The following is a 56174-nucleotide window of genomic DNA, read 5'->3' on the forward strand; positions in this document are numbered from 1 at the left end:
TGATCGATGCGGGGGAGGGCGCGGATGCGGACGCGGGCGCCGTGACGCTCACACGTTGATCAGGCCGAACTTGAGCCCCTTGACCGCCGCCGCGGCGCGGTCGGAGACGTTGAGCTTGATGAAGATGCGCTTGATATGCGTGGCGATCGTCGGGCGCTTGCTGCCGAGGATCATCGCGATCTCCTCATTGCTCTTGCCGCGCGCGATCCAGTGCAGGATCGTCACCTCGCGCGGGGCGAGACGCGGGCGCTCCACCACGTCCTCCTCGAACTGGTCGATTCGCAGATGCGCCGCCTGCGCCACGCAGTGCAGCACCGGGACATCGGCATGATCGACGCGGTCGGGATGGTCGGCCATCGTGATGCCGATCGCGGCGAGGTGCTGGCGCGGCCCGAAGGTCGGGAAGATATAGCCGTCGGTCACGCCATGCGCGCGCGCCTGTTCGATGAAATGCAGCAGATCGCCGGCCAGCGGCTTGCCCTGCGTGACCACGCTGTAGCGCAGCGGCCGGCCCGACCGCGCCGCCAGCGCGGGGAAGGGGTCGAGCCGGTCGAGCCCCTCGCGGTAGCTGCTCACCCACGCCTCGGGAAAGCCGCGGAAGAGCATGTCGGTGCGCCCCGGCATGTCGTGCGAGGGCCGCGCATAGCTCAGCGCCTCGAACCCGTGCAGCCGGTAGAACGCGCGGGCGATCGAGAGGACTTCGTCCATGTCCGCGGCCGCCGCGATCCGCCTGACGGCCCTGTTGTCTTCCATGCCTCGTGTAGCCCCCGGTCCCGCTTTGCCTGTGCCCGCCCTGATACGAGTGAATGTCATCCATCTGGACTAGGGGCAACATTCGGCAAGCGCGAAGATGGGGATTGAATCCGGATTCGGTACTGGCTTACCGCAATGTGACAATCGCGCGCGATTCCTCCGATCTTGGTGTCATCCGGATGAACGACGTCCGGTCAAACGACCTCCAACCGGGTGACTGTGGCAAACCCCATGTTAAGCATACCAATTCGGGTGGGGCCGGGGATAAGTGAAGTTTTCCCGGCATGGGGTATTGACGGGGAACGGGATCGAGCCGCGATGCAGGAAAACACGTTTATTGTCGTCGACTGTAACTATCGTAACCGCAACGAATTGACCTTGGCCTTGGGCGAAATGGGCTATGTAGTGCCCGCCGACACGCTCGACGACCTGGGCGGGCGCTGGCCCGAGGGGGCCTGGCTGCTGGTCCATGACGAAGGACCGCAATTGCCGCAGACGCAGCAGGCGCTGCGCAGCGCGGGGCAGTATTACCCGCTGGTTGCCTATTCGAAACAGGCCAGCATCGCGCATATCATGGATGTGCTGAGCGACGGCGCGGCGGGCTATCTCGAATGGCCCACGCTCGGCGAACGGCTGCGCCGCAGCCTCGGCAACATCATGACGCGCAAGTGGCAGGGTTCGACCACGCCCGAACAGGCGCGCGCCAAGCAGCGCGTCGGCCAGCTCTCGCCGCGCGAGCGCGAAGTGCTGTCGGGGGTGAGCGAGGGCTATTCGAGCAAGGAAGTCGCGCGCACGCTGGGGATCAGCCCGCGCACGGTCGAACTCCACCGCGCCAATGTGCTGACCAAGCTGGGTGTCCGCAACGTTGCCGCCGCGGTGCGGCTGTCGGTCGAAGCTCAGCTCGACGCCGGACCCGCCGTGACCCAGGAACGCGAACTGGCGCTGTAGCTCTAGCCTTTGAGCAGCGCGAGCTCGACCGTGCCATGACCGCGCCCGATCAGGCCGAGTTCGGTCGCTGCGGCGCGGCTGACGTCGATCACGCGGTTGCCGTGGAAGGGGCCGCGATCGTTGATGCGCACGGTGACCCGCTTGCCGGTGCGCGGATTGGTTACCTCGACCAGCGAGCCGAACGGCAGCGTGCGATGCGCCGCAGTCATCGCGTGCATGTCGAATCTCTCGCCGTTGGCGGTAAGGCGGCCGTGGAAGCGCCGTCCGTAATAGGAGGCCACACCGGTGCCGATCGAGCGGGTTACCGGCGGCAGCTCGACCGGGGGCTCGATCGTCGAGAGGTCGACCACATGGCCGGCGGGCTGGGGCGCGGGGGGAAGCGTTTCGAACCGCGCAAAGCTGGCGTCGAACGAACCGGTCACCGCGGCGCGGTGGACATGTTCCTGCGGTAGCGCCGCCGTGGCGGGTAGCGCCAGGGCAGCGAGGAAAAGGACATTACGAAACGCGCGATAGACCATGATGGGAACCTCCCGTTCGGTTCCAGCGTCTATAAGGGAGGTAGTGAGCGGAGTCCCCTACGGGGGCGGAGGCTGCCCCATTCATGCCACAGTTCGTCGCGCTTCGTGCGTCCTTGGGCAGTTCTACCGCATCTGGTGGGCGTCATCGGGACTGGCCACAAGCATTGCACCGAAGCGCGCTCCGGCCGCTGAAGGACCATCCTGACAGGCCACAGAAAATGGGGCCGACATCGCTGCCGACCCCACTCTCACCGATGCGTGGCCTTGCCCGAAGGCAGGGGCTTGGCATCCGATGTCTCCCCGTCCGTGCCGTCCGAAGACAGGCTCTTCCGGTTCTGTCACCGGCGCTCCCACCGGCATCCGGCTCCGCCCTCATGCTGACCCGGTTGAGTGCGCCAGGTCGTGAGACCCTCGCTTCTTTCCCAGGCCGGCCCTCGACGGGCGGCTCCGCGATCAGTCCTTCCGTTCATGGCCGGGACCTTGAGGGGATGAATTGCCGATCCGGTCCGAAGACCTTTTCCTGCAATATCGCCTCGGCATCCGACCGGGTTGGTCCGATCCATGAAAGACGTGCTTTTGCGTTCCATCATCGACCGTCATGCTTTGGACCGAAGTCCGCGGCGCGCTGGTCTCAAGAATGCATGGACAGCACCTTCCATGTCTTTCCGGTCCGAAATTTCCCCGTAATCAGAGGCTGTTACGCCTCAAACCCGGTGGAAGTCCCTCGCCGTTCCGATGACTTGAAGCTGCCCCTGACCACGCGATTCGTCCAGCGGACGAGGCCCGAGTTTTCCACTTTTCCAGCTTTTCGCTGTGGAGGAGGGTGGATAAGTCCACCATCCGTCGCAGAAATATGACTGTAGTCGCGCTCCTTGCGCAATATTACGCCGAGAGCGCGCTTTGTTTCGTAATTAACGGTCGCGCTGCGCGAGCAGGCGCAGACGCAGCGCGTTCAGCTTGATGAAGCCCTCGGCGTCTTTCTGGTCGTAAGCTCCCGCATCGTCCTCGAAGGTTACATGCGCTTCGGAGTAGAGTGAGTTCGGCGATTTGCGGCCAACCACCATGGCGTTGCCCTTGTAGAGCTTGAGCCGGACGGTGCCCGAGACTTTCTGCTGGCTGAGATCGACCGCAGCCTGCAGCATCTCGCGCTCGGGGCTGTACCACAGGCCATTATAGACCAGCTCGGCATAGCGCGGCATCAGTTCGTCCTTGAGATGCGCGGCACCGCGATCGAGCGTGATCTGTTCGATCCCGCGATGCGCGCGGGCGTAGATCTCGCCGCCCGGCGTTTCGTACATGCCGCGGCTCTTCATCCCGACGAAGCGGTTCTCGACCAGGTCGAGGCGGCCGATACCGTGGGTCCGGCCGAGGTCGTTGAGCGCGGCCAGCAGCGTCGCCGGGCTCATCGCTTCACCATTGAGCGATACGCCGTCGCCCCGTTCGAAACCGATCTCGATATATTCGGGCGTGTCGGGCGCGTCTTCCGGGTGGTCGGTGCGCGAATAGACGTAGTCGGGCGTTTCTTCCCACGGATCCTCGAGCACCTTGCCCTCGGACGAGGTGTGCAGCAGGTTCGCATCGGTAGAGAACGGGCTTTCGCCGCGCTTGTCGGTCGGTACTGCGATCTGGTGCGCCTCGGCCCAGGCGATCAGCGCGGTGCGGCTGGTGAGGTCCCATTCGCGCCATGGGGCGATCACCTTGATGTCGGGATCGAGCGCATAGGCCGACAGCTCGAAGCGGACCTGGTCGTTGCCCTTGCCGGTCGCGCCATGCGCGATGGCATCGGCGCCGGTCTCATGCGCGATCTCGACGAGACGCTTGGAGATCAGCGGACGCGCGATACTGGTGCCGAGCAGGTAGTCGCCTTCATAGCGCGCATTGGCGCGCATCATCGGGAAGACGAAGTCGCGCACGAATTCCTCGCGGACATCCTCGATGAAGATGTGCTGGTCGGGAATGCCCATGGCGCGCGCCTTTGCGCGCGCAGGTTCGATTTCCTCGCCCTGTCCGAGATCGGCGGTGAAGGTCACCACTGCGACCCCGCGTTCAACCTCGAGCCATTTGGCGATGACGGAGGTATCGAGACCGCCGGAATAGGCGAGGACAACCCGTTTGATTTCGGGGCGCTTGGTATCGGACATTGGAGGCACCTTCGTTGTAACGAGCGCGCCGCTAGCAGGGGGAGGGGAGTGTAGGCAATCGATTCACGCTTTGCGTGCGTCAAGCGCAGGTGCGGCGCTGAACAAGGGCAGGATCAAAGGCTGGTCAGCGCAGCTGGCTGTCCTTGCTCCCGCGCCGGTTGATGCCCGAATTGCGCGCACTGGCATCGAGACCAGACTGGCACTGCACACAGCGCTTCACACCCGGCAACGCCGCGCGGCGCTTCTCGGGTATTTCCTCGCCGCAGTCGACGCACCATTGCTCGCTTTCGCCCACGGGCATCCGTGCCCGCGCCGCGCTTACCGCGTCGGAAATCGTGTCGTCGATCTGATCCTGAACCGCGCCATCGCGCGCCCAACCACCTGCCATGCTACTATCCTTCCGACGGCAGAGATGGGGTGGAATCGCGAAAAATCAACCGAATGGCCCGTGCGGCGATCTACTCCGCCGCCTCATCCAGCACGGGGTCGAGGTGCCATTCGGGCACGTTCCCCGCGTCTGCCGCGCGCAGGCGGGCGCTTTCGGTCTCGATATATTCGCGCGTCATGGGGATCGCATTGCGGTCCTTCACATACTGCAGCTGCCAATTGACCATATTACCATGGCGGAAGCTCTGCTCCGCGCCGGCGAGATAGAACAGCCACATGCGATAGAAGCGCTCGTCATACAGCGCCTCGATCTCCTTGCGGTGCAGGACCGTGCGCCGGTACCATTCTTCCAGCGTGTGGCTGTAATGGAAGCGCATCGCTTCCACATCCATCACCTGCCAGCGGTACTTCTCGCTCTGCGTCACGAGTTCGGACAGCGCGGGGATATAGCCGCCAGGGAAGATGTATTTGCGCGTCCACTTGTCGGTGAAGCCGGGCGCCCCCGCGCGGCCGCAGCAATGGCTGACCATGACGCCGTCGGGGGCGAGCAGGCGGTTGGTGTGCTCGAAGAACGCGGGATAATGCGGGGTCCCGACATGTTCGAGCAGGCCGACCGAACTGATCCGGTCGAATTGCCCCTGCACGTCGCGGTAATCCATCAGTTCGAAAGTGACCCGATCGGCGAGACCGGCGGCTTCTGCGCGCTCCTTGCAGAACGCGATCTGGTCGGGGGCGAGCGCGACCCCAGTGACCTCGACGTCGTAATGCCGCGCGAGGTAGAGCGCGAAGCCGCCCCAGCCGCAGCCGATGTCGAGCACGCGCTGGCCCGGCTGGATAAACAACTTGGCGGCGAGATGCGCCTTCTTGTCGAGCTGCGCCTTCTCCAGCGACGTCGCTTCGGGATCCTCGCGGTAATAGGCCATGGTGTATTGCCGGTCCTCGTCGAGGAACAGCTCGTAAAGACGGCGGGTGAGGTTGTAGGTATGCTCGGCATTCTTGCGCGCCTTGCCGCGCAAATTGACGCTGTCGGTCTTGGCCAGCAGTTTCTGCGCCGCCTTGCGCAGCGGCCCCTGCGGCTTGAGCGAGGCCCCTGCCTCGCGCTTGGCGTTCATGGTCACGAACAGTACCAGATCGCGGATATCGTGCGGCGGTTCGACTTCGAGCCAGCCCCACATGAACGCTTCGCCCGCGCCGACCTGCGGATAGCGTGCGATGTGGTTGGCGGCCTTGCGATGCGTCAGCCGGATATGGAGCGGGGGTTCGCCTTCCTCCGGCGCGCCATATTCATAGGTCTGCCCGTCATGGTCGGTCACGATCAGGCGGCCGCGCCGGATGGCCGAATTCAAGAATTTGTCGAGCAGCCACATGCGTACCGGTCTCCCCGCAGTTTCCCCTGCGCCGGAGCCTGTGGCACATGGGGCAGCGAGTCAAATGATGGAGCGGCGCGATGGCCGAGGCGAAAACGCAGCCGACCGACACCGATCCGCGGGATTTCCTCGCCGCGGTGGAACCTGCCCGCAAGCGCGAGGAGGCGCAGGTGCTCGATGCGTTGTTCCGGCGCGTGACCGGCGAGCAGCCCAAAATGTGGGGGCCGAGCATCATCGGCTATGGCAGCTACTCCGCCACTTATGCCAGCGGGCGCGAGGTCGAATGGATGCGCACCGGTTTCAGCCCGCGCAAGGCGAAGCACTCGCTCTATCTGATGGGCGGCTATTGCGATCCGGAGACCGGGGCCAAGCATGCCGAATGCGCTGGAACGACTGGGCAAGCATACGCGCGGCAAGAGCTGCCTCTACGTCAACAAATTGGCCGACATCGATCTGGCGGTGCTCGAAGAAATGATCCGCGCGGACTGGGCGGAAATGAACCGGCGCTATCCCGCCTGATCAGATCCCGGCGTACCACTGGTATCCGGCGCGGTCTTCCCAATAGCCGCCTTGGCCCTTGCCGATATCGTCCAGGCTGGCGACCGCCTCGATCGCGGTCAAATACTTGGCGTGCTTATAACCCAGTTGCCGCTCGATCCGCATGCGCAGCGGCGCGCCATTGCGGATCGGCAGCGGCTCGCCATTGAGGCGGTGCGCGACGATGGTCTGCGGATGATAGGCATCGAGCCGGTCCACGCTTTCGTAATAGTCCTGCCCGTTGAGATTGTCGGCGCAGCGGAAGACGATGAATCGGGCTTCCTCGCGCAAGCCCGCGGCGTCGAGCAGCAGCGACAATTGCGGCCCGCTCCATTCGCCGATCGCGCTCCACCCCTCAACGCAATCGTGCCGCGTGACCTGGGTGCGCTGGGGAAGCCTGCGAATATTGTCGAGGCTGAGGCTCAGCGGCGTATCGACCAGCCCGCCGACCGCAAGCCGCCAATTGGCGAAGCCTTCCCCGGCATGGCGCGGGTAGTCGCCGGTTTGCGGGTCGGTCGAGCCATTGCCGCGAAAATAGGGCGACACCGCGCTGCGGGGATATTCGGGGGCGAGGGCCTCGCGGTCGCTCAGCAGCCGGTGCGCGCGCTTGTGCCACCCTTCGGCTGCGCCAAGCATCGACTGGCCGACGTCGGTTTCGGCGATCCGGTTGCAGCCAGCCACGAAGGCGGCGCCGCCAGCGACGAGGAAGTTCCTGCGCTTCATGGTTCGCGCCCTCCGGTGATCATGTCGCGCATCTGGCGGATCGGCCCGGCGAGGATGACCAGCACGACGTGAACGATGAAGAAACCGGCGATAGTAAAAGCGAAGATGAAATGCAGGCTGCGCGCCGATTGCCGCCCGCCAAGCAGTTCGACCAGCCAGCCGAATGTCGGCCCCATGCCGGGGCTGATCGCGATGCCGCTGAAGACCATCATTGGCAGGAAGACGCCGAGCACGAGGCCGTATGCGAGCTTCTGGAGGAAATTGTACTTGCCCCCGGCATGGCTGAAATCGCGCTTGAGATGCGCGGCTATGTCGCGTCCGATTGCGGCAGGGCGCCATTCGCGCGGGCGGGTGGCGATATCGCGGCTGAAGTGCCGGTTGGCGAGCATCGCGACCCACATGAACAGCAAACCTAGCGCAAAGGGCCACGCCATGAGGATATGCCAGTCGCGGGCCACGGCGAGGCTGTAATAGCCGGGGATCGTCATCCAGTCGGGAAAGCGCGGGACGATCAGCCAGGCCTGCTCCGCGGAAAAGCCCCAATCGCCCCAATACAGGCGGCGATGTGCATTGGAAATCGTCAGCCCCGACATGAACAATACGGTCACGCACAGCAGGTTGAGCCAGTGCCACAGGCGCGTGCTGAGCGCGTGGCGCTTCATGCTGGTTGCTCTTCGCGCGCGAGGTAGATCACGTCGCGCGGCTGGGCGAGCAGGTGCTGGCCGCTGTCGACATAGAGCGTCTGCCCGCTGGCCAGATGGCCTTGGGTGAGAAACAGCGTGGCCTCGGCGACCTCGTCCGGCCCGGTCTTGCGGCCGAGCAGGTTCATGCGGTGCGACACCTCGGTCTCGGCCTCGCTCTGGTCGTGGCTGGCGAGGATCGCGCCGGGTGCGAGCGCGTAGACACGATCGTCACGCTTGGCTGCACCCATGGCGAGCATCGCCACGGTCGATCCAGCCGCGTGCTTGCTCATCGTATAGCTGAAGAAATCGGGGTTGGGATTGGCCAGCTTCTGGTCGGTGAACTGGATCACGCGCCGTCCCGCTGCGGCGCGGGCATGCGCGAGATAGGCTTGCGCCATGCGTGCCGGGGTGCGGGCGTTGATCTGCATCGACCGCAGGTTCGTCGCAGGATCGAGCCCGGTTACATCGTCTGGCTCGAAGATCGCCGCGCAATTCACTAGGCAGCGCCAATCGGGCAGCCGCGCCGCGAGCGCTTCGACCATCGTCACTGCGGCGTCGCCGTCGGCCAGGTCGCAGTGCACCGTTTCTGCAGAGGGGAGGGTGCTCGCCAGGGCTTCCGCCTCGTCATGCGATTCGCCGTAGTGGATGACGACGTGCCAGCCATTGTCTGCAAACGCCTGCACGATTGCCGCACCGATCCGCGCCGATCCGCCGGTCACCAAAACTGTCGAACTGGTCATGAATTCTATTGAGCAGTTTTGGCGAGGATTGCCTAGCTTTGCCATCGGGGCGCAGTTGCGAGGAAGATGCCGTGAAACTCGATCTTGTCGACGTATTTGGTTCTGGTCCGCTGAGCGGCAATCCGCTCGCGGTCGTGCATGGGGCGGACAGCCTCACCGCCGAACAGATGCTCAAGCTGACGCAATGGCTGGGCTTTTCCGAAACCACTTTCCTGCTCCCGCCGACCGACCCGGATGCCGATTACCGCGTGCGGATTTTCTACCCGGCTGGCGAATTGCAGTTTGCGGGCCATCCGACGCTGGGCAGCTGCCATGCCTGGCTGCGTGCGGGCGGGGTGCCGAAGAATGACGCCGCGATCGTGCAGGAATGCGGGGTTGGCCCGGTCGAAATCCGCCGCGATGGCGAGCGGCTGTCGTTCCGCGCGCCCGATCTGGTGCGCAGGGGCCCGCTATCCGACGAGGAACGCGCGCGCGCGATCGAACTGTCGGGCGTCGGCGAGGAAATGTTGGTGGAGGCGGTGCATGTCGCCAACGGACCGCAATGGCAGTTGTTGCGACTGCGCTCGGATGAGGATGTGCTTGCAGCGAAGCCGGTGGCGGAGGCGCCGCAGGGCACCGATATCGGGCTGGCGGGACCGACGAGCGGCGGCGATCCCGCATGGGAATTGCGCGCCTTCTTCGCCGACCAGCAGGGCCGTATGCGCGAGGATCCGGTGACGGGCAGTTTCAATGCGGGTGTGGCGATGCACCTGTTCGCCAGCGGGCTCGAGAAGAGGCGCTACGTTGCTGCTCAAGGCCGCCAGACGGGCGCAGACGGGCGCATCCATTGTACGCAGGAGAGCGATGGTTCGGTGTGGATCGGCGGGATTTGCATGACCGTTGCAGAAGGCGCTGCCGTGCCTGGGTGGAGCTGAGTTCCCCCCCGCGTCTGACGGATCACTAGCTGGCGAGCTTTGCGCGGATCTTGTCCCGCATTGCCGGAGAGAGCCGCTCGAGCCCCGCCATCTCCTCGATCTCGTCGCGGGATGCCCGGTGCGCGGGATCGTAGAACTTGGCGAACAGCCGGGCGACACTCCACCCGGTATGCCCGGTCTCGACGCATTCGAGCACATCGCCAGCCTGCGCCTCGCCTTCCTCGATCACGCGATAGTACCAGCCGCAGTGGTGCTGCTTGATGATCCGCGCGACCATGCCCTTGCGGCCGAACCGGTGCTCGATCTTCCAGCACGGTTTGCGCGGTTGGCTCACCTCGAGCAGCGCGCTGCCGAGCCGGAAGCGGTCGCCGATGTGCACCTGTGTTTCGGTGAGCCCGGTACTCATCAGATTCTCGCCGAAGGCTGCGGCGTGCGCGAGCAGATCGTGGCCGCCCAGCCATTCGTTCCATCCCGCGTAATGATTGTGCGGATAGTGGTGCATCGCCATGTCGACGCCGCCATGGTGCACGGTGTCGGCGACCATATCGCCTTCGATCCCGAAGCTGCGGATGGTGACCGCGCCGGTAACCGGGCGCTTCTCGATCGCGCTCAGTTCCGCGCCGTTGAAGGGTTGGGGCAGGCCGATGCAGATTGCATTGATCGCTACCATCACGAATTCTCCTTGCGCAGGGTCAGCGCATACCAGTCGCGCTGGATGCCGTCGGCGCCTTCGCCGCGGTAGCGTTCGGCGGCGATGATGGCCAATCCGGCATCTTGATAGACACGTTCGAGCCAGCCTTCGTCGGGGAGGTTGGTCAGCCGTCCCAGCGGGTCGCGCCCTTCGCCGTCGCCAAGCTTGTAATTGGCAAAGTGCCACCCGCCGGGTCGCAAAGCGCGCCGGATCGCTGCGAGGACACCGGGGAGGTCGGCACGCGCAACATGCAGCAGGCAGGCATGCGCCCAGACCGCGTCATAGGCCGTCACCGCGTCAAGCTGGTCGAATTGCAGGATGCGCGCGCCGACGTCGAAGCGTTCGTTCGCCTTGCGCACCATGGCCGGAGTGCCATCGGTCGCGTCGAGGGCGAAGCCGCGTTTCATGATGTGCGCGGAATCGCGGCCTCCGCCGCAGCCCAGCTCGAGCACACGGGCGCCCGGTTCGAGCCGGTCGAGAAATGCATCGAGGTGGCGGCTTGGCCCCTGGCCGAAGCTCAGCGTGTAACGCGGCGCGTTCGCTTGGTAAAAAGCGATCGTCGCCGCATCGGCGGTCATCCCGCGGCAGCCTCGGCCTCGGCGGCCTCGCGGTCGCGCTGGGCGCGGCTTTTCTTCTCCGCCGCGGTCTTCAGCTGGCCGCAGGCCGCATCGATGTCGCGTCCGCGCGGGGTGCGCACCGGGGCGCTGATACCGTGTTCGAACACGATCTCGGAAAAGCGCTTCACCCGCTCGGGCGTCGAACATTCGTACGGCGCGCCGGGCCACGGGTTGAAGGGGATCAGATTGACCTTGGCGGGCAGACGGTAATGCTTGATCAGCCGCACCAGTTCATGCGCATGCTCGTCGCTATCATTCTTGTCGCGCAGCATGACGTATTCGAAGGTGATCCGCCGCGCATTGCTCGCGCCGGGATAGGCGGCGCAGGCTTCGAGCAGTTCCTCGATCCCGTATTTGCGGTTGATCGGGACGATCTCGTCGCGGATCTCCTTGGTCACCGCGTGCAGGGATACCGCGAGGTTTACGCCGATTTCCTGGCCGCAGCGATCCATCATCGGCACGACGCCGCTGGTCGACAGCGTGATCCGGCGCTTCGACAGCGCGAGACCGGCGCCATCCATCACCAGTTGCATCGCAGCCTTGACGTTGTCGAAATTATAGAGCGGTTCGCCCATGCCCATCAGCACGATATTGGTCAGCAGGCGCCCGTCCGAGCGGTATTCGCTGCTGTCTTCCTCGGTATCGAGGCCGGCCATCGAGCCCTTGGGCCATTCGCCCAGCGCATCGCGGGCGAGCATGACCTGACCGACGATTTCGCCCGGCGTCAGATTGCGCACGAGCCGCATGGTGCCGGTGTGGCAGAAAGTGCAGTTGAGCGTACAGCCGACCTGGCTGGAGATGCAAAGCGTCCCGCGGTCGGCATCGGGGATGAAGACCATCTCGAACTCGTGCCCGTCGGCGGTCCGCAGCAGCCACTTGCGCGTGCCATCGGTCGAATGCTGCGCCTCGACCACATCGGGGCGTTCGACGACGAAGCGTTCGGTCAGCCAGGGGCGCATGGTCTTGGCGATATCGGTCATCGCCGCGAAATCGGTGACACCGCGATGATACAGCCAGTGGAACACCTGCTTGGCGCGCAGCTTGGCCTGTTTCTCGTCTAGTCCGGCATCGGCGAACAATTCGCGAATGCGGTCCTTGGGCAGACCGATCAGGTCCACGCGGCCATCCGCACGCGGCGTGATGTCGCGCGCGACGGGAACCGGGTCCACCTGCCCGGGAATGCTCATGAGTGTCGTATCGGCCATGGGAGCGGCGCATATAGTGCCAAATGCCCCGAAAGCAAAGCATGCGGGCAGGCGGGGCCAGGCTCGGGGCGCCGCCGCTTGTAAGGCGCGGCCACGCGCGAAATATGCCCGCCCGATTTGAGCGTTTCCCGCGTCCCGCCGCTTCGGGGCCTCGGTTCGTCGCGCAACATGTGTTCAAAAGGCAACAACTTACTGTTGTCTCAGGTTAATGAAACTGTTTGCCAATTCGCATCGTTCTCTGGGTCCACGCAGCGCAAAAGCTGCGGGTAAAACCAATGGAGTTCGCATATGAAGAAGATCTCAACCCTGCTCGTCGCCGGATCGCTGGCTGCCTTTTCGGCACCTGCAATGGCCCAGGACAGCGGCAGCAATTTCGACGGCTTCCGCCTGCAGGGCGTCGCCGGTTACGATGCGCTCAAGGCTGGCAGCAGCGTCGATGACGATGCCAATGCCGATAACGACCAGTCGATCGACGGCGTGGTTTACGGCGTTCAGGCCGGTTACGATTTCGATCTCGGCGGCGCAGTCGTCGGTCTCGAAGCGGAACTGACCGATTCCAGCGCCAAGACCGAATTCAACAACGGTGATTTCGAAGGCTTCGGCTTCGGTGAAGTCGATGCCGGCCGTGACCTCTTCCTCGGCGCGCGCGTCGGTGCGAAGATGGGCCCGGACCTGCTGGTCTACGCCAAGGGCGGTTACACCAACGCCAAGCTGAACATTCTCGCGAATGACGGCACCACCGAATATGACGAAGACTTCGATCTCGACGGCTGGCGTGCCGGTGCGGGCATCGAATATGCGATCAACCCGCGCACCTTCATGAATGTCGAATATCGCTATTCGAACTACAGCGAAGGCGAAGTCGATTTTGACGGCGACCTGGCCGACAGCGAGCGTTTCGATGTCGATCTCGACCGCCACCAGATCATGGCAGGCCTCGGCGTTCGCTTCTAAGCGATCGCATCTGACCTGATCGAGGGCCGGGGAGCGTTATGCGCTCTCCGGCCTTTTCGTGTCAGCGCTGCGCGCAGGCGAGCGTGGCGGCATCCATTGCGGTGGCCGCGCCGGCAAGCGAATAGGTGTTGGCAAAGCGGCGTCCGCGTGTGTCGGTCGCGCGGATCGTCATGCGGGTGGCGGAGCGCATGGCCGCGACGATGGCGGCATCCATCGTGCGGTCTTCGGCCCAGGCATCGCCGCCGCCGCCGCTGAGGCGGAAGCTCTTGCCGCCGATCGCCAGCGTGATGGCCGAACCTGCGGCAAGCTGGCGCGAGAGACGGAAATGCACTTGCCCGCGCAGATTGCGGCGCGGCCAGGTACCGACGGTGGCGAAAGGTTCGAAATCGCGCTGCAACCGGCTCGGCGCCGCCATGGCGATGGCATAGCACCGCGGGACCGCGGGATCGCGAAATGCACCCCAGTCGGAAAAGACGCCGAGGCTGTCCTTGGCAGACAGCGGCACCGCAAGAGCGAGCAGGACGAGGGCGCCAAGCCTAAGCATAGTCGATCGCCACCACCTCCCATTCCTTGAGCCCACCCGGCAGCCGGACGCTGCGCAGGTCCCCGACTGCCGCGCCCTTGATGGCACGCGCGACCGGCGAGGACCAGCCGATGCGGCCGGCGCTGGCATCCTGTTCGTCATCGCCGACGAGCGTAACGACGCGCTCGACGTCGTCCTCGTCGGCAAGCGTAATCGTGGCGCCGAAGAAGGCGCGCGATTTGTCGGGCTGCTCGGCGGGGTCGATCACCCGCGCCGCCTTCATCCGCCGCGCGAGATGCGCCAATTCACGGTCGATCTCGCGCATGCGCTTGCGCCCGTAGAGGTAGTCGCCGTTCTCGCTGCGGTCGCCATTGCCCGCCGCCCAGTTGACGATCTCGACGATCGCGGGCCGCTCGATGCCGAGCAGATGGTCGTAGCGCGCCCGCATCGCGGCATAGCCGGCAGGGGTAACGGGATTGGACTTGCCTTGCATGAGGCCGTGGCCCCTAGCGCAAATCAGCGGCGCAGGTAATTCGCAATATCGCGTTCGTAAGGCGCCGAGCGGTCGGGGTGCATGTTTGCATAGCTGACTGCATTCCCGATCACGCGCATCACATAATAGCGCGTCTCGAAATTCGACGGGATCTGTTCGATCCAGGTCACCCAGTCGACCGCGCCGGTGCGCGGATCGCCATTGAGCCGCAGCCATTCGTTCACCCGGCCCGGACCGGCATTATACGCCGCGATGGCCAGCGGATAGGCACCGCCATAGCGATCCATCAGCCGCGCGAAATGCGCATCGCCAAGGCGGATATTGTAGCTCGGGCTCTGGGTCAGACTGGCGGACATATAGGTCACGCCGATCTTGCCCGCTTCCTCGCGCGCGGTGCCCGGCATCAGCTGCATCATCCCGCGGGCGCCCGCATGGCTGACTCGGTTGCGGTCGAACTCGCTTTCCTGCCGCGCAATCGCATGGACCATCGTCCAGTTCGCGCCCGGATGCGTTTCGACGGTAGGATAGCCGAGCCGTTCGAATCCGGTAAGGCCATGCTCGCCCGCCACCAGCCCGGCGACAACCGCCATTTCCTCGAGCCCCGTTTCGCGCGCCAACTGGCCGACGAGGGCCATTTCGCCCGGCGTATCGGCCTTGTCGGCGATCGCTTCGAAAAAGGCGCGTTCGGTGCGCCAGTCGCGGCGATTGCGCGCGATCGCACGCAGTGCGCCGGTCAGCGGATCGGCTTCGAAGGCCGCGCGCTCGGCGCTGTCGGGTGCGGGAACGGGAGCAAATGTCGGCATCGGGCGGCCAAGCTCGCTCAGCGCCAACTGGCCGTAGTACCAATCGGGATATTGAGCGGCCATTTCCCAATAGCGCTGTGCCCCGGCCTGATCGCCGGCGCGCGCGGCGGCGCGTCCGGCCCAGTAAAAGCCCTTCGAACGGGTCAGCGGCGTCTTGGCTGCGGTGCCATAGCGGTAGAACAGCGGCGCAGCCTGCGTCCCGTCGCCGAGCGACCACAGCGCCTTGGTTCCGCCAAGCCACATGAGGTCGGTATATTTGTCACGCAGCGTATAGGAGCCGTCGGAAATATCGGTGCCCGGCGCGAAGACATCGTCGATCTTGCCCGCGATGCTGGCGGCCTGCGTCGCCCCGGCGCTCTTGGCCACCGCCAGCGCTTCGCTGACGAACTGCGTGCCGTCGAAAGCAGGCGACACGAAGGCCGCGCGGGTCGAAAGCAGGTTCACCGCTTCGTACGGCTGGCCCGAATTGCGGTAATGCCGCGTCAGATTGTAGACATAGCCCGCATCGGTCATCGCACCCGTGGGAACTGGGACGCCAGCCTGCGAAGGCGTGCTGCCCTGCAGCAGCGCCAGCCGCGCCTGCGCCATCGGGCGATAGGCGGGCGAGACGCGCACGACATGGCGCGAAGCGGCTTCGTAGCTGCCCTGCCACAGCAGCGCGTCCATCCGCGCATCATGGTCTTCGGGGGCGAAGCGGCTGCCGAACAGGCCCTGCATGTAAAGTTCTGCCGGGCCGCTCATCGTGCCGCCGCGCCACGCTTCGCGTGCGACTTCGAGCGCCTCGGGCCGGCCGAGCGAGGCCAACGCAAGCGCGTACCGCGCCCGCCCGCTATTGGTCAGCGGGGGATGCTTGTCGAAAAAGGCCACCAGCGTCTGCGGCGAGGGCGCTTCGCGATCGAGTGCGGCTTCGGCGCGGCGCTGGAGCAATTCCTGCTTCGGAAAATCCGGATAGCTGGTGAGGAAACCCGCGTAGGAGGAGAACGGGAGGTTCTCCTGTTTGGTCAGATATTCCCATTGTCCGACTGCCTGGTCCATCCGGCCCGGCTGCTGTGCGACCAGGCTGCTGCGCGAGGCATCCTGTGCCTGCGCAAGCGAAGGGAAGGCCAGCGCGGTGCCGACCATAAGTGCGAGTGAGAAAACTGTTTTTCGGCCCATGCTGGACATATTGCCCGGCCCCTCCTTATCAGGCGCTGAATGGATCGTGGCGCCGTGTCGCGAAAACTGATTTTGTTTCATTCCTCTAACGCAGGACTCAGGTAAATGTTCTCAGGCTCGATTCCAGCTCTGGCGACTCCTTTTCGCGACGGATCGTTCGATGAAGCCGCGTTCCGCAAGCTCGTCGACTGGCAGATCGACAACGGCAGCAAGGGGCTGGTCCCCTGCGGCACCACGGGCGAGGCCTCGACGCTGTCGAATGCCGAACATCACCGGGTGATCGAGGTCTGTATCGAACAGGCGGCGGGCCGCGTGCCGGTGATCGCGGGCTGCGGCTCGAACGATACGCGCAATGCGCTGCTCCACATGCAGTTTTCGAAGAAGGCGGGGGCGGCTGCGGGGCTGTGCGTCGCGCCCTATTACAACCGGCCGAGCCAGACCGGGCTGATCGCGCATTTCAGCTTCCTGGCGGAAAACAGCGATCTGCCGATCGTTCTCTATAATGTCCCCGGCCGCACGGTGACCGATATCGAGGACGAGACGGTGGTCGAACTGGTACGCAAATATCCGGATCGCATCGTCGCCATCAAGGATGCCAGCGGCGATTTGTCGCGCGTTGCCGATCACCGCATGGGTCTCGATCATGAGTTTTGCCAGCTGTCGGGCAATGACGAATTGTGGCTGCCGCATTCGGCCGCGGGCGGGTCGGGGTGCATCTCGGTGACCGCCAATGTCGCGCCCGCGCTGTGCGCCGAATTCCACGAGGCCATCGCGGCGAACGATCTGGTCAAGGCGCGCGCGCTCAACGACCGCCTGTTCCCGCTCCATTACGCAATGTTTTCGGATGCCAGCCCGGCACCGGTCAAATATGCGCTGAGCCGGGTACACGACTGGTTCGAGCCCGATGTCCGCCTGCCGCTGTGCACCGCCAGCGAAGCCAGCCGCAAGGCGGTCGACGAAGCGCTGGAAATCGCCGGCCTGGCCTAGATCACTTCGTCTTCGTCGAGCAGGGGCGCGGCGGGGAAGGGGGGATCGCTGACGGCAAGCGCTTCGACGATGCTGTCGGCATGCTCCCCCGCATGGTCGAGCGCCTCGACCTCGGCGATGTGGAACAGCGCGTCCCCCTGGTTGACGATCGGCAGCGTCGCATGGCCGATGACTACCCCGTCGGTCGGGCTGACAAGGTCTTCGGGATCTTCGCCGAACAGGCCCCCGACCCGCGCGAGCAGCGCGCCCTTGCGCACGACATCGCCCGAACGGCACACCCGCCGGCTCACACCGCCACGCGGCGCGCGCACCCAGATCGAGCGGTTCGAGCGGAGCGGAACCTCGACCTCGTCCAGTCCGTCATCGGCATCGATCATCCCGATGTGGGCGAGCACGCGCAGGACGCCCGCAACCCCGATCTCGATCGAAAAGCGGTCGAAGCGTAGCGCCTCACCCGCTTCGAGCAGCAGCATGGGCGTCTCGCGATCGGCGGCCAGCGCGCGCATCGAGCCGGGGCGCAGCGGGCTTTCGATGATGATCGGCGCGCCGAAGGCCATGGCCAGTTCGGACAGATAGGGGCTGCCCGCGGCGATGCGGATCTGGGGGAGGTTGTAGCGGTGGACCGCGGCCGAATGGATATCGATGCCTAGCGCGCAGCGGTCGATCACATGCGTGAGGAAACAATGCGCCAGCTGCGCGGCGAGACTGCCGCGTTCGGCCCCCGGAAAGCTGCGATTGAGATCGCGCCGGTCGGGGAGGTAACGGCTGTGTGCCACGAAGCCGTAGATATTGACCGCGGGGGCGAAGATGATCGTGCCGGCGAGCATGCCGGGCGACAGGCGCTCGAGCAGCCGCTGGATCACCGCGGTGCCGATAATCTCATCACCATGGATCGCGCCGCTGACGAAGATACAGGGACCATGCTTCGCGCCGTGAAATACCTCCAGCGCGAGCGCGGAGTTCAGTCCGGTGACCTGCTGCGCAACGGGGATGGCCACGGTTGCGCGCGTCCCCGGCGCGATGACACTGTCGTGGATTGTAAAGGGTTCGATTGCGGGGCCGGCATTCATGCGCGGCTTTCGCCATGCGCGCGGCGTGCTTGGCAAGAGAAATCGCTGCGCGCCCTTTCCAAGCGCCGCCTGCTATCCTACATGCGCCCGCCTTATGGCCCGACCCAAGCCCGCCACTTTCGACAAGCAGAAGACCGTCGCCGACAACCGGCGCGTGCGGTACGATTACCATGTCGAAGAGACTTTCGAGGCGGGGCTCGCGCTGCAGGGGACCGAGGTCAAGGCGCTGCGCGCGGGCGAGGCGAGCATCAAGGAAAGCTATGCCGAGATCCGCGACGGGCAGGTCTGGCTGGTCAATGCCAACATCCCCGAATATTCGCATGGCAACCGGCTCAACCACGAGCCGCGCCGGCCGCGCAAACTGTTGCTCAATTCGCGCGAGATCGAGAAGCTGTTCGGCGCGGTCGAGCGCAAGGGCATGACGCTGGTCCCGCTGTCGATCTATTTCAACAGCACCGGACGAGCGAAGGTCGAACTCGCGCTGGCCAAGGGCAAGCAAGCGCATGACAAGCGCCAGACGATCAAGGATCGCGACTGGAAGCGCGACAAGGCGCGGCTGCTGCGCGACCGCGGATAAACCAGGTGCGCGACCCTTACATCGGGGCCCCGTGCTAACCACATCGCCAGCCATGCCGTATTCGTCGCAAGCCGCTTTCCACCTCCCCTTGCACTCGCCAAGGAGGCAGCGCATGGCAGGGTCGTGGCAATGAGCGAGCGCAAATCTAAGACATTCCTGTCGGACTGGATCCGTCTGCGCATGCCCACGCGCGAGCAGATGGCGCGAAACAAGTATTTGCGCCCCATCGCGCACCGGTTCCTGACGCCTGAATTGTGGCGCTTTACCCGGCGCAGCGTCCCGCGCGGCGTGGCGCTGGGAATCTTCGCGGGCTTTATCGTACCGGTCGGCCAGATCTTCTTGGCCGCCTTCATGGCACTGCCTGCACGCGCCAATGTGCCGCTGTCGACGCTGGTGACCTTCATCACCAACCCGTTCACTTTCCCGTTCTGGGCACTGGTGGCGAACAAGATCGGCGTCTTCATCCTCAAGGTCGACCTGGCGGCCACGGGCGGCGCAGCGCAGGAAGAAATTTCCAGCGGGCGCTGGTCCTGGTTCATCGAAATGTTCGAAGGGGTCGGGGTGACCGTGCTGGTGACCGTGTTCGGCTTCATCGTGCTGGCGATTGTCGGGGCGGCGTTCGGCTATGTTTTTGCAGGTGTTGTCTGGCGCTTCGTCGTTGCGCGTAAGCGCCAGCGCCGTCTTCGCATAATGGAGCGGCGCTTCGACCACCGCGTGGATGAGGATCCCGAGACGTGATGGTACAGGAGGACAACCCGGTCACCCGGCTGCCTCCGCTGCCGCTCATGCTCGGCGTCGCGGCTGCCGGGATCGTTTCGGTATCGCTGGTATGGCTGGTCGGCCAGCAGACCGTCGTCGCCCTGGCCTATGGCGGAGCGCTGGTGGCGGTGCTGTTGATGCTGCTGCTCGCGGCCCGCCTCAAGACTGCTCCGGTCGAGGGGGATACGCTCCAGCCAGATTGGTCGGTAACCAGCGTCGCGATCGAGAACCGCCGCCGGGCCGTGGTGATCATCGACCGGGCAAACCGGATGGTTTGCGCCAATTCGACTTATGAAAGCTGGTTCGACAGCATCTCCTCGCCTTACGACCTGGCCTTCGATACCGGCTCGCGCGAAGCGGTAATTGCGGGCGCGCGCGACGCCTGGCGCGACGGGTCGGCCAAGGTTGCCGAAGTGCGGCTCGAGGGTCTGGAGGCCCACTACCAATTGCAGATCGATCGCAGCGGGCGGGGCGAGGCCTATCTGGTCTGGCGCTTCACTGAATTGCGCGAAGAACGCAGCTATGAAGGCCTGTCCGAGCGCCTTTCGGGCCGCTTTGGCGAGGTGATCTCACGGTCGGGTCTCGAACTCGCACTGGTGGGGCCCGATGGCGTTGTCCTTACCACCACGCCTGGACTGGCGGAACGCGCCACCGGTAGCCGCGAAAATTCGCTCGGCGGGCTGGAATTCGTGCAATTGCTGCGCTCGGACGATCGCGATCGCATCTTCTTCGCGCGCGAAGGGCAGCAGGGGTCGCCGCAGACGCTGGTGCATGTGCCGCTCGACGCGCCTTCCGCCGACAAACTCAGCGATGCCGACCAGTCGCCTTCGCTGATGCTGCTGGTCGACAGTTCGGTCGGCCTCGGCGGGGGCTGGGAGGGGAGCGGCAAGGCCGCCATCCCGCAACTTGAAGCGCTGCTCTCGGCGCTGCCGCTGGGGCTGGCGCTGACCGATCGCGACGGGCGCTTCCTGTTCGCCAACAAGGCGTTCCTGCGCGCGGTGGAGCGGGTCGATCGCGGACTGCCGCAATTCCCGTCTGACCTTGTCGTGCGCGAAGACAAGGCCGCGCTGGCCGATACCGTCCGGCGCTTCGCCAAGGGCGCGACCGCGAGCGGCGACATGGCGGTGCGGCTGGCGAACGACAAGGAAGAGCCGGTTTCGATCGGTCTTGCCGGTGTGCGCGGGCTGGGCGATGCGGCGGTGCTGCTGTCGATCTCCGATTCCTCGGAAGAGAAACGGCTTCGCCGCCAGGTCGCGCAGGCGACCAAGATGCAGGCGGTCGGCCAGCTCGCGGGCGGCGTCGCGCATGATTTCAACAACGTGCTGACCGCGATCATCGGCTATTGCGACCTCATGCTCTTGCGGCATACGCCGGGTGACAGCGATTACGATGACATCCAGCAGATCAAGGCCAATTCGAACCGGGCAGCCAGCCTGACGCGGCAATTGCTCGCCTTCAGCCGCCAGCAGACCCTGCGCCCGGTCGTGCTGCAACTGCCCGACGTGGTCAGCGAGGTCAGCCAGCTGCTCAAGCGGTTGATGGGCGAGAAGGTCGAGTTTTCGGTGCGCCACGACCGCGAGCTGGGCTCGGTCCGCGCCGATCCGCAGCAGCTCGAACAGGTCATCATCAACCTCGCGGTCAATGCGCGCGATGCGATGCAGATGAACGCGATCAAGCGCGGCAAGCAGGACTGGAAGGGCAGTCTGACGCTGGCCACGCGCCGGGTATCGGCACGCGATGTGCGCAAGATGGGCATCGATATCATGCCCGCGGACGATTACACCGTGCTGATCGTGCAGGACACCGGCGGCGGCATTCCCGACGAGCATCTCAACAAGATCTTCGAACCCTTCTTCACCACCAAGGAGCAGGGCAAGGGCACCGGGCTCGGCCTGTCGACCGTCTATGGTATCGTCAAGCAGTCGAACGGCTTCATCTTCGCCGACAATGTCCAGGGGCCCGACGGAACGCTGATCGGCGCGCGCTTCACCATGTACCTGCCGGTGCACAAGGGCGAGCTGCCCGCCATCATGCGCCGCGAAGAGCCTGAGGAAACGAATGCGACCGAATGGTCGGCGGGCGGGAAGCTGCTGCTGGTCGAGGACGAGGACATGGTCCGCGCCGTTGCCGAGCGCGCGCTTGCCCGCGCAGGCTATACCGTGACCACCGCCGCCGATGGCGAAGAGGGGCTGGGCGCGATCGCCAACGGCACGACCGAGTTCGACCTGATCGTGTCGGACGTCGTCATGCCGACGATGGACGGACCCGCGATGGCCCGCGCGATTCGCAAGGTGAAGCCGAAGATCCCGATCCTGTTCATGTCTGGCTATGCCGAAGAGCAGCTCCGCAACGAGATAGACATCGAGGACATGCACTTCATCCCCAAGCCGTTCAGCGTCCAGCAGATCAATGCCAAGGTCGCCGAAGTGCTGAGCGAACACCGCAAATAGGCGGGGTGCGCCGCTGGTTTTTTGCCGAGCGGAACATAGCAGGAGAACTTTTTCCCGTTCCCCACTTGTTCTTGCGGAACAAATCCGATACATACTGCGCCAGTTGTAGAGTCGGTAGCCGGCTCTGGCCAAGTGCAGGAGGTAGTGTCATGGCGGCAAGTCTGAAGCTCGTAGAGGACAAGAAAGTGAACGCAGACCGCCAGAAGGCATTGGACGCCGCGCTCGCACAGATCGACCGCGCATTCGGCAAGGGTTCGGCGATGAAGCTGGGCCAGAAGGAAGCCATGCAGGTGGAATCGATTTCCACCGGCTCGCTCGGCCTCGACATCGCGCTGGGCGTGGGCGGCCTGCCCAAGGGCCGCGTGGTCGAGGTTTACGGTCCGGAAAGCTCGGGCAAGACCACGCTGGCGCTGCATGTCATCGCCGAAGCGCAGAAGGCCGGCGGCACGGCCGCTTTCGTCGATGCCGAACATGCGCTCGACCCGGTCTATGCCAAGAAGCTGGGGGTCGACATCGAGGAACTGATCATCTCGCAGCCCGATACCGGCGAGCAGGCGCTCGAGATTACCGATACGCTGGTCCGCTCGAATGCGATCGACGTGCTGGTGGTCGACTCGGTTGCCGCGCTGGTCCCCCGCGCCGAGATCGAAGGCGAGATGGGCGACAGCCATGTCGGCCTGCAGGCCCGCCTGATGAGCCAGTCGCTGCGCAAGCTGACCGGTTCGATCAACCGCTCCAAATGCATGGTGATCTTCATCAACCAGCTGCGCATGAAGATCGGCGTGATGTACGGTAACCCCGAAACCACCACCGGCGGCAACGCGCTCAAGTTCTACGCCTCCGTGCGGCTCGACATTCGCCGTACGGGCCAGATCAAGGACCGCGACGAGGTGATCGGCAATGCAACCCGCGTGAAAGTGGTCAAGAACAAGGTCGCTCCGCCGTTCAAGCAGGTCGAATTCGACATCATGTATGGCGAGGGTATTTCGAAGATCGGCGAGATCCTCGACCTCGGCGTCAAGGCCGGCGTGGTCGAGAAATCGGGCAGCTGGTTCAGCTATGACAGCGTCCGCATCGGCCAGGGCCGCGAGAACGCCAAGACCTTCCTCAAGGAAAATTCCGAGATGTGTGCCAAGTTGGAAGCCGCAATCCGCGGCCGCACCGACGAGGTCGCCGAAGAGATGATGACCGGTCCGGACGCGGACGAAGACTGAATTCTCTTCAAGCGGGAGCGCGTCGGCCCATATCCCCGGGCCCGCGTTACAGCCGGACTGTCCCCCGGCGCTCCCGAAAAACCGGAAAGCCGGTGCGCGCCGCTTCATGGCCGCACCGGCTTTTCCGTTTGTGGCATGGCCGCAGGCCAGTGGCAGCCCTAGGGTGCGCGCGAATCGCCGATCGGGAGCGCCGCCATGACCATCACCGTCCACCATCTCAACAACAGCCGTTCGCAGCGCATCCTCTGGCTGCTCGAGGAATTGGGCGCGGACTACGAAGTGGCCGCCTACCAGCGCGATGCCGAAACCAATCTCGCGCCGCCCGAGCTCAGCGAGGCGCATCCCCTCGGCAAGTCGCCGCTGATCGAAGATGATGGCATGTCCATCGCCGAAAGCGGCGCGATCATCCAATATCTGTGCGAACGCCATGGCGGCGAAAGCTGGCTTCCCGCGCGCGATAGCGAAGTCCATATCCGCCACCTTGAATGGATGCAGTTCGGCGAGAGCAGTTTTTTCGTCCCAGTTATGCTGAAGATTTACGCCGGCCGCCTTGGCGATGCCGCCGCGCCGCTGATGCCGCGCGTCGACGAGCAACTCGCCGCTCATATCCGCTTCGCCGAGGACAACATCTCACCCGATCTCCATTTCGTCGGCGACGACTGGACCGCGGCCGATGTGATGATGAGTTTCCCCGCCGAGATCGCGGTGATGCAGGGCTATGGCGAGCAGGCGCCAAAGCTCGCGCGCTTCGTCGAGGCAATCCATGCGCGGCCAGCGTGGCAGCGGGCGCGCGAGCGGGGCGGGCCCTATTTCATGTGGTGAGCAGGTGCGGGGCGGGGCTTGCAATCGCTTGCGCCTCCCCACAGAAGGCACGCGTTGTCGACCCTTGCGGCAGCGGATTGATATGCGGGTAACTCGATGAAGATCGCCGTTTTCGGGCTCGGCTATGTCGGCCTTTCCAATGCCATCATGCTGTCACAGCACAATTGTGTGATCGGCTGCGATATCTCGCCCGAGCGCATCGCCATGCTCGAGGATCGCCAGTCGCCGATCCAGGACGAACTGCTCGAGCAATATCTGCGCCGCGACGATCTCGACCTCGCCTTCACCACCGATCCTGCCACAGCGATCGAAGGCGCCGAGTTCGCGGTGGTCGCCGTGCCGACCAATTACGATGTCGAGACCAACTTCTTCGATACTTCGGCGGTCGATGCGGTGATCGAACAGGTTCTCGCCGCCAACGACCAGGCGGTCGTGGTCGTCAAATCCACGGTCCCGGTGGGCTACGTCGGCCATGCGCGCGAACGCTTCGCGACCGACCGCATCATCTTCAGCCCCGAATTCCTGCGCGAGGGGAAGGCGCTTTACGACAACCTCCACCCCTCGCGGATCATCGTCGGCGAACGGTCCGAGCGGGCGCAGAAATTTGCCGACCTGCTGCTTCAGCCCGTTCTCGAGGACAATGTCACCGTCCTGCTGACCGATGCCGACGAAGCCGAGGCGATCAAGCTGTTCGCCAACACCTATCTCGCCATGCGTGTCGCCTTCTTCAACGAACTCGACAGTTACGCCTTGTCGCGCGGGCTCGACACGCGCCAGATCATCGAAGGCGTCGGCCTCGATCCGCGCATCGGCGCGCATTACAACAATCCATCCTTCGGCTATGGCGGCTACTGCCTGCCCAAGGACACCAAGCAGCTGCTGGCGAATTATTCCGAAGTCCCGCAGAACCTCATCCGCGCGATCGTCGACGCCAACCGCACCCGCAAGGACTACCTTGCCGACCGCATCATCGACCGCGAGCCGCGCATAGTGGGCATTTACCGCCTGGTGATGAAGGCCGGTTCGGACAATTTCCGCCAGTCCTCGATCCAGGGGATCATGAAGCGCGTGAAGGCCAAGGGAATCGACGTGATCGTTTACGAGCCGGTGATGGAGGAAGACAGCTTCTTCGGCAGCCGCGTCGTGAACGATCTCGACGCGTTCAAGGCGGAGGCCGATGTAATCGTGGCCAATCGCCTCGATCCCGACATCGCCGATGTCCGCGACAAGGTCTTCACCCGCGACCTGTTCGGCGCCGACTGATGGGCGAAACCCGCACCGCGCTGGTCACCGGCTCGGCGGGGTTTATCGGCTATTTCACCTGCCGCCGACTGCTGGCCGACGGGTTCCGGGTCATCGGCGTCGATTCGCTGTCGGACTATTACGATCCCGAACTCAAACGGCGGCGACAGGAGGGGTTGCTGCAAAACGCGGGTTTCGCGGCGATCAATGAGCCGATCGAGACGCCGGGCCTGCTGGCGCGTATCTTTGCAGACGAACAGCCCGATATCGTCATCCATCTCGCAGCGCAGGCGGGGGTGCGGCATTCGATCGATCACCCGCGCAGCTATCTCGAAAGCAATCTGGTCGGCACCTTCGAACTGCTCGAAGCCGCGCGCGCGCATCCGCCGCAGCACATGCTGCTGGCCTCGACTTCATCCGCCTATGGCGCGAATACCGAGATGCCGTATCGCGAAACGATGAAGGCGGATCACCCGCTCTCCTTCTATGCTGCGACCAAGAAGGCGACCGAAGCGATGGCGCATTCCTACGCGCATCTGTTCGATCTGCCAGTGACCATGTTCCGCTTTTTCACCGTCTACGGGCCGTGGGGACGCCCCGACATGGCGTTGTTCAAATTCACCAGGGCGATCTCGAGGGTGAGCCGATCGACGTTTACAATCACGGCGAGATGATGCGCGATTTCACCTATGTGGAAGACCTCGCCGAGGCGGTCCGCCGCCTGGTCGATGCGCCCCCGGTGAGGCCCCAAGGCCCCGGGGATATCGCCGAGGGGGACAGCCTGTCGCCAGTCGCCCCCTGGAGAGTGGTCAACATCGGCAATTCGCAGCCTGTCCAGCTCGGCGACATGATCGGCGCAATCGAGGATGCACTGGGTATCAAGGCCAAGCGCAATCTCATGCCGATGCAGCCGGGGGACGTTCCGGCGACCTGGGCCGATGCTGAACTGCTGCGCACCCTTACCGGCTACGTCCCGCAAACGGATATCCGCGAGGGCGTGCAGCGGTTCGTTGCGTGGTATCGCGACTATTACGGAGTATGACGCGATGACCGATCAATCCGAATGGACCGGCAAGGTCGGCAATGCCTGGGCGGACGAATGGAAGCGGACCGACCGCAGCTTCGGCCCGGTGACCGACCGGCTGCTCGAAGTCGCACAGGCGAAGGGTTTCGCACAGGCTCTGGATGTCGGCTGCGGCGCAGGCGAAGTGTCGCTCGCGCTCGCGGCGGGCGATCCTACGGCGAGGGTGATCGGAGTCGATATCAGCGCGGACCTGCTCGAGGTGGCCCGCCAACGCGGGGCGGGACAGCAGAACCTGCGCTTCGAGCTTGGCGATGCGGCCCGGTGGACGCCAGGCGCTGGCGAGCAGGCCGACCTCGTAATCTCGCGTCACGGGGTGATGTTTTTTGGCGACCCCATTGCCGCCTTCGCGCATATCGCGGATCAGGCGGCGCCGAGTGCGCGGCTCGTCTTTTCCTGCTTCCGCGAGCGTACCGAAAACCCCTGGGTGCGCGAAATCGCCGCGGTCCTCCCGCCAAGCGATGAGCCTGCGCCCGATCCCGATGCCCCCGGGCCCTTTGCTTTCGGGCGTCGGGCCCGCGTCGAGGATATTCTTAGGAAAGCCGGTTGGCAGGGCATCGCCTTTGAACCGATCGATTACCGAATGATTGGCGGCGAAGGCGAGCAGGCGATCGAGGATGCGCTGTCCTATTTCCTGCGGATCGGCCCAGCGGCGCGTGCCATCGGGGCGCTGGGGGAGGCCGAACGCGACGCCGCCATGGCCCGCCTTCGCGCCATGCTCGAACGGCACTGTGTCGATGCCCAGGTTGCACTCCCGGCCGCTGGCTGGATCGTGACGGCCCGCGTACCCGATTGATCGCTGGTCCTGCACAGTCTGGCCGGGCATTCGCGCTTGTCGCCCGCGCGCCGATTGCCTAACTGCCCGGTCATGACTTCGACCAACGACATCCGCCGCAGTTTCCTCGACTATTTCGCACGCCACGAGCATGCCGAAGTCGCCAGTGCGCCGCTCGTCCCCTTCAGCGATCCCACGCTGATGTTCGTCAACGCCGGCATGGTGCCGTTCAAGAACTCGTTCACCGGGCTCGAAACCCCTCCCGCGCCGCGCGCCACCAGCGCGCAGAAATGCGTGCGCGCCGGGGGCAAGCATAACGATCTCGACAATGTCGGCTACACCGCGCGGCACCACACTTTCTTCGAGATGCTCGGCAATTTCAGCTTCGGCGACTATTTCAAGGAGCAGGCGATCCTGCATGCCTGGACGCTGCTGACCGAGGAATGGGGTCTCGACAAGGACCGGCTGCTGGTTACCGTCTACCATACCGATGACGAGGCCTTCGACCTGTGGAAGAAGCTGACCGGCTTCGCCGACGAGCGCATCATCCGTATCCCGACCAAGGACAATTTCTGGGCGATGGGCTCGGATGGTCCCTGCGGGCCGTGTTCGGAGATCTTCTACGATCACGGCGACCATATCTGGGGTGGCCCTCCGGGATCACCCGAGGAGGACGGCGACCGCTTCGTCGAGATCTGGAACCTCGTGTTCATGCAGTTCACGCAGGAAAACGACCAGATCGTCGGCGACCTGCCTAAGCCGAGCATCGATACGGGCATGGGGATCGAACGCGTCGCCGCGGTGATGCAGGGGGTGCACGACAATTACGACACCGACACTTTCAGGAACCTGATCGCGGCGAGCGAGGGGCTGACCGGAGTGAAGGCCGAAGGCGACAGCACCGCCAGCCACCGGGTCATCGCCGACCATTTGCGCTCGACCAGCTTCCTGATGGCCGATGGCGTCCTGCCTTCGAACGAGGGCCGCGGCTATGTCCTGCGGCGGATCATGCGCCGTGCCATGCGCCATGCACACCTGCTCGGCGCGAGCGAACCGCTGATGCACCGTCTCGTGCCCGCTCTGGTCACCGAGATGGGCCAGGCCTATCCCGAACTGCAACGCGGGCAGGCGCTGATCGAAGAGGTGCTCGAACGCGAGGAAACGCAGTTCCGCCGCACGCTCGACAAGGGTCTCAAGCTGCTCGACGAGGCAACCGGCACGATGGGCGAGGGCGGGACGCTGGACGGGCAGACCGCGTTCAAGCTCTACGACACCTATGGCTTCCCCTACGATCTGACCGAGGATGCGCTGCGCAGCCGCGGCATCACCGTCGACAAGGGCGGATTCGATGCGGCGATGGAGCAGCAGAAGGCGGCGGCCCGTGCGGCATGGAAGGGTTCGGGCCAGTCGGCCAGCGAAGAGGTCTGGTTCGATATCGCCGATGCGCAGGGATCGACCGAGTTCACCGGCTACAATTCGACCACCGGCGAGGCTGAGGTGGTTGCGGTCGTCAAGGACGGCGCGCAGGTCCAGTCGGCCAAGGCCGGTGACGAAGTGGTGGTTCTGACCAACCAGACGCCGTTCTATGGCGAAAGCGGCGGCCAGACCGGGGATGCGGGGCGGATATGGACGCCCGAAGGCTTCGAATTCGCAGTCGAGACCACCAACAAGCCGCTGGGCCGGCTGCACACGCATGTCGGCAGGATTGCCGGCGGTTCGGTCAAGGTCGGCGACGCGGTTCACCTGGAAGTCGATGCCGAACGGCGCGACCGGATCCGGGCGAACCATTCCGCGACGCACCTCGTCCATGCCGCACTGCGCAATCGCCTCGGCGATCATGTCACGCAGAAGGGTTCGCTGGTTTCCGAAGACCGCTTCCGCTTCGACTTCTCGCATCCCAAGCCGCTCAGCGATGACGATATCGCGGCGATCGAGGCCGAGGTGAACGAGGAAATCCGCGCCAACGAACAGGTTGGCACACGGCTCATGACACCCGACGATGCGGTGGCTGCGGGCGCGCTGGCGCTGTTCGGCGAGAAGTACGGCGACGAAGTGCGTGTCCTCTCGATGGGCCGCACGGTCGGCGAAGGGCGCAATTATTCGGTCGAACTTTGCGGAGGCACGCATGTGAAGGCGACCGGCGATATCGGCCTGTTCAAGATCGTTTCCGAAAGCGCGGTCAGTTCGGGTGTCCGGCGGATCGAGGCGTTGACCGGCGAAGCGGCGCGCAAATGGCTTGTCGCGCGCGATGAGGCGGTGCGGCTTATCGCGGGCGCGCTCAAGACTTCGCCCGACGAGGCGCCGGCGCGGGTCACGGCACTGGTCGAGGAACGCAAACGGCTCGAGAAGGAACTTGCCGAAGCCAAGCGCGCGCTTGCGCTCGGTGGTGGCGGCGCGAGCGAATCCGGACCCGCCGACGAAGATGTCGGGGGTGTCACATTCTCGGGCCAGGTGGTTGAGGGACTCAATCCGAAGGACCTGCGTCCGCTGCTCGATGAAGCCAAGGGCCGGATCGGTTCGGGCATTGCCGCGATCTGTGCGGTCAATGACGGCAAGGGCGCCTTCGCGGTGGCCGTCACCGACGATCTGACCGAACGCTTCAGTGCAGTCGATCTGGTGCGTGCCGGGGTCGAGGCGCTGGGCGGGAAGGGTGGCGGCGGCCGCCCGGACATGGCCCAGGGGGGCGGTCCGGACGGTGCCAAGGCCGACGAAGCGATTGCCGCGGTGCGCGGCAAACTTTCCGCCGGATAGGTTGGTTAGCTACGGTTGCGCGATTTGCGGCCGACTTCGGACTGGCTGCCGCGCGGCAGGTCCTGACCGCCGGTATCGGATGGCTTGTTGGCATTCGCGCTAGGCGGTTCGACAGTGCTGACCGGGTCCTGCACGTTCTGCGGCTTGAACTTTTCGCTGTTCGGCGTCGGTTTGGTCGGGTCGGGGTTGCTCATGTCTTTCTCCTTCCCCCGACCAACGGTCGGAGAGCGTAGAAGTTCACCTTTCCCGTAGTTTGTCCGGATCGATCGAGCCGTAGACGCGCCTAGTGGCGGCTTGCGCCTTCGCGATACGGGCCGAATCGCGCAGCGTTTCGCGCGAGGAAGCCACTGCCCTCAACTCGCTATCCAGCGCTTCCAGCCGGGCGGTGGTTTCCGCCCCGGGCTCAGTGGCAAGAGCGCGTGCAACGAGGAAGGCAAGGTCGCTGACCGGTCGCATGGCCAGAAAGCTCTCGACCATCGGACCCAGCAATTCGGGCTGTTCGCGCCAGTCGCGGCCTTCGAACAGCGTCTGGACGACATGCTGGCCCGCGCCGAAACATTCGAAGCGGATGCAGCCGGCAAAGCCTTGTTCGGCGCGGTCCGTATAGATCGTGCAACGCGCGTCGCCGCCGAGCTTGGGGCAGGGCTGGCCGGCCTCCTTTGCCGCGGCGAAACCCGGCATGTCCTGCGAAGGATAGGCGATGCAGCACAGCGCCGCGCAGCGCGCGCAATCCGAACGCGTTTCCAGCGGGGCCGCCATCTAGACTTCCGCGGTGCTGGTCCGCAGTTTCGGCTTGTAGGTCAGCGCGCCTTCCTGCTCGATCTGGCCGCGGAATTCGTCGCGTTTCTCGTGAATGGAGGCGATCACCGGCCCCATTGCCACGCCGATATCCACCAGCACCGCCTCGGACAATTGCAGCGAGCTTTCGAGCGTTTCGGGGACCGCGTGGCTTGCGCCCGCGCGGTAAAGCTCGGCGGCGTGCCGGACGTCGCGCGCGCGGCATACGATCAGCAGGTCGGGGTGCTCCTTGCGCAGCTTGGATACCAAGCGCTGCACCAATACCGGCTCATCCATGGTCAGCACCACGGCGAGCGCGTTCTCGATTCCCAGCCGGTCCATCGAATCGCCGCGCGCGGCATCGCCGAATGTGGCGCGGAAGCCATCGCGCTTTGCACTTTCGATCAGGTCGGGATCCGCATCGAGCGCAATATAGGGCTTGTCATGCGCGGTGAGCATCTGCGCCACTAGTCGCCCGACGCGGCCGGCGCCGACAATGATCACGCGTGGTTCGTCGGCGGTATCCTCGGGCAGTTCGGGGACCGGTTCGACCCGCCGCGCGATGACGCGGCCGAGACGCGCGAGCAGCGGGGTGACCGTCAAGCCGATCGCAGTGACGATCTGCCAGAATTGCGCGGTGCCCGGCTGAATCAGCAGCGCGGCACTGGCCGCCGCAAGGATGATCAGTGTCGTTTCGGACGGGCTGGCCATCAGGATGCCGGTTTCCGCAGCCGTGCTGCGCCGTGCCCCCATCAGTCGCAGCAGGACGCCGGTAACCAGCGCCTTGAACGGCAGGATCAGCAGGACCGCGGTAAAGATCAGCGCGAAGTTTTCCCAGATCGTCTGCAGGTCGATGCTCATGCCCACGGTGATCAGGAAGATCCCCAGTGCGAGACCCTTGAACGGCTCCATGATGGCTTCGACTTCGCCGTGATATTCGGTCTCCGCGATCAGCAACCCGGCGATCAGCGCGCCGACGATTGGCGAGAGGCCGACCGCGGCGGTGGCGAGGCTGGCGCCGATGACCACCAGCAGCGAGGCCGCAAGAAACAGTTCGGGGCTCTTGGTGCGCGCGGCCTGGCCGAACAGCCGGGGCAGGGCGAAGCGGCCGAGAATCATCATCGCCGCGATCACCAGCCCGCCCTGCCACAGCGTGGTCAGCATGCCTTCCCAGCCTTCGCCGGCGGCATTGGGGGCCATCGCGCCGAGGACGAAGATGATTGGCACGATCATGATGTCTTCGAACAACAGCATCGACAGCGCCGCGCGCCCGACCGGCGAATGCGTGCCGGCAATCGGCAGGACGATGGCGGTGGACGAGAAGGCGAGCGCGAAGCCGAGCGCGAGCGCGCCGGTCCAGTATTGCCCCATCATCGACAGCGCCATAGCCAGCGAGCTGCCGATAACCAGCAGCTCCATTGCGCCCAGCCCGAAGACCAGTTTACGCATTTGCCACAAGCGGTTGAAGCTGAGTTCCAGACCGATCGTGAAGAGTAGCAGGATAATCCCGAATTCGGCGAAGGGCTCGAGCGCCTCGGGATCGGAGATGGTAATGTGGTTGAGCCAAGGGTGCTCGAACACGAGCCGCCCGAGCCCGAAGGGGCCGACCGCAACCCCGATCAGGATGAACCCAATGATCGGGGTCACGCGAAACCGCGTGAACACGGGGATGACCAGCCCGGCCGCGCCGAGGATCACCAGCGCGTCGGATACTGCCGGACTTGCGAATTCAGCCGATGCCATGCGACCTTCCGTAACCGCGCCGGGTCAGGCTGTCACGACGCGATCCGCGCTAACCCCCACCCGGATGCGCAGGGCCGAGGGGTTCACGGCGCGGGCGCGGCTTGCCCGGATGCTTTCCGTCTTCGTCCCACTCGATGCGGTAGAGGTCGAAACGCCGGTCGGCGAGGTTGCGCACTGTCCCTTCGGCGCGCGCCCAGCTGAGGTCGGCAAGATTGATGTCGCTGATCGTCAGTGTCTCGACATTTTCGCTCGCTTCGGCGGCAATCCCGTCGCGGGCGAAGGGGAAATCGCAAGGCGTCAGGATACAGCTCTGCGCATACTGGATATCCATGTTCGCGACATTGGGCAGATTGCCGACATTGCCGCTGAGCACGACGAAGCACTGGTTCTCGATCGCGCGCGCCTGACCGCAATAGCGTACGCGCAGATAGCCCTGGCGGCTGTCGGTGCAGAACGGCACGAAGATGATCCGCGCGCCTTCGTCGGCGAGGCGCCGCGACAGCTCGGGGAACTCGCTGTCGTAGCAGATCTGCACCCCGATCGGACCGCAGTCGGTCTGGATCACCTCGACCTTGTCGCCGCCCTTGATGTTCCACCAATAGCGCTCGTTCGGCGTGGGGTGGATCTTCTCCTGCGCATGCACTGCGCCGTCGCGCAGGCAGACATAGGCGACATTGTGGATGTCGCCATCCTCCATCCGCGTCGGATGCGAACCGGCGATGATGTTGATGTTGTAGCGCATCGCCATCTCGGAAATGTCGCGGCGCAGACGCGGGGTGTATTCGGACAGGCGCTCGATCGCCTCGACGGGGGAGAGTTCCTTCTCCTCGAAGCTCAACAGCATAAGCGTGAACAGTTCGGGAAAGACGATGAAGTCCGCCTCGTAATCGCTTGCGACATCGACGAAATATTTAATGGCGCGCATGAATTCGTCGTAATCCGCGACCGCGCGCGCCTGGAGCTGGCAGGTCGCGACGCGCACCGCCTCGACCCCGCGTGGCAGCCGCTTCTTCACCGGCTGGTCGCGCTCGACATAAGGGTTGCGCCAGACCATCATCACCGCATTGGCCATCGAGGCTTTGTCTTCGGGCAGATAGCCTTGCATGATCCGTTCGGGTTCGAAGCCGTTGGCCAGCTGGAAGCGCAGCACCGGATCGTGCAGTTTCCCCTCGACCACCTTGGCGAGATAGTCCTGCGGATTTTCGACCTTGCGGCGGAAGCGGCGGTAATTGGGCATCCGCCCGGCAAAGACGATACCCGTCAGGTCCATTTCCTCGGCCAGCGCGCGTCGTTCTTCATACAGGCGCCGCCCGATGCGCACGCCGCGCACCTTGGGATCGACGCACATCTCGTAGCCATAGAGCCAGTCGCCGGTCGGATCGTGACGGCTACCATATCCATTGCCGGTGATCTCGTCCCAGTCGTGCGGCTGGAAGGCGAGCGCTTCGGCAAGCTGCATGGTCGCGCAATAGCCGACGACCTCGTCATCGAGCAGCGCGACGAAGCAGCCTTCGCGGAAATTGTTGATCTGCCCGCGGATTTCGCCGTGCGTGTAGGCGGGCATATCCTCGTAAACCCGCCGCACCAGGTGCGCGATGCCCGGAATGTCCTTGATCATCGCATTGCGCACTTCGAGCCGGCGCTGGCCGAACTTCTCGGGGCCTTTGCGTTTCACGGTGCGCTTCTTGTTTGCCGGTGCGGCCATGTAATCCCTGTCTGTTCTGGTGACCCCTTACGACAAGACCGGAACCGGCGCGTGCCGGTCCCGGTCTCGTGCGTCACTGCCTAGGCAATGACGAAGTCGGCGGTTGGTTTCAGGCCCAGGCCTGCATTTCCGTTTCGAGGTTGTCGACGATCGCCTCGAAGAACTGCTCGGTGGTCATCCAGCTCTGGTCGGGGCCGATGAGCAGCGCGAGGTCCTTGGTCATCTTGCCACTTTCGACGGTCTGGATGCAAACCCGCTCGAGCGTTTCGCCGAACTTGACCACGTCGGGCGTGTTGTCGAAGCGCCCGCGATAGATCAGGCCGCGCGTCCAGGCGAAGATGCTGGCGATCGGGTTGGTCGAGGTCGCCTTGCCTTCCTGGTGCTGGCGATAGTGGCGGGTGACCGTCCCATGCGCAGCTTCGGCTTCGACGGTCTTGCCGTCGGGCGTCATCAGCACGCTGGTCATCAGGCCGAGCGAGCCGAAGCCCTGCGCCACCACGTCCGACTGAACGTCGCCGTCGTAGTTCTTGCAGGCCCAGACGAACTTGCCGCTCCACTTGAGCGCGGATGCGACCATGTCGTCGATCAAGCGGTGTTCGTAGATGATGTTCGCTTCAGCGAATTTGTCCTTGAATTCGCTCTCAAACACTTCCTCGAACAGGTCCTTGAAACGACCGTCATACTTCTTGAGGATGGTGTTCTTGGTCGACAGATACACCGGCCAGCCACGGTCGAGGCCGTAGTTCATGCAGGCACGCGCGAAGTCGCGGATGCTGTCGTCGAGATTGTACATCGCCATGGCGACGCCCGAGCTCTGGAATTCGTAGACATCGAGATCGATGTTCTCGCCATTCTCGCCTTCGAAGACGAGGCGCAGCTTGCCGGGGCCGGGGATCAACGTGTCCTTGGCGCGGTACTGGTCACCGAAAGCGTGACGGCCGACGACGATGGGATCGGTCCAGCCCGGGACGAGGCGCGGAACGTTGTCGATCACGATCGGCTCGCGGAAGACGACGCCGCCAAGGATGTTGCGGATCGTGCCATTGGGGCTGACCCACATCTTCTTGAGGCCGAATTCCTCGACGCGGGCTTCATCGGGGGTGATGGTGGCGCATTTCACGCCCACGCCATATTGCTTGATCGCATTGGCCGCGTCGATCGTGATCTGGTCTTCCGTCTCGTCGCGCTTTTCGATCGAAAGATCGTAATATTTCAGATCGACGTCGAGATAGGGCAGGATCAGCCGCTCGCGGATCCATTCCCAGATGATCTTCGTCATTTCGTCGCCGTCGAGCTCGACGATCGGGTTCGCAACCTTGATCTTCGCCATGGGGTTCCTGTTCGTTCGAATGAGAGTTGCGCGCGCCATAGCAGAGCGCGGGCCGAGGGCAAGGGAGCGGTCACGTTGGAAGCGGAGGGCCACGTGGCGCATGGGCTGTCAGCCCGATTGCCGTAGCGGTCCCACAATGGCGCAAATAGACAATACGGATTGCCACGGAGAGTTAACGGAGACTATGATCCGGTTAACCCGCGCATCTTGCATGAAGCACAAGAACAACGTCGCATGGTCATCCATACCCCCCGGGAAGAGAAGGGCGGAGCGAAGAACGTGTATCTTGAGAATGTCTCCCACGCGGTTCGCCGCCCGGCGATGGAAGGTCGCCGTATTCAGCTGTATCTGCTGATGCTGCTGGTCGATGCCCTGATCCTGCTTGGCAGTTTCGTGGCCGCCGGAGGCTTTTATCGCAATCAGTGGCCGCATGAACTCGCCATTGCGATGGGCTGGGCTTTCCTGCCGATCTTCCTGGTCATTGCAGTGCATCAACGGTGTTATTCGATCCGCGCGCTCGACGAAGCGCGCTACGCGATCGGACAGGTTGGCCTCGCACTGGTGGTGTCAGCCATGTTGTGTACGGTGATGATCTTCTACGCCAAGGCTGCGACCGAATTCTCGCGCGTCATGCTCTCGCTCGCGCTGGTTCTCGCCTTTGCCGGCATGGCCTTGTTCCGGATCGGCATGCATTTCAGCCTGCGCCAGGCCTACGGTCCGAGCGTGAGTTCGGTACTGGTGGTCATGGATGGCGGGCCAAAGGTGACCATTCGTGGTGCGCAGGTCGTTCATGCCGAGGATTTCGACATCTCCGGCGCGCATGCTTCACCCGACAGTCTCGATCGCATTGGCCGGATGATGCGCGGCATGGATCGTGTCGTCGTCAGTTGCGCGGCCGACCAGCGCCCGAAATGGGCGAGCGTCATGCGCGGGGCGGGCGTGCGCGGTGAGGTTATCTCCACCGCCTTGCAGGAACTTGGCGCAATCGCGCTGGAGCGCGAGGGCGGCCAGTCCTTCCTGGTTGTCTCGACCGGTCCCCTGGCGCTTCATGCCCGCATCTTCAAGCGGGTCATGGATCTGGCGATCACCGTGCCGGCGTTGATCCTGCTCAGTCCGCTGATGGCGCTGGTAGCTGTGCTGATCAAGCTTGAGGACGGGGGGCCGATCTTCTTCGTCCAGCAGCGCATGGGCGCGCATAATTGCCTGTTCGACATGCTCAAGTTTCGCTCGATGCGCGTAGAAAAGGGCGACTGCAAGGGCGCGCGCTCGACCTCGCGCGAAGACGATCGTGTGACGCGGATCGGGGCCATCATTCGCAAGACGTCGATCGACGAACTGCCGCAGCTCATCAATGTCCTGCGTTCGGAAATGAGCGTGGTCGGGCCGCGTCCGCATGCATTGGGGTCGCAGGCGGGCAAAAAGCTCTTCTGGGAAGTCGATACCGATTATTGGCAGCGGCACGCGCTCAAGCCGGGTCTTACCGGCCTGGCCCAGGTTCGCGGGCACCGCGGCGCGACCGAAACCGAAGGTCATCTAAAGGACCGGCTCCAGGCGGATCTGGAGTACATTCGCAACTGGTCGGTCTTGCGTGACATCAAAATCATATTCGCGACGGCCCGGGTCCTGGTGCACCCGAATGCATATTGACCTGTCCTTGAGCCGACGTAAGGTGCTTTGAGAATAGAATGGGTCGGAGCTGACTGCGTTGTAAAAATGCGACGTAACAATGAATTATCCGGTTGCGCGGTATTCGAATCGCTGCTAGCGAAAAATCGAATTCTCGCGTAAGAATAAAACTTAAGGAGACTAAATATGAAGACCAGCCGCCTTCTCGCCGGCCTCGCAGCCGCAACCATGGCCGTCGGTTCGGTATCCGCTGCTGCAGCTGACGCTGCCGTTGCAACCGACCTTTCGCGCTCGACCGCCGAAGCTGGTGAAACCAGTGAACTCGGTGGCGCAGGCCTGATCATCGCGATCCTTGCTGGTATCGCTGTGGTTGCCGGCGTGATCGTCGCTGCCAGCGACGACGATGACGAAGCTGTTAGCCCGTAAGCTTCTAGCGAATTTCAAAGATGAGGCCGCTACCGTTTTCCGGTGGCGGCCTTTTCTGCATCTGGGGCTGAGAGCTTGGCTAAAAGATCAGTTTGGTCGGGCACAATCCGTGCGGAATTGACTGTCAACTGAAGTCGAACCAGTCTGCGGGGGTTCCTCTGGTTTCTCTAGCTGGAGCCGGTTTGTGATACCGCTCCGCTGCCGGACATGGCGCAATTCGCAAGCGATCAATGCAGGATTGGTCGGCCTTGGGCGGCAACCGTTGAGCTTGGCGGTTAACCCAGCAGAGTGTCCGCAGCGGGCGCATACTTTTCATGCGAAGCTTTGACGTCTTGTCAAAAAGTGGTTGGGTGCGGCCTTTCCTAAAAGGGCGGGCCACAGTTCGCTGTTGCCGCTTGTCCCGCGTCCTTACCTTAGACTGGGTCTAACGGTCAGATATGGTCTTGGAACATTCATTCCAACGCGCTAGCAGCCTTGGTTAACCGCACACTCGGGCGGGCCAAGGCGGTGGGCTCAACCTGGCCCAAGATCACTCTTCGAGACCAAGGTAGGCTTGAACTTGCCCATGCGAGAATCTCCACAAGTGCAAGACGGGCAGTTCCCCAGTGAACCCTTGGTTTCCGTGGTGGTGCCGATGCATAACTCGGCGGCGCATATCGTCGAAACCATCCGGTCGGTGCTGGATCAAACCCATGCCAATCTGGAGGTCATCGCTGTCGACGATGCTTCGTCCGACGCCACTGTCGCGATCGTCGAGGGGATGGCGGATCGCCGCATCAAGATAGTGCGGATGGAAACGAATGGCGGAGCGGGACGTGCGCGGAATGCGGGGATCGATGCCGCGTCCGGCGATTATCTCGCGCTACTCGATTCAGATGACCGCTGGTATCCGGACAAGCTTGAGCAACAGCTGCGCTTCATGGACCGGACCGGCTCGGCTGTGTGCTATACGCGTTACGATCTGATCGATGCAGAAAGCGAACAGATCGGTCGGAGTGGGCGGCTTGCCGCAAGCGTTACCTACGAACAGCTATTGCGGCACTGCATAATTCGCACTTCGAGCCTGCTGGTCGATCGGCGGGCGCTAGCTCAACCGGTTCACTTTCCCGAAATCCGCAAGCGGCAGGATTTCGTTTTCTTCCTGCGTTTGCTCAAACAGGTGCCCAAAGCCGATTTGCTCGACGAAGTCACATGCAGCTATCGCCTCCATAGCGGCACGGTCTCTTCGAATAAAATTCGCGTTATACCGTTCCAGTGGAACGTCTATCGTACGCAAGAGCAGCTTCCGCTGGGCAAGTCGATCAGCCTGATGATCGGTTGGTTTTTCAACGCTGGATTCGTCAACGCGCGGCGTTTTGCGCAATGGGTGGAAAGCAAGTAGCCCTCCAATGAGCGAGACGCCTCGACATATTGCGGTCGTTGCATTGCGCCGTTCCGGTACTACCGCATTGTGGAACCTGTTCCGGCAAGATGCGCGCTACACGTGCTATGACGAACCGTTCAGCCATTTGCTGCATGACCTTCCGGCCGACAACGTCAAACGCACCCGAGCGGAATTCATTGCATTGTACAATCGGGATCCCGATCGCTTTCGGTCTCTTTACGCGCCGATACCGAGAGGCGAGGAGACCGTTCGCGGCCTATCGGAAAAGCAGGTCGAGTATCTCGAGTACTTTCTCGAAGACGGACCCACGGCGTTCGATGTGACGCGCTGCATGGGCAAAATCCCTGCGATTCACGCGATCATTCCCGACGCCGTACTGGTTCATCTCTACCGCCATCCTGTCGCATTTGCGAGTTCCCATCTGCTCCCCTCCGACCGGTTCGATCCCCTGGGTCTGCGCAAGCGCCGCAACCGCTCTACAGCTTTGACGCGGCCCGGCCGGTTCAACGGCTGGGGGATGGAAGAGCTCCTTCGCACCAAATGGATCGATACGACGAACACGCTCTTTGCTGAGGTGGGGGTGCAACTTCCTCCCAAGAGCGCAAGGGTTCCTGCGGCGCAGCGCCTTCTCGGGGGTTGGCTGGGGGCATATCGACTGGCGGAGCGCGAGGGGCGCGCCCTTTATGGAAGCCGCTTTGTCTCGCTGTCTTTCGAGGATGTCTGCCGTGATGCCGCTCGCAACGTCGCGACGATACGAAGCTTGGCGGGCGCCCCGGGCGAGGCGCTTGATGTCAGTAAGATCCGTCCCGCTTCCGTTGGAATATCGCCGACCGACCCTCGGTGGATCGCGATGGCCCGCGCTGCAGGATTCACCGCCGAAGAGCGCGAGCAGTTTTTCGGCGCCGGCGTCGACAATTGATGGCGGCTAACAGCAACCGACGATTGGCGGGGCGCGGAGCCATTTCAATCGCTATCCGGTTTCTCTCCGCAGGGCTCGGCTTTGCGCTGGTCTTCGCCATGGCCCGCTGGATGCCGACCGATGAGTTCGGCCATTTCGGCTATGCCTTCTCGCTTGCCACGGCATTGTCGGTCATGCTCGATTTCGGACAATGCAGGCTCATCCTGAGGTCCTTGTCGACATATAGCGAACGCGGCCGGACGGACTTGATGAGCGCAGTGCTGCGTTTCTCGCTGATGGTTTCGGTTGTCGGGATCCTGGCGAGCGTTCTCGTTATTCTTCTGTGGTCCTCACTTTCCCATGCCCACCCGTCGATCATACCCGCTGCGGCGCTAACCGCCGGCATGATACTGGCTGACTTCCAGGCAAATCTGCTGCGGGGTCTCGGCAATCTGGTTAGGTCGCTGGTACCGAAAGAGATTGTCTGGAGACCGCTCGCGATGAGCCTGATGGCGTTGGCGGGCGGCGGCTTGACCATCGCTACCGATGCGACCACCGCGTTATGGTTTCTCGCGATAACCCTTTTGGTGCTTAACGCATTGCAGTTGCTGTTCATCGTCCGACCTCGCTGGCGACGCGCTCTTGCGCAGATCGCCGCAGCGGAGCGGGCCGACACCACACCCGACGAAACGCTGGATGCTGCAAAGTCCATGTGGCGCAAAAGCTCGGTCCGCCTTTGGCTCGCCACGGCCATGAACGCGTCCATCACACCTCTCAGCGTGGTAGTGGTTGGGCAGTTCATTCCTCCGGCGGAAACAGGTGCGTTCTTCGCAGCGGTCCGCGTTGCAACCATCATTGCTTTCCCATTGCAGGGGCTCAACCTGCTGACCGCACCGATGCTTGCGCGTAACTACGCGGCGAACAATCTTGCGCAACTCCAGCGCGTTGCCAGTTTTACTGCAATCGCTTCGACAGCGATGGCATTGCTGGGTGCCGTCATCCTGGGCTTTTTCGGAGCGCAACTGCTTGATTTGCTCAACCCCAGCTTCTCGACCTCGGCAACTGCGCTATTGGTGATTATGGCCGGGTTCGTCATTGCAGCGATTTGTGGATCGAGTGGGCAATTGATGAATATGACCGGCCATGACCGCGAGTTTCTCAAAATATTGGCAACCTTCAATATCGTCGGCTTCGCGGTCTTGTTGCTCCTCACCAGGGAATTTGGTGCCATCGGCGCGGCATGGGGACTGCTCGTCGTCAAGGCCGGATGGAATATTGCCGTCGTCATCTGGGCTCGCCGCAACCTTGGTATCGACCCCTCGATCCTGGGCCCGATTTTCGTTCCAAAGGCAGTCGTGAAATGATGTCTCCGACGTTCTTTATTGTTGGTGCCCAGAAGGCCGGGACCACGAGCTTGCACGCGATGCTTGCGCGGCACGAGCAGGTCTTCATGTCGGATCCGAAGGAACCCGGATATTTCATTCGGGGCTTCGACGATCCAGAGCGATGGCAAACGCTTTATCGGCCCGACAAGCACGGTCGCATTCAGCCGCTGTCCGAAGTCGATCTGGGCGTGTTCAACGCGGATGACTATGCTGCGCTGTTTTCCAGTGCGGAAGCGCAACGGGCGCAGCAACGCGGAGAAGCCTCGACACCCTATCTGCCGTCGCCGCACGCAGCAGATCGCATCAAGGCTACGGTACCCGGCGCGAAGATCATCATTGCTTTGCGTGATCCCGTCCCGCGTGCTTACTCGGCCTGGGGTTACAATTCATCGCGCGGGCGGGAATCGGCGGCCAGTTTCGAGCAGGCCATCGCTGAGGAACTGGCAGGTAAGCGCGACCATTTCATTTATGGATGGCGTTATCTCTATTCGGGTCTTTTCTCTCGGCATGTCGAGCGATACCTCGACCGCTTCGGGCGGGAGAACGTCCTACTCCTGAGCTTCGACAAGCTGAAGGAAGATGGGCAGGGCGTTTTCGATACGATGTGCGATTTTCTCGAGGTTTCCCGGCAGACCGTGAATGCCGGACGGCAGGAGAACGTAACGGTGCGCCATGCCAATCCCGTGATCGAGGGAATTCGCAATTCCTTCAATCGTCCGGGAGCCATCAAATCGCTGATCAAGCCTTTCCTGCCACGCGGACTTCGCACCAAAGTGCGGAGAGGGGTGACGACTTCCCTTGACCGTTATGGTGAACGTCCGAAGCCGATGACACAGTCCGTCCGACAGGAGCTGTCCCAATATTATGCCGGGGATCTCGCGAAGCTTGCCGAGATGGTGGACTTCGATATCTCGCACTGGGGCAAGGCGCAAAGTGGGCCAGGGGGTGCAACGCATGGCTGATGGTGTCACGCCGATCTACATTGCCGGACGCGCCCATTCCGGTTCGACGATCCTGACCGTAATTCTCAATGGCCACCCCCAGATACAGGGGTGCGGCGAGGTCCTTGATGCGCTTGCGCGTGGCCCCCATGAGGAATGCTCGTGTGGCGCGAAAATTCGCGAGTGCCCGCAATGGTCGCAGGTGTTCGGCGCATACCGCGTTCGCACCGGTCGCGACCTGGAAGAAGACATTCCCAAGCTTTATGAATTGACGGATATCCGCCAGTTCGGCTCTGCATTGCGTAGCAAGCCGGAGGTGCCGGACGACAAATGGTCATTCTATGCGCAGGCAACGCGCGACCTGAACGACACGATTGCCGACGTTTTCGATGTGCCGGCCTTCGTCGACAGCCACAAGGAATATACCCGCGGCCTGATGATGTTGCGCTCGGATCCCTCGGCGAAAGTCATTCATATCTACCGCGAGCCGGACATCACCATCACGTCGCATTACTATCGTCTGGGTGCTGGCAGCCCGGTTAAATTCATGAAGCGGCTCTATCGACCCGGTCTGATGACGTTTCCGTTTCTGATGGTCATCGCATTGGGCTGGTCGGTAGGAATGATCGCCGCGATCTTGACTGCCCGGGCCTATCCGGACCGGGTGCTCCATCTGTCGCATGACGATTTCTCTGCAAATCCCGTGCGCGAGCTCGAGCGCATCGGCGCCTTTCTGGACATCGACCTTTCCGTCCTCGTCGACACGATCAGGAACGGCCGGTACTTTGCGATCGAGCACGTGATAGGCGGCAACGAATTCAAACACGAAGGCCGTATCACCTTCGATCCGCGTACCAAGGGGCGTCGCAAGGCCCCGTGGTATTACCGCGCGGCAGCCTGGCTGTTCGCCTGGCCCGGCGCATTGGCGCGGCGGTTCTTCATTCCCGCACCTGACTATGCCCTCTCCGATAAACGGGCTGATCCCTCCTAAGCCGACCGGGTAACGCTCCTCCGCTGTAGGCTGGAGCCATGATCTGTCTCGGCGGGTCTGTCTGTTGGAGCAGCAGGATCACAAACCCGGAGCATCGACCATCCGCCCGATGGTGTGGCTCGCCTTGATCGCCGCTGTATCGATTTTACGGGCTCTTCTCTCGACATAGCTAAGGGTTTCGAGACTGGCGCCGTTAAGTGTGATGTTGTTGAAATCGGCACCAACCAGACCGCCGAAACGCATCAGATACGGCGCTTTCCGGGTCTCCTCGTTCCACGTCCAATCGATATTGTGCATCACGATGTCGCTGACGTTGAAGGGCGTGTTCCACAAGGTCGCGCCGGCAGGCATGTCTCGTGCCATCAGTCCATCGAGCTGGATTGCGCTAGCGCTCTTTTGTGTCCCGAACACGGTAAATGAGGCGGCGGGAGACCCGGTATGCGTTATCTTGAGCCCTCGTATAGTGGCGGCTCGCTTGCCGGCCAGTTTGAATACCTTTGCTTGGACATCCTCATTACCCAGCTTTTCCAATGCGCCGGAAATGACAAGGTTGGTAACCTCCGTAGGTTCGGGCAAGTCGGCGCGTAGCCAGACGATGCTGTCCGTGACGCGACCGGGGATCGGATTTGCCGACAGGTCTCGAACAACACAATTGCGCAACGAACCACCGCTGATCACGACCATTGCCCCGTGGGCATAGCCCGAAAGAGTAACGTTTTCGACGAGTAGGTCGGGGTTGCGATCTGCGTAGATGAGATGGTCGACATCGCTATTGGCCAAACGACAGTCCCGAATGGTGACCCCGGGCGCGCGGTTGGCGACGATCGCGCTTCGAACCGTGTCGTGAATGTACACGCGCTCGATCATGGTCGCACGCGGTGCCTGGTAGGCGCCGTCATTGTCTCCTTGTCCGATGTTTATGCCGCCCTGACGCATCAGCTGGCGGCGAAAAGACTTTGGGCCTTCCGCAACCGAGGATTCGTCTGCAAAATAGTTGCGGTACCGGGTCTTGTGATCGAAATGCTCCTGAGCGGATCCGTCATACTCGAAATCAGCGAAAGCAGCGGTTTCGATCCCCGATTTGGTCGAAAGACCGCGGAAAGAGTCTTCGGCCGGTGAGCTGGGATTCGGCCTGTTGAGCAGCTCGATGAAACTCTGGTCGTAGGGAACGGTCTTCAGCCCCGACCGTGTGCCTTCACCAAAGGGGGCAAGGCCGCGGAGACGCTGATTGTCTCCGACCCAATTGGCCGTGTGCAGATAGAATCCGTCGAGCACAGCATCGCGCGCACCGCTATCCAGCATCGACTGCAAAGCCAGCGTGTTGTCATGTTCGGGGCCGGTCTGAGCACCGAACCAGCTGGCATAGGCTATGCCAGGCAGGCGGAAATTACCTCCGGTTTCCCAGAGAGTTTGTTGCCGTTTTGCGCTATCCATCTGTTGGACGCCGCGAACCCATCGGACATTCGTCAAATCGAAGATATGCTGCCCCGGCGGCGCATCGATATCCTGATCGAAGTCGATTATCACCCCGTCATCGGGGCGCAGGATCCCGCCCGCGAACCGCACCTTGGCCGCTACGCGGATCGATCGCGATACGGCCCACAGACCGCTGGTGATGGTCACGATCGTATCGGCTGGAGCCGTCGCAAGCTCATCGGTCAGATCACCGGCAGTCTGCCCGCCGATGCCCAGCTTACCCAGGAAGAGTGTTCCGGAGGTCACCGCCAGTGCGGCCAGCGAACCGGTTAGAACTTCGCGACGACCAAATCCGGTTCTGATGGCTGCTTCACCAAGCATGCAGTTGGGTTCCTTAGTTGCGGGATGGGTCGTGGGTCTCCTGAATTAGGCACTCGGCCGCCTGTACGGAAGCTTTACCGGCACGGTAGCTGAATTATCCGCCTTGCTTCGCTGTCATGACGTCCATATTCACCGCCTTCACGCAGGCTGGCCCTGTAACTCGCACCGAATTTCCGGAGTGTTCCCTGACCGTGTCGAAGCATTTTGTACAAAGCTCTAGCCTGCGCAAAACCCTGATTGCTGCCTATCGCGCATATGCTCGTGCCCAAGTCTGGCGTCGGGGGCCGCGGATTTTGGTGAACAGTATCCCCAAGGCGGGGACCCACCTGCTCACTGCCGAGCTCGAGCGACTGGCCGATCTCCAGAATTCCCGCCTTCATCTCGATATCGATCGGCTCGGTATGCCGGGGACGAGCAACGATCTCGGATTTCCGATGGTGAACCTTCCGAAGACCGAGCGCGCTATTTCCACGGTCAGGCCCGGACAGATGTTTTCCGCGCACCTCTATTGGTCGAAGGAACTGGAGGACATTCTGTCGGGGGCAGAGATATGCAGTATCTTCATCGCCCGAGACCCGCGTGACATCGTTCTGTCGCGCCTGCACTACGCGATGGGGCTGCGCAGGCATCGGTTGCATCCCTACCTTGCCGAGGTGCTTGAAAACGACAAGGACCGGCTTCGCTCCCTGATCGTCGGCCGTAACGCCGATCCGTTTATTCGTCCCCTGCGGGCGACCCTGCAAGGCTATCTTCCGTGGCTCGACCGTCCGGGTACGCTCGCGGTCCGTTTCGAGGATCTGGTGGGGCAACGAGGCGGAGGCACCGCCGAAAGGAAGCGTGACGCCTTGCGCAGCATCGTCGATCTCTGCGGCATCGATGGCAGCAAGGTGGACGAAATGGCGGGGATGGGAACCGGCCCCACACCTACAATGCGAAAAGGCAAGGCGGGTGGCTGGCGCGACGAGATGCCGGCGGAACTCGTCGAGCTATGCGATGCCGAAATGGGCGATCTCATCGAGGCCTATGGCTACGCTCGAACTTGAGACCCTGAAGTCGTGAACGGGGCCCACAAACGGGCTGTTGCATGGGCGGAATATTCGCTGCGTTGCCGCCTCGGGACGACACGACAGGTGCAGATCTGAGCTGAATGATAAAAACGATTTGCGTCGGCCTCGGAGATTATCATGCCCAAAACCCCACAGGCATGAACGCTAAGGGAAACGGCGCAAGGCGCCGGGCCGTCGTGGCGGGATACTTAAGTTAACGTCGACTGATTGGCGTTTCGCCGCAGCGGGTGAGCGGTTCTGATAGTGTAAAAGCAAACGTTTGGTGGTGTAATCGAGTTGCGATTTCAGCCCGATGTGTCCTACAGGCGCATCATCGTCGCGCACGGGATGGGCTGACGTAGAACGGAACGGGAAGCAAAGATCATGTCATCGACCGTCAGCGTGGATCGATCCGGATCACGTCCGGCAGGGAGGCGATCAAGAAAGACCTCCAAGAAAAAAGCGGCGTCATCAAAGGGACTCCGCGGGTTTTTCCAGGACCGACGCTTGCACCTCGCGATCTACTTCGCCTTCATCCTGCTCGTTGGTCTGACCGGCGGTGGTTCGCGGCCCGACATATTGTCGCTTCTGCTGCTGCGACCGCTGGCTGCCCTGTTCTTGATCTATATCGTCTGGCGGATTTCGGCCGACGAATTGAAAGCGGTCCGTTTCCCGTTGCTGTTCATCGGCTCGCTGATGGTCATTGCCTTGTTGCAACTCGTCCCCCTACCGCCGGTGATCTGGAGTTCGCTGCCCGGCCGGGAAGGTGTCGCGCAACTCGACGAGCTTTTTGGAATGCAAGACGTGTGGCGTCCGCTCAGTCTCGAGCCGAGCCGAACGTGGAATGCGTTCTTTTCGATGTTCGTGCCGCTGGTAGCGGTGGGTTTCGTCGGCTTGCTATGGAACAGAGAGCGTCGCTGGATACTGCCTCCGATTTTGGCGATGGGCGTGCTCAGCATGGTGGTCGGCTATTTGCAGGCGCTCGGAGCCGACAGTTTGTACTTCTACCGCGTAACACACGGCCATCACCCGGTCGGCTTGTTCGCGAACAAGAATCATCAGGCGGTGCTGCTGAACTGGCTCTTGCTGACAGTTTGCTACATGATCACGCGGATCGACCTGCGCGACCGGCGAGCCAGCCTCCGTCTCGCATCGGGTCTCGCGCTCGTGTTCCTCATCTATCCGCTGCTGTTCGTCACCGGGTCACGGGCAGGCCTCTTGCTGTGCGCGCCAGTAAGCGTGGTCTGTGCGGTAATGCTTTGGCAGGCGCCGGCGCTCAATCGTGCATGGCAGGGATCAAGTCGGCGCGTGAGGCTGGCCATTACCGGATTGGGTGGCAGCGTACTGGCGGCCTTGGCCATGGTCTTCGGCTATCTGGCCATCACCGAACGGCAGACCGCGCTTACCCGCCTGTTCGAATCCGATCCGGCGGATGAGCTGCGCTGGATCTACCTGCCCAAGATTTTCGAGATGATGCGGGACTATTGGCTCGAGGGTATCGGGTTTGGCGCGTTCGAAAGCGTTTTCTACGGATACGAGAACGTCGAAAATCTGAGCACAAGTTATCTAAACCAGGCGCATTTCGAGCCGCTGCAATATGTTATTGAAACCGGGCTGGCGGGATTGCTTCTGCTCGTTGCGGCTCTGGTGTGGGTTGTCCGGCGGCTACTGCGCCTTTGGCACGCTGGCGACGGCAAGGCGCGCATCCTTGCCGTCTACCTTTGCGGGGCGCTCGGGGTGTGGCTAATCGCCGGGCTGGTTGACTATCCCACGAGAACCCCCTTGGGGCAGTTGGTATTCGCAATCTTGACCGGCTTTTTGGCGGTCTCTAGCATTGATCTCGAAAGGCATCGGAAAATTGGGTAGGGCGCGATCGACCTCTTTTGCCTGGGGCAATTTCTCGATGAACTTGAGGACCTTTATGAATCCGAAATTTGTTTTGGCTGCGGCGGTTTTCGCCGTGACAGGGTGCTCGAGCGGCCCTCCGGAGTTGGGGCTCGCCCCTACGGTGGAGTACGTCCAGGCGGGCGCGATGCCTCAGCCCGAGAAGGTCGGCGCCGACGGCAGCTTTCTCTATGCTTTGGGACCGCTCGACAAGGTCGAAGTAGAGGTCGTCGGGATGCCCGATTTGACTCGCCAGTTGTCCGTGGATGCACAGGGTTTCCTCTCGGTTCCGCTGGCAGGCGCCGTGAAGGCAACCGGCCTTACTCCCGTCGAACTGGCGGACATCCTCGAGGAGAGGATGCGACAGAACTATCTCAGGGATCCCGACGTGGTGGTGAACCTGGTTGAATCGACGAGCAACGCGATAACGCTCGATGGGCAGGTCAGGCGCCCCGGAATATATCCGGTTTATCGCGACCAGACACTGACCCAGGCGATTGCTGTTGCTGGCGGTGAGAACGACTTTGCGAGGGTCACGACCGTGATCGTTTTTCGCGAGGTAAGTGGTCAGAAGTATGTCGGGCTATATGATGTGAGGGCGATCAGGCGCGGAAACTACGCCGATCCAAGCGTCTATCCCGGCGATAGGGTGGTGGTTGACGAATCCCAGACCCGGCGATTCCTGGACACGATCCAAGGCGTTACCAACTTGCTGACCACTCCGCTCGTCTTGCTTTCCCGCACCGCTTGATCGCGGCAAGCCAACATTTCGAAAGTAGGTTCAGGTGACAACCCAGGATAATATGGCGACTGCAGCATCATCGGGACCGTATGAGGCGGCCGAGTTTGAAGGCCCCGGCAATGGGCCGGAGAAACCCTCGATCTTCCACTACATCTGGCGGGTTTTCTGGACGAACCGACTGATAGTCGGTGCGATCATAATCGCCGCGGTCGCCATAGCGCTGGTGCTGACTCTGCTCGCAACGCCGCAATATACCTCGACCGCGCGTATCCAGATCAACAGGATCGAAGCGAACGTATCGGACGTCGAGGGAGTCGAGCCTGCGGGGGACGGACTCAATTACGACGAGTTCTATCGCACACAGTACGCGCTTCTCGAAAGCGAGGCTCTGGCCGAACGCGTCGCGCGTAAGCTGAACCTACCGGCCGACGAGGCCTTCATCGACGCGTTCAATATCCCGGACGATGGGGAAATCCGGTCCGGCAACCAGCGGCTTGCCATGGAGCGGACATCGCTGCTCCTCCTTGAACTTATTTCCATCGAACCGGTTGTCGGATCGAGCCTCGCCGATGTGTCCTTCACGAGCCCGTCTCCGGAGCTGTCGCGGAGAATCGCTTCGACCTGGATCAGCGAATTCGTTGCGGCTTCGATGGAGCGGAGGTTTGCCGCTACCGACGATGCACGCAGATTTCTCGAGCAGCAGCTCGCAGAATTGCGCTCGCGCCTGGAAGATTCCGAGCGATCCTTCGTTACCTATTCTTCGCAGAGCGGAATCGTATCGCTCTCGAACAGTGAAGCGACCACCGGGAATGATCGTACGCTCAAGGCGTCCGACCTGGCGAGCATGAACGACGCGTTGAACAGCGCGCGTGCCGATCGCATTGCTGCGGAAAGTGCCTTGCAGGCCGGTGTTCAGCAGCAAGGTAACACAGTGGCGAATACGCTGCGTGCCAAGCGTGCGGAGCTTGCAGCGCAGAAGGCCAACCTTCTGACGCAATTCGAGCCTGGTTACCCCCGGGTCGAGGCCCTGACCAACGAGATTGCTGAGCTCGATCGTTCGATCGCCGATGCGCTCGGTACCGGGCAGGCCGACTTGCGGCGCAACTTGATGCAGGCGCAACAGCGCGAGCAAGCTTTGCAGGCACAAGTCGAAGGGCTGCGCTCCATCTATAACGATGAACAGCGCGCCACTGTTCAGTACAACATATTGAAGCGCGACGTCGACACCAACCGCGAACTCTACAACAGCCTGCTTCAGCGCTATAAGGAGATCGGTGTTGCAGGGGCTGCAGCGAGCAATGTGCAACTTGTCGATCCGCCGCGTATCCCTCGCGAGCCTTCCAGTCCGAATCTGCCGCTCAACCTTGCGCTAGGCTTTCTGCTGGGTATCGGCGTTTCGGGTGCAGTCCTGTTCGCTCGCGAAGAGATGGATCGAAGCGTCCGGGATCCCCAGGATGTGAGGCAGAAGCTGAACATCGCCCTGCTGGGTGTCATTCCGAAAACCGATGCGGAAGACCCCCTGGACGAGCTTGCCGACGCCAAGAGTGCCATTTCGGAAGCCTATCTGTCGGCCGGCGTGCTGCTTGATATGTCGACTTCCGAAGGTTTCCCGAAAACCCTGATGCTTACGAGCACGGTGCCCAGTGAAGGTAAGACCAGTTCGTCTTATGCGCTGGCCCACCGGCTTGCGCGCAGTGGCCGCAAGACCATTTTGGTCGACTTGGACCTTCGCAATCCGTCGGTGGCCAAGAGGCTGGGCGTGCCGAACGAGCGTGGGGTGGTCGAATTCCTGACCGGCCAGGATGCTCTTGGTACTTTGATCCAGCGGGACGTTGGCCCCAATTTCGACATCCTGAGCGTTGGCGCGATCCCGCCCAATCCCGGTCAGCTCATCGCGGGTCCCAGGATCGGCGAGTTGCTGACGCAACTGCGTAGTGCCTACGATTTCGTGGTGATCGATGCCCCGCCGGTGCTCGGGATCGCGGACGCTCCGGTCCTGGGAAGCCAGGTCGAAGGCATCGTATATATCATCGAGGCAAACCGTGCCGGTGTTCGCCAGCTGTCGAGCGCGATCGAGCGCATGCGGTCCATGGGTGGTCGGATCCTGGGCGGCATCCTTACCAAGGTCGATGAACGCAATTCCGAATACGGCTACGGTTCGGAATATGGCTACGGCTATGGCTATGGCCAGAGCTCGGACAACGAAAAGCTATGAGCCAGCGGGGATTTGCGGCCCCGGCCATGATCGGGAAGATCGTCGTAAGCATAGCCACATTGGTGTGTGCGGGGGCTGGGTTCGTCAACGCGGCCTCCGAAACCGGCAATCTGTCGCTGTCGATGTCCCGTACTCTGGACGCGACGATAAATTCCGAGGTCCGAAGTCGGGCGCTCGACCAGAATTTTCGTCTGGCTGCATCGGCGGAAGCAGAGAACGGTAACACGGGTTTCCCCGAAAGCTCCGATATGGTCCTCGCAGAAGCGCAATCGCTTCGCGCGCTTCGCCCCCTCGATCCTGTCCCTGTGAGGGTTTGGGCGGTCGGCGGGATCGCCCAAACCGATCCCGAGCGGGCATCGAATATTCTCGTGTCCGCCAGTACCATGAATAAGCGCGACGCGGTCGCGAACATGTGGTTGGTTCACAACTTCGCACGCGGCGAAAGAGTGGACGCAATGATCACCTTCTTCGACCAGGGGCTTCGCACGAGCAGGCAATTGCGTTCGACGGCAATTGCGCCATTTGTCGGCTTGCTCGCTTTGCGCGAGGGACGCGATCGCATTGGGCAGCTAATCCGCGCCCATCCCGATTGGGAAGAGGATTTCTGGACCGAGTTCGCACGCAATCAGATTGCGCTGCAGAATTCGGGCTCGTTCTTCGAGGAAACGGGAATCGATTTCTCAGAGCAACCAAGCGAGCGCAAGGCCGAGATCTATCGCAATCTCAGACGGTTGGGTTATTTCGAAAGCATGTTCGCCTTAGCCGCCAAGGATCGGCCCCTGGGGGAACAAAGCGAACGGATTCCGCCCGAATCGCTCGCATCGGTAACCAGTCCGGTTGGATGGAGATTGCAATCATCGGGCCTGGTTTCGAGCTTCTACGATGATACCCGCGAAGCATTGATCGTCGATGCTCAACCGGGCGCGCTTGGCGCGTTTGCGGAGCTCGTAACGCCAAAGAAATCCGGCGGCCAACTGGAGGTCGCCTTGGAGCGTCCGGCCCCCGAAGGTGGGCGTTTGCGGGTATCGGCTACATGCGCAGGTGATCAGAGCAATATGCTGGCTCAGCTTGAGCTTCGGCCGGGGGAAACCCTTGCCAGCACACCGCTCGCCGAGGATAGCGATTGTGCCTTTCTGCTCCTGAGCGCTTCAATCGCTGTCGAGCGGGGAAGCCAGGGAGGGGTAGAGCTCGCAATCTCCCGCATCGGCCTGCGGTGATCGAGCGTCCGACCGTCTACCCATTGCGTATAACGGGCTTCGCGATGTGTCGGAGCCCTGCGTGAGGGCAGGGTGCTGATTGCGCTTCGTAATCGAAAATTTGCAGGCTGCCGTATCATGCATATCGATTAGGTCAGATGATGAGCTCAACCACCAAAAAATCCGTTCTGATCTGTGCCAAGGCATTCCCCCCGGTCGTGGGCGGGGTGGAAAGTTACAGCGAACACACAGCCCAAGCTTACCTTCGATGCGGTGTAACCCCCACGGTGCTGACCAGCTTTCCCGGCGAAAGCGGTTGGACCACTCGCGAATACCCGGAAGGTAAAATCGACGTTCTCAACGTCGGTACGGGAAGCCAGCCGAAGGTCCTTGCCAGACTTGCGCGCGCTGCACGGTCGCAAACCCGTGCGAACCGATTCACGTTCTGTCATGCGACAACGTGGAGGGCAGGCGTGGCATTGCTGCCATGGGCTCGGACTCCGCGGACCGCAGTGACTGTCCACGGCAGGGAAATCCTGATCAATCCGTTTTACCTCCGGCCGGTGCTGCGCAGGGCTTTGCCCCGGTTCGACCTGCTCGCATCGGTTTCGGATTATACTGGCGCCAGGCTGCAGCAGGAATTTCCCGAACTACAAAATTCCAAGGGCAGGATCGTCTCGTTCAACGGACTTTCGTACAGGCGCGAGGCATGCCTCCACACCCCGTCTTTCGATCGCTCGAAGGTCCGAATATATAGCTTCTGCCGCCTGGTAGAGCGTAAGAACCTGCTCAATGCGGTTCGCGCGATTGCATTGCTCAAGGACAAGCGCCTCCCGGTTCCTTTCGAATACGTGATATCCGGGACGGGCCCTCTTGCCGACGAGATCCGGGCGGCGATCGATCGTCTGGAGCTGCATGACCATGTGCGCATGACCGGCTATTTGCCGGATTCCCAGGTTATAGAAAACTTCAAGAACACCGACATCTTCCTTCATCCGCAGGTCGCTGCGGTGTCGGATTTGGACATCGAAGGATTCGGCTTGGTGATCGCCGACGCGATGTCATTCGGCGCTGCTGCGGTTGTCGGGAAAGATGGCGGTCCCTCGGACTTCATCGAAGACGATCAAACGGGCCTGATCGTGGATGGCGGTAGTGTCGAGCAAATTGCTGACGCACTCGAGGGACTTGTCAGCGATGAAAAGTACCGGCAGCGCATCGCGACGCAGGGGCGAGCATGGTGTCTCGATAATCTATCCTGGGACAACCATGTGCTCGATATCATGAAGGCACTGGAAGTTTGAGCGAGGCGGGACTGCGTTCCCGATACCCGTAGCGCCCCGGTTCTGCTGCAGGAGCTGAAAGCCGCCAAGACTACTTTGGCAACAAAAAAGCCCGCCGTTTCCGGCGGGCTTTTTCATGCCTCGAAGGCTTCGATGGTGGGCGTAGCAAGGATTGAACTTGCGACCCCTACGATGTCAACATAGTGCTCTACCACTGAGCTATACGCCCGCACCATCGGGTGCCCCTTTCGTGGGGCAGGCGCGCCCTTTAGCGGGGCGCTGAAAGCCATGCAAGACCCTATTTGGGAGCTATTGCAAACGCGCGCTGATACGGTCTTCGAGTACCCGTTCGACTTCCAGCACGAGGTCGCGCAGATGGAAAGGTTTCGACAGGACCTTGGCGTGCGGCTGCTCGCGGCTGGCTTTCAGAGTAACCGCGGCAAAGCCGGTGATAAACATGACCTTCGTATGCGGGCTCACTTCGTTGCAGCGCTGAGCCAGTTCGATCCCGTCCATCTCGGGCATTACGATATCCGAGAGCAACAGATCGTATTCGCATTCCTCGAGCAGCGGGATGGCCGCAGTGCCCCGATCGACCGAGTCGACTGTATAGCCTGCATTGACGAGCGCGCGTTCGAGATAGACGCGCATGGCATCGTCGTCCTCGGCGAGCAGGATTCGCTGGGTCGTTGTTTCGGTCATGCCAACTGCTTAGCGCGCGTGCTTTAAAAAAGCATGTATCCAAAACAAGCATTGTTAATGGACGGGTAGGGCTGATGGGCCGGGATGAGCGAGAATGACGTCCCACATGCTGGCTACCGGGGCGGGACGATCAAAAACTCCCCGCAGCGGAAGGAAATCTGCGCTTGCTTAATCGAGGCGCGCGCCCGACGATGCAGCATGAACGAACGGCAGGCAGCAGCAACGACGGGTGCCGAGCACCTGTCGGGCGGCAAGATCCCGGGGCGGCAGGGGCCGTCCTACAACCTGTTCCGGTTTGGCGAGCCTAGCATTCCGATTCTGATTGCCGCACCGCATTGCGGGCGTGCCTACCCCGACGATGTGCTGGCTGCGCTACGCGATCCCGACCAGGCGCGGCTGCGACTCGAGGATCGCCATATCGATGCCGTCGCGCAGCCGGTCGCCTCGGCCACCGGAGCGAGCCTGCTGCTTGCCGAGGCACCGCGGGCGATGATCGATCTCAACCGTTCGGTCGAGGATGTCGATTGGGGCATGGTGCGCGGCGCGAAGCCCCGGCCGATGCGGCATTCGCTGGCCAATCGCCGGTCGCGCAACGGTCTCGGCCTCGTGCCGCGGCGCATTCCCGGCATGGGTGAAATCTGGCGCCGACCGCTCGCCAAGGCCGAACTCGATGCGTGGATCGAGGGCATCTATACTCCCTATCACACCGCTCTTGGTCACGAGCTTGAGCGGTTGCGCGATCGCTGGGGCGTGGCGCTGCTGGTCGATCTGCATTCGATGCCCCCGCTCAAGCGCAGCCATCCGCAGGACCACCCGGCAGAATTCGTTATCGGTGACCGTTTCGGCGCTTCCTGCGATCCCGGGCTGGTCGATCTGGCGATCCGCTATCTGGCGACCCATGGCCGCCGGGTGGCACATAATCGCCCCTATTCGGGCGGCTATGTGCTCGATCGCTACGGCCAGACGGCACGGGGTATCCATGCGGTGCAGATCGAGGTCTGCCGCAGCACCTATCTCGATGCCCGGCTCGACCAGCCCAGCGCAAGGGTCGGGGCAATTGCGAAGCTGATTGCCAGCCTCGTGCGCACCCTGGGGGCAGAGGTCGCGACCATGGGGCGGCCGGGCCATATGGCGCAGGCCGCGGAATAGCCCGTCCACAAAAAACCACCCCACGCAATATGCGCGGGGTGGCCAAGGTTCAGGGAGGAGATGCACTTTCGTGCATCTACCGGGGGGCCATGAGGGGCGGCCCAGCCGGCACAATAAAAATGGAGCGGGGTCGTGCGAATTTCAAGGGTCGGTTGGGGCTATGGTGCACACCGTTCGGCGCGCAGCGGGAGCATCCTGTCAGTTTCCGGTCAGGAGGACGCGGTCGGCTGGGCGATCAGGACCAGGCTATCCCCCGCTCGGGATGTCGAGCCGAAGTCTTCGACCAGCGCGCATTCTCCTGCGCCAAGCCGCTGCCCATCGAGCATGATTTCGCCCGACAACGGTATCACGATCGACGGTGCCTGCGCGATTGCGGGCAGGGGGGCCGATGTGTTGCTCTGCCAATAGAAGAGCCGGAAATGGGGGCCATCGACCAACAGCCCCGCGTCGTCGTCCATCCGCGTGCTGAGATCGAGCGGGTAGGGTCCGGTGGTCGCGACCTCGACACCCTGATCCAGGTGGAGTTCGCGCGGCCGCCCATAATCGAACAGGCGGAAGGTGATGTCGCTGTTTTGCTGCACTTCGACAAGGCTGATCCCGCCGCCAATGGCGTGGACCGTGCCTGCGGGGATGTAGAAAGCGTCGCCCCGCTGAACCTCGTGCCAGACGAGCTTGTCGACGATCGTCCCGTCAAGGGCGGACTTGCGCATGTCTTCGGGAGTGATGTCCTCGCGGAACCCCACCGCAATGGAGGCGCCCGGTTCGGCATCGAGAATGACCCAGCACTCGCTCTTCCCGCCGTCTGCGAGGCCCATCGCTTCGGCTTGTTCGTCGCTGGGATGGGCCTGAACGGACAACCGTTCGCTGGTGAAGATATATTTGACCAGCAGCTGGTCTAGCTCGGGCGGAGGTTCGAACCAGACTTCGCCAATGGGCTGGTCAGAAGGGTGCGGGAAGGGGGCGGGCAGCCGCTTTACCCCCCAGACCTTGTCCACGAAGCGCGTTGGAAGCTTGCGGATCATTGGTTCTTGCACCGGCTCGCCTCTCCTACACGCTGGACCGCATTGCGGTTGGTCA

At 62.7% G+C, this 56174-nt stretch carries 52 protein-coding genes, 1 tRNA gene and 1 pseudogene (1 of these 54 running past the window's edge); 29 read left to right on the forward strand and 25 right to left on the reverse strand.

What is annotated here, in order from left to right; genetic code table 11:
• Positions 1–48: 48 nt before the first annotated feature.
• A complete protein-coding gene (locus J2S32_RS00890; protein WP_253515190.1) occupies positions 49–753 on the reverse strand; it encodes a LuxR family transcriptional regulator in 705 nt (234 codons plus the stop codon).
• Between the two features lie 372 nt (positions 754–1125).
• Here J2S32_RS00890 and J2S32_RS00895 point away from each other — a divergent pair, with 372 nt between their 5' ends.
• Positions 1126–1701: a response regulator transcription factor gene (locus J2S32_RS00895; protein WP_253515192.1), complete on the forward strand. Its 576-nt coding sequence runs from the start codon at positions 1126–1128 to the stop codon at positions 1699–1701.
• A 2-nt stretch (positions 1702–1703) separates the two neighbouring features.
• Here J2S32_RS00895 and J2S32_RS00900 read toward each other — a convergent pair whose 3' ends face one another.
• The 4 genes from J2S32_RS00900 to J2S32_RS00915 form a co-directional block, all read right to left on the reverse strand.
• Entirely contained in the window at positions 1704–2219 is a 516-nt protein-coding gene (locus J2S32_RS00900; RefSeq protein ID WP_253515194.1) for a septal ring lytic transglycosylase RlpA family protein, read from the reverse strand.
• 911 nt (positions 2220–3130) lie between these two features.
• Complete coding sequence (locus tag J2S32_RS00905) at positions 3131–4360, reverse strand: argininosuccinate synthase (protein WP_253515196.1); 1230 nt, start codon at positions 4358–4360, stop codon at positions 3131–3133.
• Between the two features lie 124 nt (positions 4361–4484).
• Positions 4485–4748: a DksA/TraR family C4-type zinc finger protein gene (locus J2S32_RS00910; RefSeq protein ID WP_253515198.1), complete on the reverse strand. Its 264-nt coding sequence runs from the start codon at positions 4746–4748 to the stop codon at positions 4485–4487.
• A 70-nt stretch (positions 4749–4818) separates the two neighbouring features.
• The gene (locus J2S32_RS00915; RefSeq protein WP_253515200.1) at positions 4819–6114 is read right to left on the reverse strand and encodes an SAM-dependent methyltransferase; all 1296 of its coding nucleotides are present in this window, start codon (positions 6112–6114) and stop codon (positions 4819–4821) included.
• 372 nt (positions 6115–6486) lie between these two features.
• Here J2S32_RS00915 and J2S32_RS15785 point away from each other — a divergent pair, with 372 nt between their 5' ends.
• Positions 6487–6633: a hypothetical protein gene (locus J2S32_RS15785; RefSeq protein WP_367398962.1), complete on the forward strand. Its 147-nt coding sequence runs from the start codon at positions 6487–6489 to the stop codon at positions 6631–6633.
• Here J2S32_RS15785 and J2S32_RS00925 read toward each other — a convergent pair whose 3' ends face one another.
• From J2S32_RS00925 to J2S32_RS00935, 3 genes are read right to left on the reverse strand one after another with little or no spacing between them, the layout of a single operon-like run.
• Positions 6634–7374, reverse strand: a complete 741-nt coding sequence (locus J2S32_RS00925) for a molybdopterin-dependent oxidoreductase (RefSeq protein WP_253515202.1) — start codon at positions 7372–7374, stop codon at positions 6634–6636.
• Entirely contained in the window at positions 7371–8036 is a 666-nt protein-coding gene (locus J2S32_RS00930; RefSeq protein ID WP_253515204.1) for a cytochrome b/b6 domain-containing protein, read from the reverse strand. The genes J2S32_RS00925 and J2S32_RS00930 overlap by 4 nt, the downstream gene beginning before the upstream one ends.
• Complete coding sequence (locus J2S32_RS00935) at positions 8033–8797, reverse strand: SDR family oxidoreductase (RefSeq protein ID WP_253515206.1); 765 nt, start codon at positions 8795–8797, stop codon at positions 8033–8035. The genes J2S32_RS00930 and J2S32_RS00935 overlap by 4 nt, the downstream gene beginning before the upstream one ends.
• A gap of 71 nt (positions 8798–8868) precedes the next feature.
• Between J2S32_RS00935 and J2S32_RS00940 the strand changes: the two genes are divergently transcribed.
• Complete coding sequence (locus J2S32_RS00940; RefSeq protein ID WP_253515208.1) at positions 8869–9711, forward strand: PhzF family phenazine biosynthesis protein; 843 nt, start codon at positions 8869–8871, stop codon at positions 9709–9711.
• Positions 9712–9736: 25 nt separating this feature from the next.
• Here J2S32_RS00940 and J2S32_RS00945 read toward each other — a convergent pair whose 3' ends face one another.
• Genes J2S32_RS00945 through rlmN form a run of 3 tightly spaced genes read right to left on the reverse strand, consistent with a single transcriptional unit; the run spans position 9737 to position 12224 of the window.
• A complete protein-coding gene (locus J2S32_RS00945; protein WP_253522838.1) occupies positions 9737–10381 on the reverse strand; it encodes an MOSC domain-containing protein in 645 nt (214 codons plus the stop codon).
• Positions 10381–10980 carry a class I SAM-dependent methyltransferase gene (locus J2S32_RS00950; RefSeq protein WP_253515210.1) on the reverse strand — a complete coding sequence of 200 codons (600 nt, stop codon included), beginning with the start codon at positions 10978–10980 and terminating at the stop codon, positions 10381–10383. Before J2S32_RS00950 ends, J2S32_RS00945 begins: the two co-directional genes overlap by 1 nt.
• Positions 10977–12224: a 23S rRNA (adenine(2503)-C(2))-methyltransferase RlmN gene (rlmN, locus tag J2S32_RS00955; RefSeq protein ID WP_253515212.1), complete on the reverse strand. Its 1248-nt coding sequence runs from the start codon at positions 12222–12224 to the stop codon at positions 10977–10979. Before rlmN ends, J2S32_RS00950 begins: the two co-directional genes overlap by 4 nt.
• A gap of 288 nt (positions 12225–12512) precedes the next feature.
• Here rlmN and J2S32_RS00960 point away from each other — a divergent pair, with 288 nt between their 5' ends.
• On the forward strand, positions 12513–13178 hold the full coding sequence (locus J2S32_RS00960; RefSeq protein WP_253515214.1) for an outer membrane protein: 666 nt from the start codon (positions 12513–12515) through the stop codon (positions 13176–13178).
• Between the two features lie 61 nt (positions 13179–13239).
• Here J2S32_RS00960 and J2S32_RS00965 read toward each other — a convergent pair whose 3' ends face one another.
• The 3 genes from J2S32_RS00965 to J2S32_RS00975 are packed head-to-tail and all read right to left on the reverse strand — an operon-like array spanning position 13240 to position 16119.
• Positions 13240–13722, reverse strand: a complete 483-nt coding sequence (locus J2S32_RS00965; protein WP_253515216.1) for an invasion associated locus B family protein — start codon at positions 13720–13722, stop codon at positions 13240–13242.
• Positions 13715–14194: a GreA/GreB family elongation factor gene (locus tag J2S32_RS00970; protein ID WP_253515218.1), complete on the reverse strand. Its 480-nt coding sequence runs from the start codon at positions 14192–14194 to the stop codon at positions 13715–13717. Before J2S32_RS00970 ends, J2S32_RS00965 begins: the two co-directional genes overlap by 8 nt.
• A 23-nt stretch (positions 14195–14217) precedes the next feature.
• On the reverse strand, positions 14218–16119 hold the full coding sequence (locus tag J2S32_RS00975) for a lytic transglycosylase domain-containing protein (protein WP_253515220.1): 1902 nt from the start codon (positions 16117–16119) through the stop codon (positions 14218–14220).
• Positions 16120–16257: 138 nt separating this feature from the next.
• Here J2S32_RS00975 and dapA point away from each other — a divergent pair, with 138 nt between their 5' ends.
• Positions 16258–17139, forward strand: coding sequence for a 4-hydroxy-tetrahydrodipicolinate synthase (dapA, locus tag J2S32_RS00980; RefSeq protein ID WP_253515222.1), 882 nt, complete (start codon positions 16258–16260; stop codon positions 17137–17139).
• On the opposite strand, the gene J2S32_RS00985 is transcribed toward dapA, so the two are convergent.
• Positions 17136–18209: a succinylglutamate desuccinylase/aspartoacylase family protein gene (locus J2S32_RS00985; protein ID WP_253515224.1), complete on the reverse strand. Its 1074-nt coding sequence runs from the start codon at positions 18207–18209 to the stop codon at positions 17136–17138. The two genes, dapA and J2S32_RS00985, sit on opposite strands and share 4 nt — an antisense overlap.
• Before the next feature lie 94 nt (positions 18210–18303).
• Between J2S32_RS00985 and smpB the strand changes: the two genes are divergently transcribed.
• From smpB to alaS, 10 genes and pseudogenes are all read left to right on the forward strand, one after another.
• Positions 18304–18786, forward strand: a complete 483-nt coding sequence (smpB, locus tag J2S32_RS00990) for an SsrA-binding protein SmpB (RefSeq protein WP_253515226.1) — start codon at positions 18304–18306, stop codon at positions 18784–18786.
• A 129-nt stretch (positions 18787–18915) separates the two neighbouring features.
• Positions 18916–19524 carry a DUF2062 domain-containing protein gene (locus J2S32_RS00995; protein ID WP_253515228.1) on the forward strand — a complete coding sequence of 203 codons (609 nt, stop codon included), beginning with the start codon at positions 18916–18918 and terminating at the stop codon, positions 19522–19524.
• A complete protein-coding gene (locus J2S32_RS01000) occupies positions 19524–21995 on the forward strand; it encodes a response regulator (RefSeq protein WP_253522841.1) in 2472 nt (823 codons plus the stop codon). The genes J2S32_RS00995 and J2S32_RS01000 overlap by 1 nt, the downstream gene beginning before the upstream one ends.
• A gap of 149 nt (positions 21996–22144) precedes the next feature.
• A complete protein-coding gene (gene recA / locus J2S32_RS01005; protein WP_253515229.1) occupies positions 22145–23209 on the forward strand; it encodes a recombinase RecA in 1065 nt (354 codons plus the stop codon).
• A gap of 195 nt (positions 23210–23404) precedes the next feature.
• Positions 23405–24031 (forward strand): glutathione S-transferase family protein, encoded by a 627-nt coding sequence (locus J2S32_RS01010; protein WP_253515230.1) that lies wholly within the window; start codon positions 23405–23407, stop codon positions 24029–24031.
• Positions 24032–24127: 96 nt separating this feature from the next.
• Complete coding sequence (locus J2S32_RS01015) at positions 24128–25294, forward strand: nucleotide sugar dehydrogenase (RefSeq protein WP_253515231.1); 1167 nt, start codon at positions 24128–24130, stop codon at positions 25292–25294.
• Positions 25294–25940, forward strand: a pseudogene (locus J2S32_RS15790) (NAD-dependent epimerase/dehydratase family protein); the annotation flags it as partial. The gene J2S32_RS01015 and the pseudogene J2S32_RS15790, both read left to right, overlap by 1 nt.
• A gap of 3 nt (positions 25941–25943) precedes the next feature.
• Positions 25944–26315 carry a hypothetical protein gene (locus J2S32_RS15795; protein WP_367398993.1) on the forward strand — a complete coding sequence of 124 codons (372 nt, stop codon included), beginning with the start codon at positions 25944–25946 and terminating at the stop codon, positions 26313–26315.
• Positions 26316–26319: 4 nt separating this feature from the next.
• Positions 26320–27150, forward strand: a complete 831-nt coding sequence (locus J2S32_RS01025; RefSeq protein ID WP_253515232.1) for a class I SAM-dependent methyltransferase — start codon at positions 26320–26322, stop codon at positions 27148–27150.
• Between the two features lie 72 nt (positions 27151–27222).
• Entirely contained in the window at positions 27223–29880 is a 2658-nt protein-coding gene (alaS, locus tag J2S32_RS01030) for an alanine--tRNA ligase (protein WP_253515233.1), read from the forward strand.
• Positions 29881–29885: 5 nt separating this feature from the next.
• On the opposite strand, the gene J2S32_RS01035 is transcribed toward alaS, so the two are convergent.
• The 5 genes from J2S32_RS01035 to J2S32_RS01055 all read right to left on the reverse strand — a co-directional run bounded on the left by J2S32_RS01035 (position 29886) and on the right by J2S32_RS01055 (position 35435).
• On the reverse strand, positions 29886–30074 hold the full coding sequence (locus J2S32_RS01035; RefSeq protein WP_253515234.1) for a hypothetical protein: 189 nt from the start codon (positions 30072–30074) through the stop codon (positions 29886–29888).
• A gap of 43 nt (positions 30075–30117) precedes the next feature.
• Positions 30118–30639, reverse strand: a complete 522-nt coding sequence (locus J2S32_RS01040) for a hypothetical protein (protein ID WP_253515235.1) — start codon at positions 30637–30639, stop codon at positions 30118–30120.
• Positions 30640–32400 (reverse strand): cation:proton antiporter domain-containing protein, encoded by a 1761-nt coding sequence (locus J2S32_RS01045; protein ID WP_253515236.1) that lies wholly within the window; start codon positions 32398–32400, stop codon positions 30640–30642.
• A gap of 49 nt (positions 32401–32449) precedes the next feature.
• On the reverse strand, positions 32450–34105 hold the full coding sequence (locus J2S32_RS01050) for a bifunctional GNAT family N-acetyltransferase/carbon-nitrogen hydrolase family protein (RefSeq protein WP_253515237.1): 1656 nt from the start codon (positions 34103–34105) through the stop codon (positions 32450–32452).
• Positions 34106–34214: 109 nt separating this feature from the next.
• Positions 34215–35435 carry an NADP-dependent isocitrate dehydrogenase gene (locus tag J2S32_RS01055; protein WP_253515238.1) on the reverse strand — a complete coding sequence of 407 codons (1221 nt, stop codon included), beginning with the start codon at positions 35433–35435 and terminating at the stop codon, positions 34215–34217.
• Positions 35436–35669: 234 nt separating this feature from the next.
• On the opposite strand from J2S32_RS01055, the gene J2S32_RS01060 reads away from it, so the two are divergent.
• From J2S32_RS01060 to J2S32_RS01090, 7 genes are all read left to right on the forward strand, one after another.
• The gene (locus J2S32_RS01060; RefSeq protein ID WP_253515242.1) at positions 35670–37082 is read left to right on the forward strand and encodes an exopolysaccharide biosynthesis polyprenyl glycosylphosphotransferase; all 1413 of its coding nucleotides are present in this window, start codon (positions 35670–35672) and stop codon (positions 37080–37082) included.
• Positions 37083–37247: 165 nt separating this feature from the next.
• Positions 37248–37487, forward strand: coding sequence for a hypothetical protein (locus J2S32_RS01065; RefSeq protein ID WP_253515243.1), 240 nt, complete (start codon positions 37248–37250; stop codon positions 37485–37487).
• A gap of 553 nt (positions 37488–38040) precedes the next feature.
• Positions 38041–38868: a glycosyltransferase family 2 protein gene (locus tag J2S32_RS01070; RefSeq protein ID WP_253515245.1), complete on the forward strand. Its 828-nt coding sequence runs from the start codon at positions 38041–38043 to the stop codon at positions 38866–38868.
• Between the two features lie 7 nt (positions 38869–38875).
• A complete protein-coding gene (locus J2S32_RS01075; protein WP_253515246.1) occupies positions 38876–39790 on the forward strand; it encodes a sulfotransferase in 915 nt (304 codons plus the stop codon).
• Positions 39790–41133, forward strand: a complete 1344-nt coding sequence (locus tag J2S32_RS01080; protein WP_253515247.1) for a lipopolysaccharide biosynthesis protein — start codon at positions 39790–39792, stop codon at positions 41131–41133. The genes J2S32_RS01075 and J2S32_RS01080 overlap by 1 nt, the downstream gene beginning before the upstream one ends.
• The gene (locus J2S32_RS01085) at positions 41130–42116 is read left to right on the forward strand and encodes a sulfotransferase family protein (protein ID WP_253515249.1); all 987 of its coding nucleotides are present in this window, start codon (positions 41130–41132) and stop codon (positions 42114–42116) included. Before J2S32_RS01080 ends, J2S32_RS01085 begins: the two co-directional genes overlap by 4 nt.
• Positions 42109–43086, forward strand: coding sequence for a sulfotransferase (locus tag J2S32_RS01090; protein ID WP_253515251.1), 978 nt, complete (start codon positions 42109–42111; stop codon positions 43084–43086). Before J2S32_RS01085 ends, J2S32_RS01090 begins: the two co-directional genes overlap by 8 nt.
• A 78-nt stretch (positions 43087–43164) precedes the next feature.
• Here the strand turns inward: J2S32_RS01090 and J2S32_RS01095 are convergent, their stop codons facing one another.
• On the reverse strand, positions 43165–44883 hold the full coding sequence (locus J2S32_RS01095; RefSeq protein ID WP_253515254.1) for a right-handed parallel beta-helix repeat-containing protein: 1719 nt from the start codon (positions 44881–44883) through the stop codon (positions 43165–43167).
• A 116-nt stretch (positions 44884–44999) separates the two neighbouring features.
• Here J2S32_RS01095 and J2S32_RS01100 point away from each other — a divergent pair, with 116 nt between their 5' ends.
• The 6 genes from J2S32_RS01100 (at position 45000) to J2S32_RS01125 (ending at position 53267) form a co-directional block, all read left to right on the forward strand.
• On the forward strand, positions 45000–45926 hold the full coding sequence (locus J2S32_RS01100) for a sulfotransferase domain-containing protein (protein ID WP_253515256.1): 927 nt from the start codon (positions 45000–45002) through the stop codon (positions 45924–45926).
• 510 nt (positions 45927–46436) lie between these two features.
• Positions 46437–47795, forward strand: coding sequence for an O-antigen ligase family protein (locus J2S32_RS01105; protein WP_253515258.1), 1359 nt, complete (start codon positions 46437–46439; stop codon positions 47793–47795).
• A gap of 37 nt (positions 47796–47832) precedes the next feature.
• Positions 47833–48564, forward strand: coding sequence for a polysaccharide biosynthesis/export family protein (locus tag J2S32_RS01110; protein WP_253515260.1), 732 nt, complete (start codon positions 47833–47835; stop codon positions 48562–48564).
• A gap of 52 nt (positions 48565–48616) precedes the next feature.
• Positions 48617–50770, forward strand: coding sequence for a GumC family protein (locus J2S32_RS01115; RefSeq protein ID WP_253515261.1), 2154 nt, complete (start codon positions 48617–48619; stop codon positions 50768–50770).
• A gap of 26 nt (positions 50771–50796) precedes the next feature.
• Entirely contained in the window at positions 50797–51987 is a 1191-nt protein-coding gene (locus J2S32_RS01120) for a hypothetical protein (RefSeq protein WP_253515262.1), read from the forward strand.
• A gap of 137 nt (positions 51988–52124) precedes the next feature.
• Positions 52125–53267, forward strand: coding sequence for a glycosyltransferase family 4 protein (locus J2S32_RS01125; RefSeq protein WP_253515263.1), 1143 nt, complete (start codon positions 52125–52127; stop codon positions 53265–53267).
• 133 nt (positions 53268–53400) lie between these two features.
• On the opposite strand, the gene J2S32_RS01130 is transcribed toward J2S32_RS01125, so the two are convergent.
• A tRNA-Val gene (locus J2S32_RS01130) sits at positions 53401–53475 on the reverse strand.
• Positions 53476–53555: 80 nt separating this feature from the next.
• Positions 53556–53948 (reverse strand): cell cycle two-component system response regulator CpdR, encoded by a 393-nt coding sequence (cpdR, locus tag J2S32_RS01135; RefSeq protein WP_253515264.1) that lies wholly within the window; start codon positions 53946–53948, stop codon positions 53556–53558.
• Positions 53949–54146: 198 nt separating this feature from the next.
• Between cpdR and J2S32_RS01140 the strand changes: the two genes are divergently transcribed.
• A complete protein-coding gene (locus J2S32_RS01140; protein WP_253515265.1) occupies positions 54147–55097 on the forward strand; it encodes an N-formylglutamate amidohydrolase in 951 nt (316 codons plus the stop codon).
• A gap of 209 nt (positions 55098–55306) precedes the next feature.
• Here the strand turns inward: J2S32_RS01140 and J2S32_RS01145 are convergent, their stop codons facing one another.
• Entirely contained in the window at positions 55307–56119 is an 813-nt protein-coding gene (locus J2S32_RS01145; RefSeq protein ID WP_253515266.1) for a class I mannose-6-phosphate isomerase, read from the reverse strand.
• Positions 56116–56174 carry the end of a mannose-1-phosphate guanylyltransferase gene (locus J2S32_RS01150; protein WP_253515268.1) on the reverse strand. The gene runs 979 nt beyond the window's last position, so only the last 59 of its 1038 coding nucleotides appear in the window; its start codon lies beyond the right edge, outside the window; its stop codon occupies positions 56116–56118. Before J2S32_RS01150 ends, J2S32_RS01145 begins: the two co-directional genes overlap by 4 nt.

The sequence above is a fragment of the Qipengyuania citrea genome (assembly GCF_024171405.1).
GTDB classification, from domain to species: domain Bacteria; phylum Pseudomonadota; class Alphaproteobacteria; order Sphingomonadales; family Sphingomonadaceae; genus Qipengyuania; species Qipengyuania profunda.

What these genes read in the sequence shown, in the direction of transcription:
- J2S32_RS00890 (WP_253515190.1), bottom strand. Translation starts at nt 753, where the DNA reads ATGGAAGACAACAGGGCCGTCAGGCGGATCGCGGCGGCCGCGGACATG.
- J2S32_RS00900 (WP_253515194.1), bottom strand. Translation starts at nt 2,219, where the DNA reads ATGGTCTATCGCGCGTTTCGTAATGTCCTTTTCCTCGCTGCCCTGGCG.
- J2S32_RS00905 (WP_253515196.1), bottom strand. Translation starts at nt 4,360, where the DNA reads ATGTCCGATACCAAGCGCCCCGAAATCAAACGGGTTGTCCTCGCCTAT.
- J2S32_RS00910 (WP_253515198.1), bottom strand. Translation starts at nt 4,748, where the DNA reads ATGGCAGGTGGTTGGGCGCGCGATGGCGCGGTTCAGGATCAGATCGAC.
- J2S32_RS00915 (WP_253515200.1), bottom strand. Translation starts at nt 6,114, where the DNA reads ATGTGGCTGCTCGACAAATTCTTGAATTCGGCCATCCGGCGCGGCCGC.
- J2S32_RS15785 (WP_367398962.1), top strand. Translation starts at nt 6,487, where the DNA reads ATGCCGAATGCGCTGGAACGACTGGGCAAGCATACGCGCGGCAAGAGC.
- J2S32_RS00925 (WP_253515202.1), bottom strand. Translation starts at nt 7,374, where the DNA reads ATGAAGCGCAGGAACTTCCTCGTCGCTGGCGGCGCCGCCTTCGTGGCT.
- J2S32_RS00930 (WP_253515204.1), bottom strand. Translation starts at nt 8,036, where the DNA reads ATGAAGCGCCACGCGCTCAGCACGCGCCTGTGGCACTGGCTCAACCTG.
- J2S32_RS00935 (WP_253515206.1), bottom strand. Translation starts at nt 8,797, where the DNA reads ATGACCAGTTCGACAGTTTTGGTGACCGGCGGATCGGCGCGGATCGGT.
- J2S32_RS00945 (WP_253522838.1), bottom strand. Translation starts at nt 10,381, where the DNA reads ATGGTAGCGATCAATGCAATCTGCATCGGCCTGCCCCAACCCTTCAAC.
- J2S32_RS00950 (WP_253515210.1), bottom strand. Translation starts at nt 10,980, where the DNA reads ATGACCGCCGATGCGGCGACGATCGCTTTTTACCAAGCGAACGCGCCG.
- rlmN (WP_253515212.1), bottom strand. Translation starts at nt 12,224, where the DNA reads ATGGCCGATACGACACTCATGAGCATTCCCGGGCAGGTGGACCCGGTT.
- J2S32_RS00960 (WP_253515214.1), top strand. Translation starts at nt 12,513, where the DNA reads ATGAAGAAGATCTCAACCCTGCTCGTCGCCGGATCGCTGGCTGCCTTT.
- J2S32_RS00965 (WP_253515216.1), bottom strand. Translation starts at nt 13,722, where the DNA reads ATGCTTAGGCTTGGCGCCCTCGTCCTGCTCGCTCTTGCGGTGCCGCTG.
- J2S32_RS00970 (WP_253515218.1), bottom strand. Translation starts at nt 14,194, where the DNA reads ATGCAAGGCAAGTCCAATCCCGTTACCCCTGCCGGCTATGCCGCGATG.
- J2S32_RS00975 (WP_253515220.1), bottom strand. Translation starts at nt 16,119, where the DNA reads ATGGTCGGCACCGCGCTGGCCTTCCCTTCGCTTGCGCAGGCACAGGAT.
- dapA (WP_253515222.1), top strand. Translation starts at nt 16,258, where the DNA reads ATGTTCTCAGGCTCGATTCCAGCTCTGGCGACTCCTTTTCGCGACGGA.
- J2S32_RS00985 (WP_253515224.1), bottom strand. Translation starts at nt 18,209, where the DNA reads ATGAATGCCGGCCCCGCAATCGAACCCTTTACAATCCACGACAGTGTC.
- smpB (WP_253515226.1), top strand. Translation starts at nt 18,304, where the DNA reads ATGGCCCGACCCAAGCCCGCCACTTTCGACAAGCAGAAGACCGTCGCC.
- J2S32_RS00995 (WP_253515228.1), top strand. Translation starts at nt 18,916, where the DNA reads ATGAGCGAGCGCAAATCTAAGACATTCCTGTCGGACTGGATCCGTCTG.
- J2S32_RS01000 (WP_253522841.1), top strand. Translation starts at nt 19,524, where the DNA reads ATGGTACAGGAGGACAACCCGGTCACCCGGCTGCCTCCGCTGCCGCTC.
- recA (WP_253515229.1), top strand. Translation starts at nt 22,145, where the DNA reads ATGGCGGCAAGTCTGAAGCTCGTAGAGGACAAGAAAGTGAACGCAGAC.
- J2S32_RS01010 (WP_253515230.1), top strand. Translation starts at nt 23,405, where the DNA reads ATGACCATCACCGTCCACCATCTCAACAACAGCCGTTCGCAGCGCATC.
- J2S32_RS01015 (WP_253515231.1), top strand. Translation starts at nt 24,128, where the DNA reads ATGAAGATCGCCGTTTTCGGGCTCGGCTATGTCGGCCTTTCCAATGCC.
- J2S32_RS15795 (WP_367398993.1), top strand. Translation starts at nt 25,944, where the DNA reads ATGATGCGCGATTTCACCTATGTGGAAGACCTCGCCGAGGCGGTCCGC.
- J2S32_RS01025 (WP_253515232.1), top strand. Translation starts at nt 26,320, where the DNA reads ATGACCGATCAATCCGAATGGACCGGCAAGGTCGGCAATGCCTGGGCG.
- alaS (WP_253515233.1), top strand. Translation starts at nt 27,223, where the DNA reads ATGACTTCGACCAACGACATCCGCCGCAGTTTCCTCGACTATTTCGCA.
- J2S32_RS01035 (WP_253515234.1), bottom strand. Translation starts at nt 30,074, where the DNA reads ATGAGCAACCCCGACCCGACCAAACCGACGCCGAACAGCGAAAAGTTC.
- J2S32_RS01040 (WP_253515235.1), bottom strand. Translation starts at nt 30,639, where the DNA reads ATGGCGGCCCCGCTGGAAACGCGTTCGGATTGCGCGCGCTGCGCGGCG.
- J2S32_RS01045 (WP_253515236.1), bottom strand. Translation starts at nt 32,400, where the DNA reads ATGGCATCGGCTGAATTCGCAAGTCCGGCAGTATCCGACGCGCTGGTG.
- J2S32_RS01050 (WP_253515237.1), bottom strand. Translation starts at nt 34,105, where the DNA reads ATGGCCGCACCGGCAAACAAGAAGCGCACCGTGAAACGCAAAGGCCCC.
- J2S32_RS01055 (WP_253515238.1), bottom strand. Translation starts at nt 35,435, where the DNA reads ATGGCGAAGATCAAGGTTGCGAACCCGATCGTCGAGCTCGACGGCGAC.
- J2S32_RS01060 (WP_253515242.1), top strand. Translation starts at nt 35,670, where the DNA reads ATGGTCATCCATACCCCCCGGGAAGAGAAGGGCGGAGCGAAGAACGTG.
- J2S32_RS01065 (WP_253515243.1), top strand. Translation starts at nt 37,248, where the DNA reads ATGAAGACCAGCCGCCTTCTCGCCGGCCTCGCAGCCGCAACCATGGCC.
- J2S32_RS01075 (WP_253515246.1), top strand. Translation starts at nt 38,876, where the DNA reads ATGAGCGAGACGCCTCGACATATTGCGGTCGTTGCATTGCGCCGTTCC.
- J2S32_RS01080 (WP_253515247.1), top strand. Translation starts at nt 39,790, where the DNA reads ATGGCGGCTAACAGCAACCGACGATTGGCGGGGCGCGGAGCCATTTCA.
- J2S32_RS01085 (WP_253515249.1), top strand. Translation starts at nt 41,130, where the DNA reads ATGATGTCTCCGACGTTCTTTATTGTTGGTGCCCAGAAGGCCGGGACC.
- J2S32_RS01090 (WP_253515251.1), top strand. Translation starts at nt 42,109, where the DNA reads ATGGCTGATGGTGTCACGCCGATCTACATTGCCGGACGCGCCCATTCC.
- J2S32_RS01095 (WP_253515254.1), bottom strand. Translation starts at nt 44,883, where the DNA reads ATGCTTGGTGAAGCAGCCATCAGAACCGGATTTGGTCGTCGCGAAGTT.
- J2S32_RS01100 (WP_253515256.1), top strand. Translation starts at nt 45,000, where the DNA reads ATGACGTCCATATTCACCGCCTTCACGCAGGCTGGCCCTGTAACTCGC.
- J2S32_RS01110 (WP_253515260.1), top strand. Translation starts at nt 47,833, where the DNA reads ATGAACTTGAGGACCTTTATGAATCCGAAATTTGTTTTGGCTGCGGCG.
- J2S32_RS01115 (WP_253515261.1), top strand. Translation starts at nt 48,617, where the DNA reads ATGGCGACTGCAGCATCATCGGGACCGTATGAGGCGGCCGAGTTTGAA.
- J2S32_RS01120 (WP_253515262.1), top strand. Translation starts at nt 50,797, where the DNA reads ATGATCGGGAAGATCGTCGTAAGCATAGCCACATTGGTGTGTGCGGGG.
- J2S32_RS01125 (WP_253515263.1), top strand. Translation starts at nt 52,125, where the DNA reads ATGATGAGCTCAACCACCAAAAAATCCGTTCTGATCTGTGCCAAGGCA.
- cpdR (WP_253515264.1), bottom strand. Translation starts at nt 53,948, where the DNA reads ATGACCGAAACAACGACCCAGCGAATCCTGCTCGCCGAGGACGACGAT.
- J2S32_RS01140 (WP_253515265.1), top strand. Translation starts at nt 54,147, where the DNA reads ATGAACGAACGGCAGGCAGCAGCAACGACGGGTGCCGAGCACCTGTCG.
- J2S32_RS01145 (WP_253515266.1), bottom strand. Translation starts at nt 56,119, where the DNA reads ATGATCCGCAAGCTTCCAACGCGCTTCGTGGACAAGGTCTGGGGGGTA.